We start from the raw sequence: 55,006 nt of genomic DNA, 5'->3' as shown, positions 1-55,006 counted from the left end.
TGGTCTCGCCGACCAGCAGGGGATCGTGCCAGCGGCCGCCCACGGCGCCGTAGAAGCCATGCGCACGGGGCCACTGCGCGTCGACGGAGAAGCTGTCGGGGCCCTCCGTCTGCCAGTGGGTGATCAGTACCTCGGCGATGGCGGCGCGATGGACGTAGGAACGAGGCACGGTGCGGGTGAAGCGCTGGGCCGGGACCGCCTGTGGGATGGACGTGCCGTGGGTGAGGGTGGCGTCGGTCATCAACACGTGGTGACTCCTGCATCGGAGAGGAGTGGATGAAGTGTGTACCTTGCTTCACAAGTACAATACCTACCAACCGGTTTTTAGTCGGTAGACATCACAGTCGGGGGCCCAGATGACTGTGAAGTGCTGCCGGCGTGAGGGGCAAGGTAAGCCAAGTGGTCGTACAGGAGCGGGCGTTGCGGACACGCCGGGCGATTCTGGAAGCCGCATCGATCGTCTTCGAGAAGCGGGGCTTCGCCGCGGCTCCCCTCTCGGAGATCATCGCTGTCTCGGGCGCCACCAAGGGGGCGCTCTACTTCCACTTCTCGTCGAAGGAAGAACTGGCCCGTGGAGTGATCGAGGCGCAGTTCTCGGCCCTGGCGGAGCTGCAACTGCAGGGCTCTCCCCTCCAGCAGGCGATCGACTCCACGCACGCGGTGGCCCACGCGCTGAAGCACGTGCCCCTGGTGCGCGCCGGAATACGGCTGGTCATCGAGCAGGGGTCGTTCACCGAGCCGGACCCCGAGCCCTACCTGCGCTGGGTGGAGCCGGCGCGCGCCTTGCTGGAAGAGGCCCGTACGGAAGGGGAGTTGCGCCCCGAGGTGGATGTACGGGCCGTGGCCCAGCTCATCGTCGCGCTCTTCACGGGAACGCAGCTGATGGCTCAGGTGCTCACCCAGCGGGAGGACCTGGACGAGCGGATCACCGCCTTCTGGCAGGTGGTGCTGCCGGGCCTGGCCACGCCGGAGGCGCTGCGTGGCCTGAAGCCGGAGGGCGGGATGACGTTCCCCGACGGCCCGGAAGTCCCTGGTTCCGCGGACTGACGAGGTGACGATCGCCCGGCGGTGCGCCGCCGGGCGGTGTCGGCCGCCGGGTCGCCGGGCGATGTCGGCCGGGCGGAGCCCCCCCGCGTCATCGTCCGGTGTGCCTCAGTGTGCCTGAGGGCTCGGATCCGCGAGCCGTATCCCGGGGGAGCCCTCCGGGTGGAGGGTCGCGGCGCGCTCCGGCGTGACAAGCCCCGGCAGGATCACCCGCCACATCGCGGTCGTCAGGTGCGGTCGCAGCAGCCTGCCCTCCCGTCCGGCGAGCAGTTCGGCGCCGGCGGCCGTGGACATGACGAGGGCGGCGACGGCGTGGGCGCTGACGCCCTCCCTGAACTCCCGGCGGACGGAAGCCGATTCAAGCAGCAGCCGTACGGTGCTCGCCCAGGTGAGCCGGTAGGCACGCGCCTGGGGCGCCGGGCTGTGGGGCTCCAGGCAGAGCTGGATGCAGGCCCGGGTCACGGCGTCCCGGTTGAACTGTCGTACGAGCAGATGGGTCGTGTCGATCAGGCTCTGCAGCGACGAGGCCTCGGGGCCGCGGGCCCGGGTCGCGAGCGCGATCTGGCGGAGCGAGTCGTGCGCCTCGTCGAAGAGGGCGGCGGCGATGTCGCGTTTCGACGGGAAGTGGAAGTAGACCGCACCCTTGGTCGTACCCGCTGTCGCGGAGATGCCGTCGATGCTGGTCGCCGTGTACCCGTTGCGTTCGATCATCGTGGCGGCCGTGTCGAGGATCAGTCGACGTGTACGCATCGCCCGCTGCTGCTTGGCCATCAGGCCCCCTGGTCAGAGGTATGGGCCGATTGAGCGTCTGGTCAGGACGTCATTCGGGAGGGGGGCCAGGATACTAAAAACCGACCGTGCGGTATCCCGCAGAGGGTAATGCGTCACCTTTCCGGAGGCAGATCATCAGGGGCATGTCAGGGGCTTCCGGCATCCTGGCGAGGTCTGCCTCACAGGGAGCTCGAATGAGAACAAGAAAGGCCCGGCTGTGGGCCTGGCTGCCCGTATTCGCCATGGCCGGTGCATGGGGAATCGTCGGAAGCGCCCCCGCTGTATCCGCCGAACCCGGCTGTGAAATCCGAGAGAACTCGCCGCACGCCGACTGGGGAGGAATGTCTTTCCCCATCGACCTCTACTGCACCAACACGGTGGGAGATGTGACCTCCCAGTCCTTCTTCGGATCCCCGGTCACCGGGAGGATGACGAAGACCACGAGCTGGTTCGCCTGCTGGAAGCTCGGGGCTCCGCACGCCGGGAAGAACAGCGTCTGGTACTACACCAAGGGCGACGTGGTCGTGAACAACCCGGGCCAGCAGGCCTGGGGTTATATGCCGGCGAATGCGCTCGGCACCACCAAGGCGCCCTTCCCGGGGCTGCGAAAGTGCTCTTGGGGATAGGGGGCCATACGCATGCGTGCAATCCATGACAACAGCCGGCCGGAGGGCGTGTCCCGTCTCGGCCGATTCCGCCGTCCCGGCCGCCTCGGCCGCGTCGGCCGTACCGTCCGCGGCCTCACCGTGACGGCCCTCGCCCTTCCGCTGCTGACCAGCGGACTGAGCACGGGCACCGCCCACGCCACCACCTGCGTGCTGCAGGAGAACGTCCTCCACCAGGACAAGCTGGGCAATGTGTTCCGCACCGACGTCAAGTGCGAGAACGTCGCCGGAAACGTGTACGGGCGCGCGTCCTACGACAGCCCGCTCACCGGAAAGAAGACCTCGACGCTGAGCACCTTCGTGTGCTGGACGCGAGGCCAGCCGCATTCCGGCGGAAACACCGTCTGGTACTACACGAAGGGCAACACGGCGGTCGCGCCGTTCGAGGCCTTCGAGGGTTGGGGCGCGATGGAGGCCGACAAACTCCTGACCCCGGCCGGCATTTCTCATCCCTTCCCGGGGCTTCCCCGCTGCCCGTGGTACTGACAGATCCGGAGAAGTTTCGATGTTGACGAGGAATGACGCAGGGCGGGGGCGCAGTCGTAAGTCCGTGCTTGCCCTGAGCCTGCTCGTGGTTCTTTCCACCCTGGGAACAGGGTTGGGAATTGCGGCGGCGGTCCCCGAGCCGGATTCCGGTGAGGCGGCTGGTGGTATCGAGGTGTCGGCGCTGGCGAAGGCGAAGTCCTCCGGGGATCCGGTGGAGATCGTGGAGCAGCGCACCGAGACGTCCGAGGTGTTCGCGAATCCGTCCGGCACGTTCACGGTGACGACGCATCTGAAGCCGGTTCGGACGCGTCTGGGCGGCAAGTGGGTCGCGATCGACACCGATCTGGTGGCCGGCAAGGACGGGGTGAGGCCCAGGGCCGCGGCGGCGGGCATCGAGCTCTCCGACGGCGGAACGGGTCCGCTGGTCCGGCTCAACGACGACACGCATGTGCTGGAGTACAGCTGGCCGGGCAAGCTGCCCAAGCCGACGCTGGCCGGCTCGGTGGCGACGTACTCCGAGGTGCTGCCCGGGATCGACCTCCGGGTCGAGGTCGACGCGAAGGGGTTCCAGCAGCTGTTGGTCGTCAAGGACGCCAAGGCCGCGAAGAACCCGAAGCTGAAGAAGCTGACGTACGGCGTCACGTCGAACGGGCTGAAGCTGACCGCTGACGAGAAGCAGGGCTTGAGGGCGGCCGACGTCAAGGGTCGTACGCGGTTCTCCGGGCCGGCGCCGCTGATGTGGGACAGCGGTAAGGGCGGCAAGAGGAAGCAGGCGGTCATGGAGACCGCGGTCGCGGGCGAGAGCCTCTCCGTCGTCCCCGATCAGACGGTGCTGACCGGTCCCGGGACCACCTATCCGGTGTACGTGGACCCGACGTTCACCACGGGCATGTCGGGCGCACACAATGTGTTCGACTCCCACCCCGACTACCACGCCTGGAACGCGGACTGGATCAGGATGGGGAGCTACTGGAGCGCCCATCTCAACAAGTACGTTCGCAACCGCGCGTTCTTCCAGGTGGACGTTCCCTACCTGGCCTACCGCCAGGTGGTGAAGGCGTCGTTGACCCTGCAGGACCGCTCGGACTGGACGGGGAACTGTTCCCTCGCCCCCGTGGACCTGTGGGAGACGGGCCGTGCCAACGGCACGACGTCGTGGGCCAACCAGCCGGTGTGGAAGACGAAGATCGGCTCCTACTCCTGCCCCAAGGGCACGATGACCTTCGACACGACGAGTGCGGCGCAGGCCGCCGCGACGAGTGGCACGAGTCTCGTGGACATGGGCATGCGGATCTCCGGCACCGCAGAAGACGCGCAGGTGGCCAGCGAGCGGCACTTCCCGACGGTCAACGCGAAGTTCACCGCCGAGCTCATGGCGGACGGCTCGTGCTTCCCGAAGAAGGGCGTGTTCTACACGGACCCCGACGGCAGGACGTTCACCGAGGAGGTGACCTGCAAGAACCTGGCGTCCGACGTGAAGGTCGAGCCGTTCACCGCGTCGCAGACGACCGGCCAGCTCCTTGCGGGCACGCACGGCTTCGTGTGCTGGCGCAGTGGCGACATGAACGCCGCGGGAAACCGCATCTGGTACTACGTCAAGGGCGACACGGCGTCGGGCTGGACCCGCTGGCAGGGCTGGGGTTTCGTCCCGGCCGACAAGATCCCCGACATCCGTACGCACCCCTATCCCGGGCTGCCGGCCTGTGACGCCCACAAGGTCACTCCCGGCATCACTCCCCCCCAGGACTTCAACTCCGACGGCGTGCCCGATGTCGTGGCCCTCCAGGCGGACGGCAATCTGGCCCTCTTCCCGGGCAACGGCAACGGCACCCTCGGGAACAAGCGGATGATGTGGACCGACGGGCGCGGCACCGCGTACAAGAGCATCTTCACCGGTGACTTCAACATGGACGGGATCGGTGACATCGGGGGCTTCGAGAACGCCCGTGTCTGGTGGTGGCCCGGCGACGGCAGCAGCGGGGTCAGCCAGACGGCTCAACCGCTGATAGACCACAAGTACGGGGGCCAGGTCTACCTCGACCCGGGGATCCACGAGCCGTGCCGGGTCGCCTTCGCCGCCGACTTCAACGGCGACGGCAAGACGGACATCGCGGCCGCCTGCGGCCAGGGCTCGGAACAGGGCAACTACAACGACGACGCCATCTGGTGGTGGCCCGGTGACGGAGACGGCGGGATCAACGGCACCCTGGGTGCGAGTCTCGGCTACGAGTATCTCTACGCGGGCCGTACGGAGACCGAGTTCTCCCCGATGGACATCACCGGTGACGGCCGCATGGACATCGCGAGGATGGCCTCTCCGACGGTACTGGAGCTGAACCCGGGGCCCCTCGCACCCAACTCCTCCTACGGCTCGGGTGCCAGGCAGGCCTGGGCGCCGAACGGCTTCGGCACGGTCACCAAGGTGTTCGCCGGTGCCTTCAACGGCGACCGCTACGGCGACATGGCCGGTGTCGACAGCAGTGGCCAGCTGTGGCAGTGGCCCGGCAAGGGCGACGGCACCTTCGGCGCCCCGGTGAAGATGTCGACGACCACCGACTGGGGGGCCTACAGGGACCTCATGTGATCCGGCGATGACAGCGGGCCGGGCATCCGCCACGAGGCGGCTGCCCGGCCTCTCCGTGTGCGCCTCCTCTCGTCCGCCGTACGCGTCGCCCGTCTGGGTTTCTTGACGCGTACCCGTCATAATCCGGGTCATGGACCGACGAAGCCTTCTCGCGGGCGCCGCGGCGACCACCGCCACCCTCCTGCTCGGAACCGCGCCCGCCCGGGCGCGCACCCGGACCCTCGGGCCGCAGGACTGGATGGCCGGCCACGGCGACCCCACCCCGCTCCAGAAGCTCACCATCCCCGGCACCCACGACTCCGGCGCCCGGTACGGCGGCCCCTGGAGCGCCTGTCAGAACACGACCATCGCCCAGCAGCTGGACAGCGGTATCCGCTTCCTGGACATCCGATGCCGGGTGACCGGCGGATCCTTCGCGATCCACCACGGCGCCTCCTACCAGAACATGATGTTCGGGGACGTCCTCGTGGCCTGTCGCGACTTCCTCGCCGCCCACCCCTCCGAGACCGTCCTCATGCGGGTCAAGCAGGAGTACTCCCAGGAGTCCGACGCCACCTTCCGCGCGGTCTTCGACGACTACCTCGACGGACGCGGCTGGCGCTCCCTCTTCCGCATCGGGGACCGGCTGCCCCTCCTCGGCGAGGCGCGCGGCCGGGTCGTCCTGTTCGCCGACAACGGCGGGTTGCCGGGCCTGCGGTGGGGCGACGGCTCCGCCTTCGCGATCCAGGACGACTGGAACGCCCTCCCCGACGCCAAGTACCCGAAGATCGAGGCCCACTTCCGCGCCGCCGCCGAACAGCCCGGCCGGCTGTACGTGAACTTCGTCAGCACCTCCGCGTCCCTGCCGCCCCGCTGGAACTCCGACCGGCTGAACCCGCGCGTCCACGGCTTCCTCGACGGCGCCTGGGCGGCCGGGAGGACCGGGCTCGGGATCGTCCCCATGGACTTCCCGAACACCCGGACGGGCCTCGTCGAAGCCCTGCTCCGGCACAACTAGGTCGTGCGTCACCGCCCCGGAGGCGGATCATCAGGGGCATGTCAGGGGCTTCCGGCATCCTGACGAGGGGAGTGTGGTACTTCCAGATCCGGAGAAGTTTCGATGTTGACGAGGAATGACACAGGGCGGGGGCGCGGTCGTGGATCCGCGCTCGCCCTGAGCCTGCTCGTGGCTCTTTCCACCCTGGGAACAGGGCTGGGAATAGCCGCGGCGGTCCCCGAACCGGATTCCGGTGAGGCGGCTGGTGGTATCGAGGTGTCGGCGCTGGCGAAGGCGAAGTCCTCCGGGGATCCGGTGGAGATCGTGGAGCAGCGCACCGAGACGTCCGAGGTGTACGCGAATCCGTCCGGCACGCTGACGGTGACGACGCACCTGAAGCCGGTACGGACACGTCTGGGCGGCAAGTGGGTCGCGATCGACACCGATCTGGTGGCCGGCAAGGACGGGGTGAGGCCCAGGGCCGCAGCGGCGGGCATCGAGCTCTCCGACGGCGGCACGGGCCCGCTGGTCCGGCTCAACGACGACACGCATGTCCTGGAGTACAGCTGGCCGGGCAAACTGCCCAAGCCGACGCTGGCCGGCTCGGTGGCGACGTACTCCGAGGTGCTGCCCGGGATCGACCTCCGGGTCGAGGTCGACGCGAAGGGGTTCCAGCAGCTGTTGGTCGTCAAGGACGCCAAGGCCGCGAAGAACCCGAAGCTGAAGAAGCTGACGTACGGCGTCACGTCGAACGGGCTGAAGCTGACCGCCGGCGAGAAGCAGGGCTTGAGGGCGGCCGACGTCAAGGGTCGTACGCGGTTCTCCGGGCCGGCGCCGCTGATGTGGGACAGCGGTAAGGGCGGCAAGAGGAAGCAGGCGGTCATGGAGACCGCGGTCGCGGGCGAGAGCCTCTCCGTCGTCCCCGACCAGACGGTGCTGACCGGTCCCGGGACCACCTATCCGGTGTACGTGGACCCGACGTTCAGTGCGGAGCTGCCCGGCGGATACGCGGTGCACGAGTGGTCCCCCACATGGCACCACTGGGACCCGGAGCGCCTCTGGATGGGGAACTACAAAGACACCGACGGCAAGTTCTCGCGTACGCGCGCGTTCTTCCAGGTGGACGTTCCCTATCTGGCCGGGCGGCAGGTACTGAACGCGACGCTGTCCCTCAAGGATCTCGGAGGGTACACGGGGGACTGTGCCACCTCTCCCGTGGAACTGTGGGAGACGGGACGCGCCGACGCCACGACGACGTGGAACGTCCAGCCGTTGTGGAAGACGAAGAACTCCTCCTACTCCTGTCCCAAGGGCGCGGTGACCCTGAACGCGACGAGCGCGGCACAGGCAGCGGCGCAGAGGGGCACGAGTCTGGTGGACCTGGGGGTGCGGACCTCCCTCGCCGCCGAGGGCGCCAAGGCTGTCAGCACTCGGCAGTTCCTGACGGCGTACGCGAAGTTCACCGTGGAGATCGCGAACAACGGCGAGTGCTTCCTGGTCACGGACGTGAGCTACACGGACCCCGACGGCAGGTCGTTCACCAAGGAGATGAACTGCGACAGCCTGGCGTCCGACGTGAAGGTCGAGCCGTTCACCACGTCGCAGACGACCGGGCAGCTCCTAGCGGGCCCGCACGGCTTCGTGTGCTGGCGCAGCGGTGACATGAACGGCGCGGGAAACCGCATCTGGTACTACGTCAAGGGCGATACGGCGGCGGGCTGGACCAACTGGCAGGGCTGGGGCTTCGTACCGGCCGACAAGATCACCGGCGTGGGAGCGGAACCCTACCCCGGGCTGCCGGCCTGCGACGTCCATAGCGTCACCCCCGGTATCACCCCGCCGCAGGACTTCAACTCCGACGGGGTGTCCGATGTCGTGGCCCTCCAGACGGACGGCAATCTCGCCCTCTTCCCGGGCAACGGCAACGGCACCGTCGGGAACAAGCGGATGCTGTGGACCGACGGCCGCGGCAGCGCGTACGTCAACGTCTTCGCCGGCGATTTCAACGGGGACGGGTTCGGCGACATCGCGGCCTTCGACGGCATCTCGGTGCGGTGGTGGGCGGGAGACGGCAACAGCGGGGTCGGCGCGACGGCTCAACCGCTGATGGACAACCGGTACAAGACCCAGGCCTACTTCAACCCCGGCGTCCACAATCCGTGTCGGGTCGCCTTCGCCTCCGACTTCAACGGCGACGGAAAGACGGACATCGCGGCTGCCTGCGGCCAGGGCTCGGAACAGGGCAACTACAACGACGACAGCATCTTCTGGTGGCCCGGCGACGGGGACGGCGGGATCAACTCCACCCTCGGCTCGGGTTACGGCAACGAGTACATCTACGCAGGGCGCACGGAGACCGAGTTCTCCGCGCTGGACGTGACCGGTGACGGTCGTATGGACATCGCGAAGATGCCCTACCCGACGACCTTGGAGCTGCACCCCGGCCCCTCCGCGCCCGACGCCCACTGGACCCAGGGCGTCAGGCAGACCTGGGCGCCGAACGGCTTCGGAACGGTCACCAAGGTGTTCGCCGGTGACTTCAACAGCGACCGCTACGGCGACATGGCCGGTGTCGACAGCAGTGGCCAGCTGTGGCAGTGGCCCGGCAAGGGCGACGGCAGCTTCGGCACTCCGGCGAAGATGTCGACGATCGCCGACTGGGGGGCCTACAAGGACATCCTGTGATCCGGCGATGACACCGGGGCCGGGCATGCGCAGCGACGCGGATGCCCGGCCCCTCGCTCTGTCGGGAGGGCGGCCCCTCTGCCCCGGTCCGGGCGCCCCCGGCGTCAGGTGCCCCGGTCACCCCTCCGGCGGCGGTGTCGGCGCCCCCGGCAGCCGTACCGTCGCCACCGTCCCGCCGCCCTCCGCCGGGGTGAGGGCGATCGTGCCGCCCGCGTGGTGGACCGTACGCGCCACGATCGACAGACCGAGGCCCGAGCCCGGGAGGCTGCGGGCCGAGGGGGAGCGCCAGAAGCGGTCGAAGACGTGCGGGAGCTCGTCCGGGGCGATGCCGGGGCCCTGGTCGCGGACGGTCAGTTCGCCCCGCATCAGCGTCACCTCGACCGTGCCCCGCGGCGGCGAGAACTTCACCGCGTTGTCCAGGACGTTCATCAGGGCCCGCTCCAGGGCGGCCGGCTCCGCCCGTACGTACCAGGGCGCCAGGTCCGTGACGAGGGTCAGCCCGGGGCCGCGCAGCCGCGCCCGGTCCAGGGCCGCCCGCAGGATCGTGTGCAGCGGCACCACCTCCAGGGGGCCCGGCTGCGCCGTGTCCGGACGGGCCAGCTCCTGGAGGTCGCCGATCAGCGCCGCCAGCTCCGTCATCTGCGCCTTCACCGAGGCCATCAGGGCCCGCCGGTCCTCCGGCGGGATCGCCCGGCCCGTCTCCTCGCTGCGCGCGAGCAGTTCGACGTTCGTACGGAGGGAGGTGAGCGGGGTACGCAGCTCATGGCCCGCGTCCGCGATCAGCTGCGCCTGCCGGTCCCTGGAGATCGCGAGCGCCGCCGTCATCGCGTTGAAGGAGCGGGACAGACGGGCGATCTCGTCCTCGCCCTCCACCGGGATGCGCACGGTCAGGTCCTCCGTCGCGGCCACGTGCTCGACCGCCCCGGTCAGCCGGTTCACCGGCTCGAGGCCGGTCCGCGCCACCCACAGTCCGGCCGCGCCCGCGCCGACGACCCCGATCCCGGAGACCAGGAGCAGCACCCAGCGCAGGGTGGACATCGAGTTGTCGATCTCGTGCAGCGGACGGGCGACCGAGACCGCGACCGGCTGGCCGGCGATCGACACGGGATACGAGTACACCCGCATCTCCGTGCCGTTCTCGGCGTTCGTGGTGTGCAGCGCGAACGGCTGCTCGCCCCGCGCGACCGCGAGGTCCTCGGCCCGGGCGGGGATCGGGGAGGTGCCGAGCGTGCAGAGGTCGCCGGTGGCGGTGACGATCTGCAGGGTCTGCGCGGGCCCGGCCAGCGGGCGGTTCTGAGCCCCCGGGGCGCAGGAGCCGAGCAGCATCCGCGCCTGCCCGTCCGTGAGCCGGGTGTCGCGCAGCGAGGAGTCCAGCTCCGCCTCCAGCTGCGCCCGCGTCACGAACCAGCAGGCCAGCGACACCGCCGCCACCGCCACGGCGACCGCCGTCGCCGTCAGGAGCGCCAGCCGGGACCGCAGCGGCCGTGACCGGAACCAGGTGAGGGGACTCCTCACTCCCCGCCTCCTCCGCGCAGCGCGTACCCCACGCCCCGCACCGTGTGCACGAGGCGCGGCTCGCCGCCCGCCTCCGTCTTGCGCCGCAGATACATCACGTACACGTCGAGCGAGTTCGAACTCGGCTCGAAGTCGAAGCCCCACACCGCCTTGAGGATCTGCTCCCGGGTCAGCACCTGCCGGGGGTGCGCCAGGAACATCTCCAGGAGCGTGAACTCGGTCCGCGTCAGCTCGACCGTCCGCCCGCCCCGGGTCACCTCGCGCGTGGCCAGGTCCATCCGCAGGTCCTCGAAGGCGAGCACGTCGGTGTCGGCGGAGGCGCCGGCCGTCGCGGAGGCGTACGAGCTGCGCCGGAGCAGCGCCCTGATCCGGGCGAACAGCTCGTCCAGCTCGAAGGGCTTCACCAGGTAGTCGTCCGCGCCCGCGTCGAGCCCGGTGACCCGGTCGCCGACCGTGTCGCGGGCGGTGAGCATCAGGATGGGCACGGTCGACCCGGAGGCCCTGATCCGGCGGGCCGCCGTCAGGCCGTCCATGCGGGGCATCTGGACGTCGAGGACGACGAGATCGGGGGCGTACGACTCCATCCGGGTGAGCGCGTCCAGACCGTCGACGGCGTCCTCGGTCCCGTACCCCTCGAAGGCGAGGCTGCGGCGCAGGGCCTCCCGTACGGCGGGCTCGTCGTCGACGATGAGGATGCGCTCGGCTTCGCTGTGCTGTCCCGTCATGGGCTCAGCGTCGCACGAGGCCCGGTCGCCGGTCAGTTGTCGCCGCCCGCGCGCAGGCTGTCCAGGTCGGCCTTCAGGGTGTCGACCGGAATCGCGAATCCGAGGCCGACGCTTCCGGCGGTGGAACCGTTCGAAGAACTGGGCGCGTACATGGCCGAATTGATTCCGATGATCTCGCCGTTCATATTGATCAGGGCGCCGCCGGAATTCCCCGGATTGAGCGAGGCGTCGGTCTGGATCGCCTTGTACGTGGTCTTCGACGAGCCGGTGTCGCCGTTGAACTGCTGCCCGCCGAATTCGAACGGCCACCCCTGCCGGGGGTCGTACTGCTGGCCCTGACCCTGCTGCTGTCCCTGGCCGGTGCTGTCGTCGTCCTTGGCGACGGTCACGTCCCGGTCGAGCGCGGACACGATGCCGCTGGTGACGGTGCCGGTGAGGCCTTCGGGGGAGCCGATCGCCACGACCTGGTCGCCGACCCGCACCGTGGAGGAGTCGCCGAGCGTGGCGGCCTTGAGGCCGGAGGCGCCCTTCAGCTTGATGAGGGCGAGGTCCTTGTCGGGGTCCGTGCCGACGACCTCGGCGGCGTAGGACGTGCCGTCGCTGAGCCGCACGCTGATCTCGGAGGCGCCGGAGATCACGTGGTTGTTGGTGACGATCTCGCCGTCGGCGGTGATGATCACGCCCGAGCCGGTGGACTTGCCGGAGTTCGAGGCGGCGGAGATCTCGACGATGGAGGGGGAGACGGCGTCCGCGACGCCGGCGACCGTGCCCGTGCTGCTCGCGGAGACGTTGGTGCCGCTGACGTGCGAGGAGGCCGCGGCGACCGGGGTGCCGGAGGCCAGCTCCTGGACGAGGGTCGCGGTACCGCCGCCGACCGCGGCGGCCGCGATGGCCACGGCCGCGACGAGGCCGACACCGCGCTTGGCGCGGCGGCGGGAGGGGGCGGGAGCGGTGACTCCGGGCGCCGCGTGCTCGTACACCCTCGGCGGGTCGTACGGCGGCCTCGGCGGGTAGTACGGCTGCGGCTGCTGCTCCTGGAAGTCCGTCATGGGTATGACTCTCGGAGCCGTACATGAGAACCGTCTGAGGAGCGGCTGAGAAGCCCGACAGAACCCCGTATGCCCCATATAAAGGAGTGCGGGGGGGGAGGGTCAGCCGTCGCAGCCGCAGGAGCGGCGGACCACCAGGGCCGACGGGAAGAGCTTCACCCGTTCGCGGCGCGAGCCCGCGACCCGGAGCGAGTCGTCGAGGACGAGGTCCACCGCCGCCCGGGCCATCGCCGGCCGGTCCGAGGAGACCGTCGTCAGCGGCGGGTCGGTGAGCGCCGCTTCCTTCACGTCGTCGAAGCCCGCGACCGCAAGCTCCGTGGGCACCTCTATGCGCAGCTCGCGCGCCGCCCGGAGCACACCGAAGGCCTGGTCGTCGGTGGAGCAGAAGATGGCCGGCGGTCTGTCGGGGCCCGCGAGGAGCTTGAGGGCCACCTGGTAGGCGTCGTAGCGGTTGTACGGGGCCTGGAAGAGCCGGCCCTCGATCGGGACGCCCGCCTCCAGCATGGCCCGCCGCCAGCCCTCCTCGTGGTCGGCGACCGGGTCGCCGACGGCCGGGGTGTTCGGGACGCCGCCGAGGCACGCCACGTACGGGTGACCGTGCTCCAGGAGGTGACGGGTGGCGAGCTGGGCGCCGCCGATGTCGTCGGTCACGACGGCCACGTCGTCGATCGCCTCGGGCCGCTCGTGGAGCAGCACCACGCGCGCGTCCCAGGCCTCGATCTCGCTCGCGGCCTGCTCGCTCATGCCCTGGCTGACCAGGATCAGTCCGGAGACCCGCATGCCGAGGAAGGCACGCAGGTAGTGGACCTCGCGCTCGGTCCGGTAGTCGGAGTTGCCGACGAGCACCATCTTCCCGCGCTCGGCGGCGGCCTGCTCGACCGCGTGCGCCATCTCCGCGAAGAACGGCTGGCGCGCGTCGGGGACGATCATGCCTATGAGATCCGTGCGCCGGGACGCCATCGCCTGGGCGACCCGGTCGGGGCGGTAGCCCAGTTCCTTGATCGCGGCGAGGACACGCTCGCGCGTGGCCGGGGCGACCGGCCGGGGTCCGTTGTTGATGACGTAGCTCACGACCGCGGTCGAAGTGCCTGCCAGTCGAGCTACGTCATCCCGCGTCACCTTGGCCACGCGCGGCAGTCTACGCGGGGGGACCTACCTACCGGCAGGTCGCACTGTGGCGTCCGCCACGTTCCTGTCCTCCGAGGGGGTGACGTCCGTCGTGGCGCCCTTGACGTGGGAGCTCGCGCGGGCGTCCTCCGCCTTGGCGCGCGCCTCCTCGGCCGCCCGGTCGACCTTCTCCGGGGTGACGAAGCGGTAGCCGACGTTACGGACGGTGCCGATGAGCGACTCGTGCTCGGGGCCCAGCTTGGCCCGCAGCCGCCGTACGTGGACGTCGACCGTCCGGGTGCCGCCGAAGTAGTCGTACCCCCACACCTCCTGGAGGAGCTGCGCGCGCGTGAAGACGCGGCCCGGGTGCTGGGCGAGGTACTTGAGGAGCTCGAACTCCTTGAAGGTCAGGTCCAGGACCCGGCCCTTGAGCTTCGCGCTGTACGTCGCCTCGTCGACCGACAGGTCGCCGTTGCGGATCTCCATCGGGGAGTCGTCGGCGACGATCTGCTGCCGGCCCATCGCGAGCCGGAGGCGTGCCTCGACCTCGGCCGGGCCCGCGGTGTCGAGGAGGACGTCGTCGATGCCCCAGTCGGCGGTGACGGCCGCGAGACCGCCCTCGGTGACGACGAGGATCAGCGGACAGCCGGGCCCGGTGGACCGCAGCAGCTGACAGAGCGAACGCACCTGCGGGAGGTCCCGCCGGCCGTCGACGAGGATCACGTCCGCGCCAGGGGTGTCCACGAGGGCGGGGCCCTCGGCCGGGGCGACCCGGACGTTGTGCAGCAGCAGACCGAGTGCGGGAAGCACCTCGGTCGACGGCTGGAGGGCGTTGGTGAGGAGCAGCAGTGAACTCATCGCCCCCCACCTGCCCCGGTGGTCGGTCGGTCGTGCTTCGTTCGCTCGCTCATTACGCGGTTCCTCCTCGGTCCCTGCGAGGACGTGCACTGCTTCGTACAGATCACTGCCGGCTCTCGCGCCCCGAGAGCTTTTGTTCATCCGTCCGTAACAACGGTCGGAAAACGCAAAAGGACCCGGGGGCTACGTCGCCCGGATCCTCTGCCCAGCAGAATAGCCCACATGCCTTCCGGGGGAGAGGGCTGATTTCACATCGTGGATGTCTCCCTGATCACTTCCAGCTCCCGGCGGGCCATGTTGCGTACGGATGACGATGTCCGTATCGAGGCGGTTTGCCACCTCTCCACCGCAAGTGTCACCGATACGGCGTCCGTCGTCGGCGCGCATAGCCCATCATGGTGAGCGGCGCGCACACGAACGAAGGGAGCGCCGCTATGGCAGCGGGAACCATCCGCTACTGGGCCGCGGCCAAGGCCGCCGCCGGTGTCGCGGAGGAGCCGTACACCGCCGAGCACCTCGCGGAGGCGCTCGACGCGGCCCGCGCGAAGCACCCGGGCGAGCTCGTCCAGGTCCTCAAGCGGTGCTCGTTCCTGGTCGACGGCGACCCCGTCGGGACCCGGAGCCATGAGACGGTACGGCTTGCCGAGGGCGGCACGGTCGAGGTGCTCCCCCCGTTCGCAGGAGGGTGAATCCCAGAGCAATGAGCAACGACCAGTACTACGGCGGTCAGCAGTACGACCCGTACGCGAACCAGGGCCAGGGCGCGGACGAGGTCCCGCGCAGCCCCGACGTCACCCAGACGTGGGAGGGGCAGACCTGGGACACCCAGTACCAGCCGGCCGTCTCGTACGAACAGGTCCAGGCCGCGAGGGCCGCGCAGACCCAGCCGCAGGAGCACCCCGAGGCCCCTGTGGCTCCTGTGGCCCCTGTGGCCTATGGGGCGCAGGAGGCGTACCAGCCGCAGCAGTCGTACGAGCAGCAGCACCAGTCGTACGAGCAGTACCCGTCGTACGGGGGGTCCGGCGGCTACTACGCGGAGCCGCAGTCCGGGCCGCGGTCCGAGCCGCATGAGGTGTCGGCCCCGGCCGCGGCCCCTGCCCCCGCCTGGTCCTCGCCCACGACCTCCGGGAACGGCGGGAACACCGGGAACGCCGCCCCTATGACCGCCGCCCAGCGCGCCCGCGCCGAAGGCCGTTCGCCCGTGATCGAGCCCGGGATGCTGCCCGCCGCGCTGACCGCCGTCCTCGGGCTGCTGCTCGCCGGGGGCGCCGCCCTCGGCACGTACGGCCTGCTCGTCCCGCTCGTCCTGCTCCAGGGCCTCACCGCCGCCGGCTGGTTCCGGCTCAACGGCATGTGGCCCGCCCGGCAGGGGATCGCCCTCGCCTTCGCGGGCGGGCTCGCCGCCGACGCCGCCCTGCTCGCCTCCGGCCGGGAGCACGCGGCCGCCGCGATCCTCGGCACGCTCGGCGTCTGGGTGCTGCTCTGCCTCGTCCTCCAGCTGCGCAGCCACGCCGACCCGGACGAGCGCATGTACGGCCTGATGGCCACCATCGCCTCCGCGGCGCTGACCGTCATCGCCACCGGGCACCTCGGCGCCGCGCCCGACGCGGTGGTCGTCGGCGGGGTCGCGGTCGCCGCCGCCGTCCTGGCGCGGGCCCTCCCGCTGCCCGGCCCGGTGTCCCTGGTCGCCGCGCTGCTCGCCTCGGCGGGCGCGGGGATCGCGGCGGGCGGGTTCACCGACCTGGGCACCTCCGGGGCGCTGCTCGGCCTCGGGGCCGGGGTCTGCGCGCTCGTCGGCCTGCGGGTGGCGAGCTACGACTACCCGTCCCGCTTCGTCCACATGACGGCCGGGGTGGCGCTGCCGCTGACGGCCGCGGCGCCCGCCGTGTACCTGCTCGGCCGGGCCCTCGCCTGACCCCGGGGCGGCGGCGTTACGGCCCTGGTGCCGCCCCGGGACGGCCCCTATCCGGCCCTGACCCGGCCCTGACCTGGCCCTGACCGGCCCTGACCGGACCCTGATCCGGAAGGCGCCCGGGAACCAACCGGCCCCCCGACACGTCGATCTTCGTGTCGGGGGGCCGGCACATATCCACTTCCAACGGGGGGACACTCAGCCCATGCGAGCACTGCGGATTCTGTTGATCGTTGCCGTCGTGCTGGGCGGTGTCCTCGTCGGGATCGACCGGCTGGCCCTGGCGTACGCCGAGTCGGAGGCGTCGAGCCGGGTGAAGCTCTCGGCCGTCCACAGCGACGCCATAGAGGTCGACATCAAGGGCTTCCCGTTCCTCACCCAGGTCGCGGACAAGCGGTTCGACGAGGTCGACGTGAAGGCGCAGGGCGTGAAGGCGACGGCCGGCAGCCGGCAGATCCGGGTCGGCGAGCTGACCGTGGCGCTGCGGGACGTCACCGTGACCGGGGACTGGGCGGGCGCCAGGGCGGGTTCCGCGAGCGGGACCGCCGTCATCGCGTACGCGGACCTCACGGCCGCCTCCGATCGGGAGGCCACCGTCGCCTACGGAGAGAACGGCAAGGTGAAGGTGACCGGCAGCGTGACGGTCATGGGCCGCACCCTGACGCGCACGGTCCTCTCGACGGTGACCGTGGTGAACGGCGACACCATCAAGGTCCGCGCCGACGAGGTGCCCGGCGAGGGCATCCCGGGCATCGAGGACATGGTGCGCGAGCGGACCGACTTCGAGCGGCCGATCGGTCTGATCGCCGGGATGAAGGTGGAGAAGGTCGAGCCGCGACCGGAGGGCCTGGCCGTCACCGTGACCGGCAAGGACATAGTCCTGGCGGGCTGAGGACCCCCGCGGATCACATGGTGAGACACCCCTGTCCGATCCGTAGAAACAGGGCCCGAGGCCCGGTACCGCGGGCGGCCGGGGCGGGCCTGCGTCGTGATCGCGTCTCGCATCTCGGACGATCGCGTCTCAAAATACGACACGCCGGTGACACGGCCGCCTGTCCGTCCCTACGATCGTGGGCATGAAGCGACAGGCGGATCTCACGAAGCGGCGGGCAGTAGACCTGTGCCGCGTCGCCGCCATGCTCTGTCGCTCCGTCTGAGCGGGACTCACCACTCCCGTATTCCTCAGGCCCTCCCATTGAGGTCAGGGCCGCCCTGTGTAGCCGTACGCACGTCTGCTGACCGTACGCACGCGACGACGCGTACCGGCACCACACCCGCACCACACCGCCGCACACTGCCCCGGAGGAGAACAGCATGGCTCGCAGCGACGTCCTGGTCGACGCGGACTGGGTCGAGGCCAACCTCGACAACCCGCAGGTCGCCATCGTCGAGGTCGATGAGGACACCTCGGCCTACGAGAAGAACCACATCCGCAACGCCGTCCGGATCGACTGGACCCAGGACCTTCAGGACCCGGTCCGCCGCGACTTCATCGACCAGGAGGGCTTCGAGAAGCTCCTCTCGGCCAAGGGCATCGCGAACGACACCACGGTCGTCCTCTACGGCGGCAACAACAACTGGTTCGCCTCGTACGCCTACTGGTACTTCAAGCTCTACGGCCACCAGGACGTGAAGCTCCTCGACGGCGGCCGCAAGAAGTGGGAGCTCGACTCCCGCGACCTCGTCGCCGAGGTGCCGTCCCGCCCGGCCACCGAGTACAAGGCCAAGGCCCAGGACAGCTCGATCCGCGCCTTCCGCGACGACGTCGTGGCCGCGATCGGCGCGCAGAACCTGGTCGACGTCCGCTCGCCCGACGAGTTCTCCGGCAAGCTGCTCGCCCCGGCGCACCTCCCGCAGGAGCAGTCGCAGCGCCCCGGCCACGTGCCGAGCGCCCGCAACATCCCGTGGTCGAAGAACGCCAACGACGACGGCACGTTCAAGTCGGACGACGAGCTCAAGGCCCTCTACGAGGACGAGCAGGTCGACCTGGCGAAGGACACCATCGCCTACTGCCGCATCGGTGAGCGCTCCGCGCTGACCTGGTTCGTCCTGCACGAGCTGCTCGAGGTCACGAACGTCAAGAACTACGACGGCTCGTGGACCGAGTACGGCTCCCTCGTCGGCGTGCCGATCGAGCTCGGCGCCAACAAGTAATTCCCCGGACCCTCCCCTCCTCCGGACCCCTCGACCGTAAGGACAGAACGACATGTGTGGAGCGCAGCCCGGCGGCCCCGACGCCTCGACGATCAAGCCCGGTGAGACCACGATCCAGGGCTTCGTGACCAAGGACGGCCAGCCCGTCACCGGTTACGTCCGCCTCCTGGACTCGACCGGCGAGTTCACGGCCGAGGTCCCGACCTCCGCCACCGGCCAGTTCCGTTTCTACGCGGCCGAGGGCACCTGGACCGTCCGCGCCCTGGTGCCGGGCGGCACCGCCGACCGCCAGGTCGTGGCCCAGAAGGGTGGCCTCGCGGAGGTCGCCATCGCGGTGTGATCCCGCAACGCTGAACCGGCCGAAGGGCCGTGCCTCCTGGGGGGTTGGACGCCATTTCCAGGACTCGAGGCACGGCCCTTCGGTCCTCTTTTTTCTGCGCTCCTCGCACCGCTCGGCGCCAGGGCGCCTCCCGGGCTTCGGAGCACTGCGCCGGCCTCCGGCCGTCGTGACCCGTGGTCGGTCCGGTCGTACGCTGAAGGTGTGTACGCACGCCGTCGCCACGTCTACTTCTGGATGATGGGCGCCTGCCTGGTGCTGTTCGTGGGCGCCTGGGCCGTCGTGCGGCTCTTCTCGATGCCGGTGGCCATCGGCATGTGCGTGGTCGCCATGCTCATCCCCCCGGTAGCCGCGATGATCGCGAACCGCCGAGGCCCCGAGGACCGCTGGTGGGACGACCCGTCGGGCGACCCGAAGTCGGACGAGTGGTGGGACGAACTCGACGGCAAGAAGCACCGGGAGCCTTGAGGCGTCGGGCCGCCCGGGCGTCGTGAGTCGCGCGCGTTCGCGTCAGTAGACGAGGGCCTGGGTGTCGTCCGACAGGGCTTCCTGGACGAAGACCTGGGCGCCGGCGATGCGGACGCCGTCCAGGACGTCCTTCTCCGTGATCTCGCGGCGGGCCGCGCACTGCGTGCAGAGCGTGACGCGCCCGGCCGCCAGGATCGAGTCGATCAGGTCGGGCAGCGGCGCGGCGTGGGGGAGTTCGAACTCGGCGGCCCGGCCCGGGAGGGCGAACCAGGCGGACTCGCCGGTCAGCCAGAGCGAGACCTCGACGCCGCTGGCGACGGCGACGGCGGCCACCGTGAAGGCCTGCGAGCAGCGTTCGGGGGCGTCGGCCCCTGCGGTCACCTTGATCACGAGCTTCTTCGCCATGTACCGAACTGTAATGCGCGGCCCTGCAACCTCATGCGCACCTCGCGTGTCAGCTGGGTGCGCGGATGACGGAATCCGCGATTCAGGTCTCGTGGGGGGACTCTTGAGCAGCGAAGAAAGCACCCGAAATCCGGAAACGGCACCGCCACCGGAGCCGGAGACCGCAGTGGAAACCGCGCCTCCGGTCATGCGGGAGGGCGAGGCACCCGATGTGTCTCCGGACACACCGCCGCCCGCACGGCCGCGCCGCCGCGCCCTCCGCACGGCCGGCCTGATAGCCGTCGCCGCCATCATCGGCCTCGTCGGCGGCACAGCCGTCGGCTACGGCATCCAGGCCGACCGCGAGCCGACCCCGCTGCCGGCCCTCAACCAGCAGGCCCCCGCCTACCCGAAGCCCCTCCCGAAGGGCCAGGAGCCCGAGCCGCTCTCCGCGGCGGAGGACCGGCAGGTGAAGGCGAACGGCGACCTGCGGAAGCTGCTCGTGCCGCGGCCGAAGGGCGCGCGGGCCGACGGCGAGGACGGCTGGCTGTCGCTGTCGGAGTACGTCGGCAGTTACAACCGCCCCGCCGGGGCGCTGGAGGACCAGCTCGGTCTCGGCGTCCAGCGTGTCGCGTCCCGTTCGTGGCTGTCGGGTGAGCACCGGAGCGTCACGATCGACCTCATTCAGTTCCGCCCCGGCTCGATGATCGGCGCCCTGGAGTTCGTGGAGAGCCAGCAGCGCATCGTGAGCGGTGAGGATCGCGCCGACAGCGACGGCATGACGCTGGAGGGTTCCGGCAACGGCCGCTACTTCCTCTATCCGGTGCAGCGCAAGGCGGGATACCTGGACCTCTACGAGGCCCGGGCGTACGTCCAGCGCGGAGACATCGCGATCGAGATCCTCCTGTTCGACACCCGGAAGATCGCCGAGAAGGACATCGTTTCTCTGGCCGAGCGGCAGTTGGAGCGTCTGTGACCGAGAAGACCGTGGGCCGCAAGCGCCGGGTCCTCACGAACGTACTGGCCGCCGTGCTCGTTCTCGGGGCCGTCGGCGGCGGTGTCGCGTACACGGCGGTCACCGTCGACGGCGCCGACCGGACGGCCCCCACCGTGGGGTGGGCGGAGCCCACCGCGACCGCGACCCCCGCGGACCCGGCCGCCGGCTTCGCCAAAGGCCGGACCTCCACCCCGCTGAGCAGGCTTCTCCTGCCTGTGCCGGACGGCTATGTCCTCGGCGCGGACGTCGAGGGGTACGGCAACGACCACGAGGTCGCCGCCAAGGAGGCCGTCGCCATGTTCAAGCAGACGAACAAGGGCGTCTACGGCAAGAAGCGCCGTGCGTTCGAGAAGGAGATCGACAAGCTCGGAGTCCAGGGCATGGCGATGCGCTCGTACGCCTCGGTGGACAGCACCCTCCAGGTGGAGGTCCTCGTCCTGCGGATGAAGGACAGGAAGATGGTCCGGCAGTTCTCCGGCGTCCAGAAGGACATGTTCGAGTTCCTGGAGCTGGCCGAGGGACCGAGGGTCAAGGGCCACGAGAAGAACGCCGCCTGCTACCTGATGCCCGAGCTGCGAGAGGGCGACAAGGAGAAGCGGACCTTCCAGCTGCGGGGCATGACCTGCCAGGCGTACGACGGCGAGGTCATGGTCAGCGTCAGGGCGTACGGTGCCGCGCCGTTCGGCAAGCAGGCCGTGGCGGAACTGGTGAAGAAGCAGCTCGATCACATCCAGTCCCCGGGGGAGTACGTATGACCGAGCAGCTGACCGAGACGGTGGAGCCCGTACCGGCGCCGGAGCCCCCCGCACCCGTCTCCGCGACCCCCGTCCCCAGCCGGACCCGCCGCGTCCTGTGGGCCGTCGCCCGCTGGACGGTCGCCGTCGCCGTGTGTGGCGGCGTGGGCGCCGGTACCACCATGGGGATCACCGCGCTCGACCGGAACGAGGTGCCCGGTCTCGCGACCGAGAGCGACGGCCGCTGGGAGTACCCGGCGCTCCGGCTGCCCGCCCTCCCGGCGGACCGGCCGCGTCCCTTCACCGAGGGCAACGACGCCGAGATCCACTACGCCGACGCGCGGCAGCTGCTGCTGCCCGCCCCGGCGCGCGCCACCGTCGACCCGAAGATCGACGGCGACTGGGTGTCGGAGGAGGCCTACCTCACGGGCTACGGGAAGGAACACCGCAAGCAGGTGCGGCAGATCCTCGACGACACGGCCCTGCGCCACATCGCGGGCCGGGCCTGGACGATGCCGGACGGCACGAGAACGAGCATCCACCTGCTGAAGTTCTCCTCCGTCGCCCACGCCGACGAGCTGCACCGGAACCTCACGAGCGACGGCGTCGAGGTGCTGCCCGCCGGGGTCGGCGAGCTGGAGATCCTCGATCGCGTGGCAGGTGACGTCCGGGTGCCGGACGTGTCCGCGTACGCCTACGGGGAGGCGAAGCCCTACGGCCCCGAGCAGACCTGCTGGGCCTACATCCAGGCCGGGGACACCCTCGCCGTGGTCACCCAGACCCGCAAGGGCGGCGCGCTGACCGTCCCGTTCCAGCAGACCGTCGCCCTCCAGGCGCAGCTGCTCGGCTAGGAGACGCCCCGGTCACGCGGCGCGAGACCCACCTCACCGAGTGGGCCGGGCACCCGCCCACTAAGCTGGGGCCCGGCCCGTTCCGCCTTCACCGCTCAGTCGAGGAGCACCCTGTGATCATTTTCTTCGAAACTCTGCTGGTCCTGGTCGCCGTCGGCGTGCTCGCCTTCACCGGACTGGTCGTGAAGAAGCTGTACCAGGGCCAGCGCTAACCACTTCTAGAGAACGCCAGAGCTGCTCATGATCGAGATCCCGTCCGACCTCAATCCGGACCTCGTCCCCCTCGCGTTCCTGCTCGGTACGTGGGAGGGCGCGGGTGTCTCCGACTTCCCCGGCGCCGAGAAGTGCAACTTCGGCCAGTCCGTGACGTTCAGCCACGACGGCCGGGACTTCCTCGAGTACACCTCCCACTCCTGGGTCCTGGACGACAAGGGCAACAAGGTCCGCCCGCTGGAGAGCGAGAGCGGCTACTGGCGCATCGACAAGGACCGCAAGGTCGAGATCGTCATGGTCCGTGACCAGGGCATCGTCGAGATCTGGTACGGCGAGCTCGCCGACCAGAAGCCGCAGATCGACCTGGCGACGGACGCCGTCGCCCGGACCGCGGCCTCGGGCCCGTACTCCGGCGGCAAGCGCCTCTACGGCTACGTCAAGAGCGACCTCATGTGGGTGGGCGAGAAGGCGACCCCCGAGGTCCCGCTGCGGCCGTACATGTCGGCGCACCTGAAGAAGGTCGTGACGCCGGAAGAGGTCGCGGAGATGGCCCGCAACCTGGGCGACCTGCCGGACGACGGCATCGCCTTCTTCCGCTAGACCCTGGGGTGGCGCGCCGCGCCCTCCTACACTGGGGGGCGTGGTGAGCACCGACTGGAAGAGCGACCTGCGGCAGCGCGGCTATCGGCTGACGCCGCAGCGTCAGCTTGTCCTGGAGGCCGTCGACGCGCTGGAACACGCGACGCCCGACGACATCCTCGTCGAGGTCCGCAGGACCGCGTCGGGGGTGAACATCTCCACCGTCTACCGGACCCTGGAGCTCCTGGAGGAGCTCGGGCTCGTGAGCCACGCCCATCTGGGGCACGGGGCTCCGACGTACCACCTCGCCGACCGGCACCACCATCTGCACCTGGTCTGCCGGGACTGCTCCGGGGTGATCGAGGCGGACGTCGAGGTGGCCGCCGAGTTCACCGGGAAGCTCCGTGAGACCTTCGGGTTCGAGACGGACATGAAGCACTTCGCCATCTTCGGGCGATGCGGGGACTGCGCCGGGAAGGCAGCCGCAGGCAGCGCCGAGAAATCCGCCGTGGACGACGGTACGGGGAAGGCAGCCGGCGCCGAGTCGTAGGCTTGCCGTATGCAGCGACCTTCCACGACCAGCCCCTTGCTGTCCCTGCCCGGTGCCGTCGCCGCCGAAGGCCGCGACGAAGGCGTCGCCGCGCACTACGGCGACCTCTTCCGTGAGCAGCGCACCCTCGCCGACGGCAAGGGGTTCGTCGACCTCTCGCACCGCGGTGTCGTCACCGTCACCGGCGACGACCGGCTGAGCTGGCTGCACCTGCTCGTCACCCAGCACATGACCGATCTGCCGCCGGGCCGGGCGACCGAGGCGCTCGTCCTCTCCGCGAACGGGCACATCGAGCACGCCCTGTACCTCGTCGACGACGGCGAGACGGTGTGGGCGCACGTCGAGCCGGGGACGCGGGCGGAGCTCGTCGCGTACCTGGAGTCGATGAAGTTCTTCTACCGGGTGGAGGTCGCCGACCGTACGGACGACATCGCCGTCGTCCACCTCCCGGCCGGTTCCATCGCCGAGGTGCCCGAGGGCGTCGTCGTACGGGAGACCCCGCACGGCCGCGAGCTGTTCCTGCCCCGGGCGGACCTGGAGTCCTTCGCCGGCTCGCACGGGCCGGCCGCCGGGATGCTCGCGTACGAGGCGCTGCGCGTCGAGGCGCACCGGCCGCGGCTCGGCTTCGAGACCGACCACCGGACGATCCCGCACGAGGTCGGCCTCATCGGCAGCGCCGTCCACCTCCAGAAGGGCTGCTACCGGGGGCAGGAAACCGTCGCCCGGGTGCAGAACCTGGGGAAGCCGCCGCGCCGCCTGGTCTTCCTGCACCTGGACGGCAGCGAGGTGCTGCTGCCGGGGCACGGCACCCCGGTCCGTCTCGCGGCCGACGGGGAGGAGGGCCGGCAGCTGGGCTTCGTGACGAGCTCCGTCCGCCACCACGAGCTGGGCCCGATCGCCCTGGCCCTGGTGAAGCGGAACGTGCCCGTGGACGCCCCGCTGATCGCCGGGACGACGGCGGCGGCCCAGGAGACCGTGGTGGAGCCGTAGGGCCGGCCGCCCGGGGGCTCAGACCTCCAGGAGCACCGTGAACGGGCCGTTGTTCGTGAGGGAGACGCTCATCTTCGCTCCGAAGCGGCCCGTCTCCACGTGCGCGCCCAGTTCCCGCAGCCGGTGCACGACCTCCTCCACGAGGGGTTCGGCGACGGGGCCGGGCGCGGCGGCGTTCCAGGTGGGGCGGCGGCCCTTGCGGGCGTCGCCGTAGAGCGTGAACTGAGAGATCACGAGCAGCGGCGCGTTCACGTCCGAGCACGACTTCTCGTCGTCCAGTACCCGGACGGACCAGAGCTTTCTGGCCAATTGGGCGGCCTTCTCGGGGGTGTCGTCATGGGTCACCCCGACCAGGACGCACAGCCCCTCGCCGCTGATCTCACCGACGGTCTCTCCTGCGACGACGACGCTCGCGCCGTCGACCCTCTGCACCACTGCACGCATGCGTCCCAACCTACCGAGCCACCCGCAGTCCGGCGGATGAGGGGCCGAACGGGTGCAGAGCGCCTGCACGCGCGCGTGCAGGAGTGGCACCATGCGTGTCAGGCGGTGCGGCTCCGCACCGGTCGAGGGGACGATTCTCATGAGTGCACCTGGCACCGGGCCGACGCCGTCCGGACCCGTACCGCTGACCCGCGCCGGAAAAAGGGGCGGTGGGCCGGGCTCGCGCCCACCCGTGCAGCGGTCCGCGGAGGCCGCCCTGCCGGACCGGGCACAGCCGGACCTCGGCGCGCTGCGGCTGCCCGAGCTGCGGACGCTGCGCCGGGACGCGCAGAGCGACGAGGCCGACCTGAGCTACGTACGGCGGATGCTCCAGGGCCGGATCGACATCCTGCGGGCCGAGCTGGCGCGGCGGACCGATCCGGAGACCCCGGTCCTCGACCGGCTCTCCGAGATCCTCGCCGACGTGCCCTCGCGGCATCGCAGCTCGGCCCGGCACGTGACGCTGTCGACGCCACGGAGCGAGGAGTACCGGCGGCTCGCCGCCGAGATGCTGTCGGAGGTCGAGCTGTCGGACCTGACGGCCCGCACGGACGACGAGCTGCACACCGGGATGGGGCGGCTCGCGGGGTACGAGCAGCAGATCTCCCGGCGCCGGCAGCACCTCCAGCGGACCGCCGACGACTGCAGCGCGGAGATCGCCCGCCGCTACCGGGAGGGTGAGGCGCAGGTCGACGACCTGCTGGCGTGAGCCCGGAGAGTGCCCCGGCGTGGCCGCCGGAGGGTGCCGGGAAACTCGGGTGCGGGCGCGTGCGGGCCGTGCGTAGGGTCGAAGGATGACTGTCGACGTACGCGCGGTGGCGGAGTCCGAGTTCCCCGGCTGGCAGCGGGCCCTGCGCACCGGGTTCCTCCGTCCGCCCGTCGTGACCGACGACGAGGTCGCCGACCGGCTGGCGCACGTCGACCTCGCGCGGACCCTCGGGGCCTTCGACCGGGACCGGGTCGTCGCCACCTTCCGTTCGTTCCGGCAGGAGGTCAGCACCGTCGGCGGAGGCAGCCTCACCGCCGACGCGATCACCCAGGTCACCGTCTCCCCGACGCACCGCAGGCGCGGGCTGCTCAGCCGGATGATGGCCGCCGACCTGGCCGCCGCGAAGGAGCGGGGCGACGCGATCGCGACCCTGATCGCCGCCGAGTACCCGATCTACGGACGGTTCGGCTTCGGCGCGGCGAGCTGGTCCACCGAGTGGAGCGTGGACGTCCGCGGGGCCGGGCTCGACCCGCGCCGCTCGGGCCGCCCTGAGGACGGCGGCCGGATCGACCTGACCGACGCCGAGGAGATCCGTAAGGTCGGCCCCGAGGTGCACCGCCGTCTCGCCGGCGTCCGCGCCGGGGTCACCGACCGCCGTCCGCGCGACTGGGAGGTCGGCACCGGTCTCGGCGTGCACAGCGACCCGTGGCGGGAGCCGTTCTACGCGCTGTACCGCGGGGAGTCCGGCGAGGTCGAGGGCTTCGTGGCCTACACGGCGGACGACAAGTGGGACGACGCCAAGCAGCCGCAGAACACCGCGACCGTACGGGATCTGATCGCCGTCACCCCGGCCGCCGAGCGCGCCCTCTGGCACTACCTGTGCTCCGTCGACTGGATCAGCACGGTCCGCTCCGGCTACCGGGCGCCCGACGACCCGCTGCCGATGCTGCTGCCCGACCCGCGCGCCGCGAGGACGCTGACGTACGTGGACATGCTGTGGGTGCGGGTCCTGGACGTCGTCCGGGTCCTGGAGAGCCGGACGTACCCGGTGGCGGACGGCCTCGTGCTCGATGTGCGGGACCGGGACGGGTTTGCCGGCGGGCGCTACCGGCTCGACGCCTCCCCGGACGGCGTGTCCTGCGTCGGTACGGACGCGTCCGCCGATCTCGCCTTCGACATCGCCGAGTTGGGGACGCTCGCCTTCGGTGACGAGTCGGCGGTACGGCTCTGCCGGCTCGGGCGCGTGGAGGAGTTGACGGCGGGCGCCGCCGCCCGCGCCGACCTGCTGTTCCGGACGCCGCTGCGGCCGTTCTCGCCCGACATCTTCTGATCCCCGCAGGGCCGTCCCGGGCCGCGCTGCTGCGTAAGGCGTACGTATGTGCGATGTGTCGCGGGTGCTGGTGAATGTGTGCGTGATTCGCCCGTGCGTGCGGGGTGTTCTCTAGGTTGGATCTGAGGCCGGGGTGACGCCGAGGGGGTGACAGGTGTGCGGGCTGCCCAGACGCAGCGGAGGTTCTGGGGGAAGAACGGGGCCCCAAGTGGGAGAAGCCCGACGACGGGCAGGTGTCGGTGATGGTGCTGCCGTTGGCCGTCACCGATCCCGCCGACCTGGCCCGGCTGGAAAAGCTGTTCGGCTCCATGTGGTCGATCAAGCGGGCCGTCCAGCGGGACGCCCGCGCCAGGGTCGATGCTTACTGGTCCGCGTTCCACGAGCGGGAGGAGTGCGGGGGCGGCGCGGCAGGGCGCGGGCGTTGGAACGCTCCCGCCGGGCGACGAACACCGCGCAGTACGGACTGTCGAAGAAGCAGACCCGGCGGGCGGAGCAACGGGCCGCCAAGGGCCTCGTGCCCAAGGCGGTCACGGTTCCCGGTGGTGCCCGTGCCGCCCGCGTGGATGGGGTGCCGAAGCAGGCGTTCCGTCGCGACCGGATCTCAGGTGGCTACCGGGAGTTGCGCGCCCGCCAGGCCGAAGCCGCCGCCGGCGGCGCGGAACACCGATGCCACCGCGCCCGCACCCTGGCCCGGCAGATCATCGCCACCCACGGTCCAGTGCTCGTGATCGAGGACTGTGACATCCGCGCCTGGTACCGGTTGTGGGGCAAGCGCCTCTCCCAGACCACACCCGGCCTCCTGATCTCCGCACTTGACCGCGAATGCGCGGCAGCGGGAGGCCGTCTCGTGCGGGCCTCCACCTGGTCCACGGCCCTGTCCCAGCACTGCCTGTGCGGTGAACGCGTCTCCAAGGCCCTGCGGGACCGTGAGCATCAGTGCACGGCGTGCGGCCTGGTCGGCAAGCGCGACCTGGTGTCCGCCGCGCTGGCGGCGTTCGTCCGCTTCCACGACACGGACGAACCCAAGACCGCGTACCTGGACACCATCGCGTCCCGGCACGCACAGATCGTTTTCGCACAAGGGCTGGAAGAAGCCCTGCGGGAGTCAACCACACTGTGCCAGAACACCCCTCGGGGCGCTGGTCGCGTGGCAGTCCCACGGCAACGCCGTGGGACCTCTGCTCCCCGAACCGCCGGACGGCGGGACCGAGCAACCCCGGATGAGACACGCCCCGTGCGTGACCACGCCGGAAAGCCCGGACACCGCCCCGGCCGCGACCCGCAGCTCACCCTCTGGTGACGTGCGGATCAAGTCTTAGGATGGGCGTCAGGCGTGTGATGAGAGATGAGCGGGAGGCGGCGGGCCATGGCGGACGGCGAGGACGGTGGCCTGGCCTCCACCGTCGCCGCCCCCGGCCTGCGTGAGCGGAAGAAGGAGCGCACCCGGCAGGCCCTGTCGGACGCGGCCGTCGCGCTCTTCCTGGAGCGCGGCTTCGACGCGGTGTCGGTCGCGGAGGTGGCCGCCGCCGCCGAGGTGTCGAAGCCGACCCTCTTCCGGTACTTCCCGGCCAAGGAGGACCTGGTCCTCCACCGGTTCGCCGATCACGAGGACGAGGCGGCGCGGGTGGTGGCCGCCGGGCGTGGCGCCGGTACCGCCCCGCTCGACGCGCTGTACGCGCACCTGCTCGACGGGCTCGCCCGGCGCGACCCGGTCACCGGCCTCTGCGACCACCCGGCGGTCCTGGCGTACCTCCGGCTCCTGTACGGCACGCCGGCCCTGGTCGCCCGGCTCCACGCGTACCGCGTGCGGTCGGAGACGGCTCTCGCGGACGCGCTCGCGGCCGGCGGGGAGGGTGGCCCCCTCCTCGTCCGGCTCGCCGCAGGGCAGATCGTGACCGTGCTCCGGATCCTCGCGGAGGAGAACACGGCCCGGATCGCGGCCGGGGAGACGGCCGACGCGGTGGAGGCGGACGCGGTGGCGGCGGCGGAACTGGCGTTCCGCGCGCTGCGGGAGGGGCTCCCGTACTGAAGCGTGCGGGGCCTCGCGTAGACAAGTAAAAAATGTAACCCAGTAACGTTTTCGGCTAGGCTTGCCGGAATGACGTCACTGGACCTCGAGCTCGCCCGCGAACGCTCCCACCACGACGCCTGCCGCGCCGCCCTGGCCCGTATGACCGAGGACGTGGCCGAACAGGTCGTCACCGGCGAGGATGTCGCCGCGTCCGGCGCCGACGCCGAGGCGCTCGGCCGGCACCTGCGCAGCCGCGCCAAGGAGATGCGGGAGCAGCCGCCGGGCCCGCTGTTCTTCGGGCGGCTCGACCGCGAGGACGGCCAGACCCACCACATCGGCCGCCGCCGGATCGCCGAGGACCCCGCCGCTCCGCCGCTCGTCGTCGACTGGCGCGCCCCCGTCTCCCGCGCCTACTACCAGGCCGGCGCCCACGACCCGCAGGGCGTTCTCCGCCGCCGCCGCTTCGGATGGGCGCCGCACAGCCGGGGCGCGTCGGAGGACCTGACCGCCCTGGAGGACGAACGCCTCACGGCCGGCGCGGCGGCCGGAACGGTCAGCGCCCTCGTCGCCGGGGAGGTCGAGCGCCCCCGGGTGGGTCCCATGCGGGACATCGCCGCCACCATCCAGCCCGAACAGGACGACCTCGTACGCTCCGACCCGGCCGCCTCGCTGTGCGTGCAGGGCGCGCCCGGCACCGGCAAGACCGCCGTGGGCCTGCACCGGGCCGCGTACCTCCTCTACACCCATCCACAGCGGATCCGGCGCTCCGGCCTCCTCGTCCTCGGGCCGCACCGCGCCTTCCTCTCGTACATCTCCGAGGTGCTGCCCGCGCTGGGCGAGACCGGCATCCGCCAGGCCACCCTCGACGAGGAGCTCGCCCGCCATCCGGTACGCGCCGAGGACGGCGAGGCGGCGGCCCTGGTCAAGCACGACGCACGGATGGCGGAGGTGCTGCGCCGCGCCCTGTACGGCAGGGTCGACCCGGCCCCGGCGCACGACCTCGCCGTCCCCGACGGCTCGTACCACTGGCGGCTGCCCGCCGCTCTGCTCGCGGAGATCGTCACGGTCGTACGGGAGGAGGCGCCGCCCTACGCGACGGGTCGCGAGCGGGTCCGCGCCCGGGTCGTACGGGCCCTCCAGCTCCAGGCCGAGCGCCGGTCCGGGCCGATGGGCGCGGCCTGGGCGCGGCGGATCGAGCGGGCGCGGCCGGTGACGGCGTTCCTCGACGCGTGCTGGCCGAGGGCGACTCCGGAGGAGGTCCTCGCGGGGGTCCTCACCGGCCCCGCAGGCGCCTCTGGCCTCTCTGATCGCGCGGACGCTGTTCTTACGGACGCTGTTCTTACGGAGGCCGAGTGGGCGGCCATCCGGTGGGACCGGCCGCCGCGCTCGTTCCGTTCGGCACGCTGGACCGCCGCCGACCTCGTCCTCCTCGACGAGCTGGCGGGCCTGATCGAGCGCCCCGAGAGCTACGGCCATGTCGTGGTCGACGAGGCCCAGGACCTCTCGCCCATGCAGTGCCGGGCCATCGCCCGCCGCACGGCCTTCGGCTCGCTCACCGTCCTCGGCGATCTGGCCCAGGGCACCACCCCGTGGGCCGCCCGCTCCTGGCGCGAGCAACTCGCCCATCTCGGCAAGGCGGACGCGCCCGTCGTGCCGCTCACCCTCGGCTACCGGGTCCCGGCGGCGATCGTGGACCTCGCGAACCGGCTCCTTCCGCACCTGGGAGCGGACGTACCGGCAGGGCGTTCGGTGCGCGGGGACGGCGAGGTGACGGTCCACCGGACGACGGACCTCCTCGCCGCGACCCGCGCGGCCGTGCGGACCGCGCTCGCGGAGGAGGGCTCGATCGGGGTGATCACCGCCGACGGGCTCGCCGGGCCGGTGGGTGAGGCGGTGCGGGACTGCGGGGCGGGGGAGCGGGTGACCGTACTGCCGGCGACGGTCGTCAAGGGCCTGGAGTTCGACCATGTCGTGGTGGTCGAACCGGCGGCGATCGTGGCCGCCGAGGCACGCGGCGCGAACCGTCTGTACGTGGCGCTCACCCGGGCCGTGTCACGGCTGGCGCTGGTGCACGCGGAGGAACTTCCGGGGTGGCTGGGGCGGCCGGATGGGGATGGGGGTGCGGATGCTGGGCGGCTCGCTCCCCGGGCCCGTACAGCTCCGTGAGTTCGGTCGCGATGCGGATCAGGGCCGCGCGGGCCTCGGGTGGGTGCAGGAGTTCCACGCGGGCGCCGAGGCCGGCCAGTTGGGCGGCGATCACCTCGGGGGAGGGGCCGTCGGCCTCGATGGGTGTCCAGCCGTCCGGGGCGCGTTCCCCGTACCGTACGCGCCCTCCGAGCAGGCCCTCGAGGACCGGTTCCGTGCCGGGGGCGGCCCGGCCCCGTACCGTCGCGGCGACCAGCCGGTCCTCCATGCGGGCGGCGAGTGCGCGCCAGGCGGTGGGCAGGTCGAAGCCCTCGGGACGTACGGCGGGGGCGCCGGTCTCGGTGACGGAGGTGACACGGCCGATCCGGAAGGTGCGCAGGCCGTGTTCCGTGTCCGCGACGAGGTAGCGGACGCCGGACTTCACGGCGATGCCCAGCGGGTGGACGGTCCGCTCGCGCGGCTCCCGGCCGGGACGGGCGTACCCGATCCGTACCTCCCTGGCCTCGACCACCGCCCGCTGGAGCGGGGCGAGTTCGGCCTCCTCCGTGTCCGTACCCGCCCAGTCCGTGCCATCGGAGATCCCGGCGCGGGCGGCGGCCTCGGCTCCGTCCCTGAGGGGTGAGGGGAGGGCCCGTACGAGCTTCCGCAAGGCGGTCCGGGTCTGCGGGCTCGCGGTGGCGTCCGCCCCGGTCAGGAGGAACAGCTCGCGGATCTCGGGGGCCGTGAGACCGGTCAGGTCGGTGCGGGCGCCGCCGACGAGGGACCAGCCGCCGCCCTGTCCCGCCTGCGAGTACACCGGGACCCCGGCGCTCGCGAGCGCTTCGAGGTCCCGGCGTGCGGTGCGCTCGGACACGTCGAGTTCGGCGGCGAGTTCGGCGGCGGTGACGCGTTGCCGGGTCTGGAGGAAGAGCAGGGCGGCGACGAGTCGATCGGCTCTCATGGTGCCATTGTGACGTCGCCGTGGGAGCCGGTCGGTCTCGCCGCCGCCCGGTGCGGGAGGGTGCGCCCCTCAGTGGGTGGCGAGGGTCTTGGCTGCGGGCTCCGGCGCCACCGCCGTGGTGTCGGCGGCCGGGCGGCGCAGGACGGTGAAGGCGATGACGAAGGCGGCGAGGAGGAGACCGGCGCCGACGCCGAAGGCCAGGTGGTATCCGCCGGTCAGGGCCTCGGCGGCGGGCTTGCCGGCCGCGGCGAGGGTCTCGGTGCGGGAGGCGGCCAGGGTGGAGAGGACGGCGACGCCGAGGGCCATGCCGATCTGCTGGGTGGTGTTGAAGAGGCCGGAGGCGAGGCCCGCGTCCGCCTCCTCGGCGCCCGACATGGCGAGCGAGGTGAGGGCGGGGAGCGCCAGGCCGAAGCCGGCGGCGAGCAGCATCACGGGGAGCAGGTCGGTGACGTACGAGGCGTGGACGGGGACGCGGGTCAGCAGGCCGAGGGTGCCGACGAGCAGCAGGATGCCGGTGAGCAGGACGTTCCGCTCGCCGAAGCGGGCGATGAGGCGGGCCGAGACGCCGAGCGAGACGGCGCCGATGACGGCTGCGGCGGGCAGCATCGCGAGGCCGGTCTCGGCGGCTCCGTACCCGAGGACCTTCTGCAGGTAGAGCGCGACGAGGATCTGGAAGGAGAAGAGCGCGGCGACCATCAGCATCTGGACGGCGTTGGCGCCGGAGACGCTGCGCGAGCGGAGGATCCGCAGCGGCATGAGCGGGTTCGCGGCCTTCGCCTGGCGGAGGAGGAACCCGGCCAGGAGGGCGAGCGCGAGGGCACCGAGACCGAGGGTGTGCGCCGAACCCGCCCCGTACTCCTCGATCTTGACGACCGCGTAGATCCCGGTCATGAGCCCGGCCGTGACGAGCAGCGCGCCGAGGACGTCGGCGCCCGCCTTGAGCCCGAGGCCCCGGTCGGAGGGGAGGGCGCGGAGCGCGACGACGAGGGTGGCGATGCCGATGGGCAGGTTGATGAAGAAGATCCAGTTCCAGGTGAGGGCGTCGGTGAGGACACCGCCGAGGACCTGGCCGAGGGAGGCGCCGGCGGCGCCGGTGAAGCTGAACACGGCGATGGCGCGGGCGCGTTCGCGGGGCACGGTGAAGAGGGTGACGAGGATGCCGAGGCCGACGGCCGAGGACATCGCGCTGCCGACGCCCTGGAGGAAGCGGGCGGCGATGAGGACGCCGGGGGAGGCGGCGACGCCGGCGAGGAGGGAGGCGGCGGTGAAGATCGCGGTGCCCGCCAGGAACATCCGCTTGCGGCCGATCAGGTCGCCGAGGCGGCCGGCGAGGAGGAGGAGCGAGCCGAAGGCGATGAGGTAGGCGTTGACGATCCAGCTGAGGCCGACGGGGGTGAAGCCGAGGTCGCGCTGGATGGCGGGCATCGCGACGGTGACGATGCTGCCGTCGAGGATCGTCATGAGCATGCCGGTGGCGAGGACGCCGAGGGCGAGCTGGGGGGAGAGGGGGCGGGAGGTGGGGCGGGGCGCGGTCATGGGGGTCACTCCTGTTCGGGGGAGGCAACGGGAGTGACATTAGCAGAAGGTTTTGTTGCAGACTATTTTTTACGGAACGAAAGTTGGGGGTGAGGGTCGCGGAGGGGTCGGCCATACTGATCGGCGGCATTCCAACGGGGTTGTGCCGCAGGGAACTTGGGGGTGGACGGCATGGGCGTGGACCTGCCGCAGCGCATCGGTGAGTACGCGGTGGAGCGTGAGCTGGGTGCCGGCGGCATGGGGACGGTGTACCTGGCGCGGTCCCGGGGCGGGCGGACGGTGGCCGTCAAGGTGGCCCGTCCCGAGCTGGCCGCCGATCCGCACTTCCGTGCCCGGTTCCGCGCGGAGGTCGACGCGGCCCGCAGGGTGGGCGGGTTCCATACGGCGCAGGTCGTCGACGCCGACCCGGACGCGGCGGCGCCCTGGCTGGCGACCGCGTACATCGCGGGGCCGACGCTGTCGGGGCTGCTCGCCGAACGGGGCCCGATGGACGAGGCCCGGCTGCGGCAGCTCGGCGCGGCGCTGGCGGAGGCGCTGCACGCCATTCACACCTGCGGTCTGATCCACCGCGACCTCAAGCCGGGCAACATCATCATGGCCGACGACGGGCCGCGGGTGCTCGACTTCGGTATCGCCCGGGCCCTGGAGTCGACCCGGCTGACCTCCACCGGAGCGGCCTTCGGGACCCCTGGCTTCCTGGCCCCGGAACAGGCTCAGGGGCACGAAGTCGGCGCCCCCGCCGATGTGTTCGCGCTGGGCGCGGTGCTGGCCGCGGCGGCCGGTGGGCAGGCGTTCGGGGAGGGCACCCCGATGGCGCTGATGTACCGGGCCGTGCACGAGCCGCCGGACCTGTCCGCCCTACCGCCGGGTCTGCGGCCGGTGGTCGCCGCCTGCCTGGCCAAGGACCCGGCGGACAGGCCGACGCCCCGAGGCCTGCTGGACGAGTTCGCGCCGGACCCGGCCGGGGGCGGGGGGTCGGCGTCCGCGGACCCGGTGACGCATCCGCCGACGCTGCCGGCCGCCCAGGCCGAGCCGTCCGCGCTCGCCGGACCGACGTCGGCGGCCGCGCCGACTGCCACGCCCCCTGCCACGCCCACTGCCGCACCGGCCGACGGGGACATCGCCCGCGCCGAGACCGTCACCGCCGCCCCGCGCACCGAGCCCCCGCCGGAGCGGGGACGCGGCGGACGGCTCGCCTCGGGCGTGGCGTCCGTGCTGATCGTGCTCGGAGGCGTGGGCTACGGCATCTACGCCACCGCGGGCCCGGGCGACTCCTCCTTCCCCGAGGCCACGCACGAGCTCGTCATGGCCGAGTCGATCGTGGGAGGCACGTACGGCTGGAACATCGAATCCCGCCTCCCTCCGCACCCGCAGCCGGACAGCGACAGCCAGAGGGGTTCGACGCACTTCAGCGCCGACTACACCGTCACCAACAGCGACCACGACACGCCCCCCGCGTTCCGGAAGGTGTCGGTGTACGGCTCTTCGGGTCGGTACACGGACCCGGAGGGGGATCGAGACGGCTTGATGAGAGCCATGACGGTGACGGGCAGCGAGAACGTCAGCGATCCGCCCAGAATGGTCAGCGTCCCCGGCTCGGACGTCGAGTTCCGCTGTACGACGGTGGATCAGAAGACCGTGTGTGGCTGGGGCGACGACAACACCACCGTCGCGGTCGCGTTCGAACCGAGCAGCACACTCGAAGTGGCGGCGGCGGAGACCAGCAAGATACGCGACGACCTGCGCAAGCCGATCGCGCCTTCGGGGACGCCTTCAGGGACGCCCCAGGAGGCCCCCTCAGGGACGCCCTAGGCGCGCTGCCGCGCCCGGCGGGCCGTCTTCGGCCCCTCGACGGGGGTCTCCAGATGGCCGGTGACCAGCCGGTTCAGGGCGCGAAGCAGGAGGGCCCGCTCGTCCTCGGGGAGGGAGGAGAGGGCGCCCTGGTGCACCCCGTCGACGATCTTCTGGCTCTCGCGGGCGACCTTCGCCCCCGCCTCGGTCACGGCGATGATCCGCGCCCGCCGGTCGGTGCTGGACGGCCGGCGCTCGGCGAGCCCGGCCTTCTCCAGGGCGTCGACGGTGACGACCATGGTCGTCTTGTCCATGTCGCCGATCTCCGCGAGCTGCGCCTGGGTGCGCTCCTCCTCCAGGGCGTGGACGAGGACGCAGTGCATCCGGGGCGTGAGCCCGATCGCGCCCAGCGCGGCGGCCATCCGGGTACGCAACACGTGACTGGTGTGGTCGAGGAGGTAGGAGAGATCGGGCTCGGTGCGGGTGGGCGCCATGGCTGTCATGCCTGCCAGGGTAACGAAAATCGATCCGTCGCGGATTATCGAGAAGCGGACGGGAAGGCGCTCCTTTCGGCCAGGATGAGGACATGACCACGCCGGCACTGCTCTTCCTGGACGTCGACGGCCCACTGATCCCCTTCGGAGGGAACGGCGGGGCCGGGGCGGCGGCCGCTCCGTACCCGACGTACCCGCCCGCGCCGCCCGCGTCCGTGAGCCCGCTGCTCGCGCGGCTCGACCCGGCCCAGGGGCCGCGGCTCGCGGCACTGCCGTACGAGCTGGTCTGGGCGACGACCTGGGAGGACGACGCGAACGCCTGGGTCGCGCCGCGCCTCGGACTGCCCCCGCTGCCCCTGGTGCGGTGGCCGGACGACGGCCCAGGCCCGGCGGCGGGCCTCCACTGGAAGACGGCGGCGCTCGTGGCATGGGCGGACGGGCAGCCGTTCGCCTGGGTGGACGACGAGATCGGCGCCGCCGACCGCGACTGGGTCACCGCCCACCACCCCGGCCGGGCCCTGCTCCACCGGGTGAACCCCGGCCGCGGCCTCACGGACGCGGACTACGAGACGCTCGCCGCCTGGGCGCGGTGAGGTAGCCCCCGCCTCGGGGCCCTCACACGCCGCGGGCGCCGTCGATGCGTTCCCGGAGGAGGTCCGCGTGGCCGTTGTGGCGCGCGTACTCCTCGATCATGTGGATCAGGACCCAGCGGAGGGAGACCGTGCCGCGCCAGGCGTCGTGGCCCGAGACGTCGAGGTGCGGGGCCTCGGACGTGAAGCGGTCGGCGAAGTCCACCGCCGCCCGCCAGGCCTCCCAGGCGGCGGCGACGGCCTCGGGGTCCGGCACGGCGCCGTCGAAGTCGCCGTCCGGGTCCTCGGCGGAGGACCACAGCGGGCCGGCGTCGTCCCGGCCGGCCAGGACCTGCCGGAACCAGCGGCGTTCGACATCGGTGAGGTGCCGGACCAGGCCGAGCAGCGACAGGGTGGACGGTTCGACGGCCCGCCGGGCCAACTCCGCTTCCAGGCCCGCGCACTTCAGGAGCAGGGTCGCGCGCTGGTCCTCCAGGAATCCGGCGAGCATCGCCCGCTCGTCCCCGGTCGCGGGGCCGGAGAAGCGGCGCCGGGGCGCGCCGCTGCCCGTCTCGTCGAAGACCTCCGCCCGCCGCCGGGGGCTCACCGCGCCCGCTTCACCGGCCTGGCCGCTCTTCTCGGCGTACGGCATGTCCTTGTCCCCCTGCGCGCGTTCGACCGGCAGCATGTGGATCCCCCTCTGTCCGCATCGGACCCATGCTGGCACGCCGGAGGGGCGCAAGGGGGCTCCGGGGGATCCGCCGGGGGATCCGCCGGGAGGGCGACTCCTGCAAGCGGCTGCTTGCAATAGTTAGCAATGGCTGGCATGGTCGGAGCATGGCATCGCTCAACGTCGGCAATCTCGGTGAGTACCTCCGCGAGCAGCGGCGGACCGCGCAGTTGTCCCTGCGGCAGCTCGCCGACGCCGCCGGGGTGTCGAACCCGTACCTGAGTCAGATCGAGCGCGGGCTGCGCAAGCCCAGCGCCGAGGTGTTGCAGCAGGTCGCGAAGGCCCTGCGGATCTCCGCCGAGACGCTCTACGTACGGGCCGGGATTCTCGACGAGAAGGAGCGGGACGAGCTGGAGACGCGCGCCGTCATCCTGGCCGATCCCTCGATCAACGAGCGGCAGAAGCAGGTGCTGCTCCAGATCTACGACTCCTTCCGCAAGGAGAACGCCGCTGAGGCCGCCGCTGCCGCAGCAGACGCGGCAGCTGACGCCGACCCCGGCGTCGACCCCGGCGCCGACCCCGGCGCCGACCCCGGCGCCGACCCCGGCGTCGCCCCTGACGCCGACGTGGCCGCCGAGTCGCCCGCCGACGCGCCCGATGCCGAAACGCCCTTGAAGTAGCTCGCTCGTACGTCACATCCGGGAGGACCACCAGCATGGCCATCATCGACGAACTGCGTACCCCTCTCTTCTTCGCCGCCGGCACCGCCGACCTCGCCGTGCAGCAGGCCAAGAAGGTTCCCGGCCTGATCGAGCAGCTCGCCGCCGAGGCGCCCGCGCGGATCGAGGCCGTACGGAAGACCGACCCCAAGGCCGTACAGGAGAAGGTGAGCGCCCAGGCCAAGGAGGCCCAGGCCACCGTGCAGTCGAAGTTCGCCGATGTCGTCGGCGGACTCGACACCGACCTCAAGAAGCTCGGCGAGACGGCCCAGGACCTCGCTCTGCGCGGTGTCGGCGTCGCCGCCGAGTACGCGGTCAAGGCCCGTGAGAAGTACGAGGAGGTCGCCGCCCACGGCGAGGAGGCCGTCAAGGCCTGGCGGGGCGAGGTCGCCGAGGAGATCGTGGAGATCGCCGTCGTCGTCGAGCCGGAGGAGAAGGCCGCCGAGCCTACGGGCGAGAGCAAGGCCGACGAGGCCGGGGACGACTCCGCCGAGGCCACGAAGGCCTCCGCCAGGAAGCCCGCCGCCCGCAAGGCCCCCGCCAAGAAGAACGCCGTCGCCGCCGAGAAGGAGTAGGGCAGGGCACCAATACGGGTATCCGGAGCGTTGTACCGGGTACCTTGACCGCGAGGCGCTCTTCCCCTCTTCTCTAGGCGGTGCTCAGCATGTTGCGCGCGGGATTCGACTCCCTTCTCCATCTGGTGATGTTCCTGATCTTCACCGGCTTCGCCGTCGCCGCGCTCGTCTTCGCCGCCATGGCGCGCGAGGACGCGTACCGGGCTGCCGAGAAGCAGACGAAGAAGTTCTGGCTGATCATTCTGGGCATCAACCTCGCCCTGAACCTGCTGGTGCCGATGCTGTTCCTGCAGATCGCCGGTGTGATCGCCGCCATCGTCTTCATGGTGGACGTACGCCCCGCGCTCGCGCAGGTCTCCGGCGGTGGCCGTGGCGGCGGCCGGGGCGGTGGCTCCAGCAGCGACGGACCGTACGGCCCCTACAACGGCGGCCGGTAGTCCGGCAGCGGAGAAGCAGAGTGACAGGGCCCGGGGATCATCCCCGGGTCCTGTCCCGTTCCAGGGCCAGGACCGCGACGTCGTCCGTCAGCTCGCCGCCGTTCAGCGACCTGACCTCCGTCACCGCCGCCTCCAGGAGCTCCTCGCCCCGCAGGCCGGACGCCAGCTGCCGGTTGATCATGCCGACCATCCCGTCCTGGCCGAGCCGCGGCGAGCCGGGTCCGGCCGAGCGGCCCTCGATCAGTCCGTCCGTGTACATGAGCAGGCTCCACGCCCCGCCGAGCTCGACCTGCCGGCGCGGCCAGCGGGCGCGCGGCAGCAGACCGAGGGCCGGGCCGCCGTCCTCGTACGGGAGCAGCCGTGCCGCCCGCCCCTGCCGGGCGATCAGGGGCGAGGGGTGGCCGGCCAGGCACATGCCCGCCCGGCGTCCGTCGGGTGCGATGTCGACGGTGCAGAGGGTCGCGAAGATCTCGTCGCTCTCCCGCTCGTGCTCCAGGACCTGCTGCATCGTCGAGAGCAGCTCGTCCCCGCACAGGCCCGCGAAGGTCAGGGCCCGCCACGCGATCCGCAGCTCGACGCCGAGGGCGGCCTCGTCGGGGCCGTGTCCGCAGACGTCGCCGATCATGGCGTGGACGGTGCCGTCGGGCGTACGCACCGTGTCGTAGAAGTCGCCGCCGAGCAGGGCGCGGGAGCGGCCGGGCCGGTAGTGGGCCGCGAACCGGAGGTCGGAGCCCTCCAGGAGGGGCGTGGGGAGCAGGCCGCGCTCCAGGCGGGCGTTCTCCTGGGCCCGGAGCCGGGACTCGGCGAGTTTCACCTGGACGGCGTCGGCCCGCTTGCGTTCGACCGCGTACCGGATGGCCCGGCTGAGCAGCCGCCCGTCGAGCTCCTCGCGGAAGAGGTGGTCCTGGGCGCCGACCCGTACCGCCTCGGCCGCCAGCTCCGCGTCGGCGGAGGCCGCGAGCGCGAGGACGGCGTGGCGCGGGGCGAGGCGCAGGATGTGCCGGAGCGGGGCGAGCGGGTCGTCTCCGGCGGCGGCCCTGGGGCCGGGCAGGGAGAGGTCGACGAGGACGCAGTGGACGTCGTCGGTGAGGAGCCGCTCGGCCTCGGTGAGGTTGCGGGCGGTACGGATACGGACCCGGGTGCCGGCGGCGTCGACCGCGTCAAGGAGTTCGGGTACGGCGAGGGAACCCGCCGGGTCGTCCTCGACGACCAGGAGAGTGAGATCGGTGCGGTCGGTGCCTGTGACTGTGCCTGTCATAGCGGTGGCGTCCATAGCGGTGGCGTCGCCGGGTCCCGCAGCAGCAGAGACGATTCTCTGACGCGGTACGGATACGGGCATCGGTCCGGGTTTCCTTCCCTCCCCCCGAGGGTGCGCAGGGCGCCGGGTGGCGTCCCGCCCGTCCCGGACCCTAGCGGTAGGGCGGCGCGCAGCGGAATGGTGATCAGCGGGAGAGCGGCCGTGGCGGGATTGGCATATGCCGCGGAAGGGGGCGTACTTGCCGCCGTTCGCCGCGCGGGAGCGCCTCGGCGGCAATGAGAAAGGTCACGCGGTGGTGGCGTGTCCCGGCCAGGTTCCGGGGGCACTCCGTCACGTCGGGGGTGCGCGGGGACGGGGGCGCGGGGGGTCCGGGGTCGCGTCGGGCGCGTCGGCCCCCGCCTCACGTCGGGCGTACGGGCTCCCGCGTCGCGTCGGGCGCGTCGGCCCCGCCTCACGTCGGGCGTACGACTCCCAGGATCTGCATCGAGCCCGCCCCCGCCAGCGTCACGTCCCGCCCCGGGCGGGGCGCGTGCACCATCGTGCCGTTCCCGACGTACATCCCGATGTGGCTCGCGTCCGCGAAGTAGACGATCAGGTCGCCCGGCTGCATGTCCTTGATGTCCACGCGCGGCAGCAGGCGCCACTGCTCCTGCGAGGTGCGCGGGATCGTGCGGCCCGTCGCGCCCCACGCGCTCTGGGTCAGCCCCGAGCAGTCGTACGAGCCCGGCCCCTCCGCCCCCCACACGTACGGCTTGCCGATCTGGCCCATCGCGAACGCGATCGCCTTCTTGGCGTCCGGCGTCGCGTCGGCCGTCAGGCCGGTGAGGACGCCGGTGCCGAGCCAGGTCGTCTGGGCCCGCTGCCGCTCCTGCTCCTCGAGGAGCCGCAGCCGCACCCGCTCCTCGGCGGCGAGCTCGGACTCCAGCTTCTTCGCCTCGGCGATCTTGTCGTTGATCTGCTTCTTCGCCTGGGCCTGCCGGACGCGGTTGGCCTCCAGCTTGGTCCAGTTGATGCCCGCGTCCCTGGCGTAGACGTCCAGCTGGGCCTGGGTGCGGTTCATCTCGCCGAGGAGGTCGGTGGTGGCCTTCGCCCCGGCCTTGAGCCGGCCCGCCGCGTCGAGGAAGAGGTGCGGGTCGTCGGTGAGGACGAGCTGCGCGCCGTCGGGGAGGCCGCCGTTGCGGTACTGGGCGCGGGCGGACGCGCCGGCCTTGGCCTTGAGCGCCTCGATCCTCTCGCGGCCCTCCACGATCATCCGGGCGACCTGGACGATCTCGGCGGACTGCTCCTTGGTCCTCTCCTCCGCGAGGTTGTACGCGTCGGTGGCGACGGCGGCCTGCCGGTACAGGCCGTCTATCTCCTGGCGTACCTGCTCCAGGCTCTTCTTCGGCGGGGGAGGGGGGAGGGGAGCGGCGGCGGCCTGGAGGGTCAGTGCGGGAGAGGCCAGCACGGTCAAGGCGCAGATCATGGTGACCGCGGCGGTGGCGTGGCGGCGTCGGTTCACTGGCTCCCCCTTGAGTGGCCACATCTGATTTACCGTCAGTAACTTGAGGGCAACGATGGCGATAGTGCCATGCGAAACCGGAAATCAACAGGGGAAACCGGGGCCTGTCGGGCCTCCTCCCCCTCCAGGGGACGGGCGGGGCGGGCGTGGCGTTCCCGGCGTACGGGAAATTCAGCGGGAGTTGGGGAAAGGGCCCCGTCTCCTTGTGCCCTCGGTTCTCCCGCGAGGCGCGAACCCGGCGCTCCCGCGCCGCCTCACCCCCGAGGCGCCAGCGCCTCCCACCGGACCGTCACCTCGCCCTGGCGCCACCGTCGGGGACCGTCCGTCAGCGGCCAGTCCGCCGCCAGGTCGCGGACGGAGCGGATCCACCGCTGCCGCGCGCCGAGCGAGGCGTACGGGGCGGCCGCCGCCCAGGCCCGGTCGAAGTCCCGCAGGAACGCGTGCACCGGCTCGCCCGGCACGTTGCGGTGGATCAGCGCCTTCGGCAGCCGCTCCGCCAGGTCCGACGGGCGCTCCAGCGAACCGAGCCGGGTCGCGAAGGTCACCGTGCGCGGCCCGCCCCGGTCGAGCGCCACCCACACGTGCCGGCGGCCGATCTCGTCGCAGGTGCCCTCCACGAGCAGCCCGCCGGGTGCCAGCCGCTCGCACAGTCGCCGCCAGACGGCCGCGACCTGCTCCTCGTCGTACTGGCGCAGCACGTTCGCCGCCCGGATCAGGGCGACCCGGCCGGGCACCGGCACCTCGAAGCCGCCGTGCAGGAAGGAGAGGCCCTCGTGCTCGTACGGCCTCGCGGCCTCGACGCGGGCGGGTTCGATCTCGATGCCGTAGAGGCGGGTGCGGGGCTCGGCGGTGCGCAGCCGGGCGAGGAGTTCGACGGCGGTCCAGGGGGCGGCCCCGTACCCGAGGTCGACGGCGACGGGCGGCTCGGGCGAGCGGCGCAGGGCGGGGCCGTGGACGGCGGCGATCCAGCGGTCCATACGGCGCAGCCGGTTCGGGTTGGTGGTCCCGCGGGTCGGGGTGCCGACGGGGCGGGTGGTGCGCGGGGCCATGCCATGAGCGTAGAGGAGCGGGGGAGGGTGGGGAGCGGCCGGTGGCCCCGGCTCCCGGCCCCGCCCTCGCCTCCCCCGAGCTCCCGGTAATGAATTGGCAAAGCGCCCCCGCCAATGGAAATGAAAGGTGTCATTCCGGTGTTGTCGCGGCTGGAGGACGGCCCCCGCCCTCCGACCGTCATGCCCGAGACAGCGGAGCCGAGCCGAGCGAAGCCCAGCTAAGCCCAGCCCAGCTAACCCAGCCCAGCCAAGTCCAGCCCCGCCCCCAGGCCCCCCAGCGGAAGGACCGCCGACGTGAGCCAGTACGTGTCCCGGTTCGCCGGTACCCGGCACCGGCACCCGGCACCATCCCGGCTCCGGCTCCCCGGCCGGAACCGCACCCCGCGCCGCGTGGCCATGCTCAGCGTCCACACCTCCCCGCTGCACCAGCCGGGCACCGGCGACGCGGGCGGCATGAACGTCTACATCGTCGAGCTGGCGAAACGTCTCGCCGCCATCGACATCGAGGTCGAGATCTTCACCCGGGCCACGACCGGCGGTCTCCCCCCGGTCGTCGAGCTCACGCCGGGCGTGCTCGTACGGCATGTGGACGCCGGCCCGTACGAGGGCCTGGCCAAGGAGGAGCTGCCGGCCCAGCTCTGCGCCTTCACGCACGGCGTGATGCAGGCGTGGGCGGGCCACCGCCCGGGCCACTACGACCTCGTCCACTCCCACTACTGGCTCTCCGGCCACGTCGGCTGGCTCGCCGCCGAACGCTGGGGCGTGCCGCTCGTCCACGCCATGCACACCATGGCGAAGGTCAAGAACGCGGCGCTCGCCGATGGCGACACGCCCGAGCCCGCGGCCCGGGTGATCGGCGAGACGCAGATCGTCTCCGCCGCCGACCGGCTGATCGCGAACACGGCCGAGGAGGCCGACGAGCTCGCCCGGTTCTACGAGGCCGACCCCGGCAAGATCGCGGTCGTGCACCCCGGCGTCAACCTCGACAACTTCCGCCCCGCCGACGGCCGCGCCGCCGCCCGCGCCCGGCTCGGGCTGCCGCAGGACGCCTTCATCCCGGTCTTCGCCGGCCGCATCCAGCCGCTGAAGGCCCCGGACATCCTCCTGCGGGCCGCCGCGGTGCTCCTGGAGCAGGACCCCTCGCTGCGTTCGCGCATGATCGTGCCGGTGGTCGGCGGCCCGAGCGGCAGCGGCCTCGCGAAGCCGGAGGGCCTGCAGAAGCTCGCCGCGCGGCTCGGCATCGCGGACATCGTGCGCTTCCACCCGCCGGTGGGCCAGGACAGGCTCGCCGACTGGTTCCGCGCGGCGAGCGTCCTCGTCATGCCCTCGTACAGCGAGTCCTTCGGCCTGGTCGCGATCGAGGCGCAGGCGGCCGGCACCCCGGTCGTCGCGGCGGCGGTCGGCGGCCTGCCCGTGGCCGTACGGGACGAGACGACCGGCTTCCTCGTGCAGGGGCACGATCCGGCGGACTACGCCCGCGCGCTCGGCCGGTTCGTGGCGGACCCGTCCCTGACGGACCGGATGGGCGCGGCGGCGGCCCTGCACGCCGGCTCCTTCGGCTGGGACACGGCCGCCTCGGGCACGGCCGACGTGTACACGGCTGCCGTGCACGACCACCGGCTGCGCGAGAACCGCCGTCGCGTACGCTCCCACCATGGCTGAGGACGCAAGGGCCGGCGACGTCCGGCGGATCGTCGAGGACACGCTCAAGGACGCGGAACTGGAGTGGGAGTCCCCCGAACCGGGCTCCTACGTGGTCAAACTCCCCGGCACGCGCAAGCTCTTCACGACGCTCTCGCTGCGCGCCGGACGGCACTCGCTCTCGCTCAACGCCTTCGTCGTCCGGCACCCGGACGAGAACGAGGCGGGCGTCCACCGCTGGCTGCTCGAACGCAACCTCAAGCTGTACGGGGTGAGTTACGCGGTCGACGGCCTCGGCGACGTCTACCTCGTGGGCAAGCTGCCGCTCTCCGCCGTCACACCGGAGGAGCTCGACCGGCTGCTCGGCTCGGTCCTCGAAGCGGCGGACGGCGACTTCAACACGCTCCTGGAGCTCGGTTTCGCGTCGGCGATCCGGCGCGAGTACGCGTGGCGGGTCTCGCGCGGCGAGTCGACGCGGAATCTCGACGCGTTCAAGAACCTGACCCGGAAATCCGCGGACTGACCTCTTCCCGCAAGGGCCTTCCAGTGCCATGCTCACGCCCGGCGCAGATCTGAACACCGTTCATATACGTGAAAGGTTCAGGGGTATGGCACTCAGCAGAAGGCAGTTCGTCGGCGGCGCGGTGGCAGTGGCGGCGGCCACGGGAGCGACGGGAGTGACACAAGCGACGGCAGCGACGGGAGTGACACAGGCGACGGCAGCGACGGGATCGACGGGATCGACGGGTTTCTCACCACCACCCGGCCCCCTCCTCCCCGCCCGGCTCTGGCAGGAGTTCGAAGCCGCCCCCCACACCCACCCGCAGATCCCTTACGTGGGCCGGGCCGGCGCCCACGCCGGCGCCCGCCGCACGCCACCCCGCTCCCGCGTGGTGGCGAACGCGCTCACCTACGGGGCCACCCCCGACGCCTCGGCCGACTCGGCGCCCGCCATCAACCGCGCCCTCACGGAGGCGGGGGAGCGGGGCGGCGGCACGGTCCTGCTGCCGCCGGGCACGTACCGGATCGACGACTACCTCCGGATCGGCCACAGCGGCGTGGTCCTGCGCGGCGCGGGCTCCGGCCGTACGACCCTGCTCGCCACCCGGCACCTCACCGAGCTGATCGGCCCGTACGGGTCCCGCTACGGCGGCGACAAGTCCTCCTGGTCCTGGGCGGGCGGCCTGATCTGGCTCTCCCCGCACGCCCGGCACGCCTCCCTCGTCGCCGCGATACGGGACCGGGCCTGGCCCTTCGAGGGCTGGACCGGCAACCGGCGCGACGAGTGGACCACCCTGACCGCCGTGCGCCCGGCCCGCCGGGGCGACCGCTCCGTCACGGTCGAGGACCCGTCGGGACTCCGGCGCGGCCAACTGGTCCTGCTCCGCCTCGCCGACGACCCCGCGCACACCCTCCTGGAGCACATGGCGGGCGGCGGCCCGGGCCCGGAGGCGTACACCTGGGACGACAGGACGAAGCTGACCAGCTACGTCCCCTACGAGTGGCCCGTACGGATCACCGCAGTACGCGGCCGGACGGTCACCCTGGAGCGCCCCCTCCCGCTCGACGCGCGCCCGGAGTGGGACCCCCGACTGATCTCGGGGGCCGAGGCACTCACCGACTCAGGGGTGGTGGGCCTGACCCTGGAGGCGGTGGAGACACCACAATCCCCCCACCTCCTCGACAAGGGCTACAACGGCGTCACCTTCCAGTGCGCGTACGACTGCTGGGCGGACGACGTGGTCGTCCGGCACGTCGACAACGGCTTCGGGCTCGTCGCCGCCTCCGCCTGCACCCTGCGTCGTACGCGGGTGGAGGGGCGCGGCTCCCACCACCCGTACTACTGCCGGGAGGGAGCGCACGACAACCTGGTCGAGGACTTCCACATCGCCGCCCGTACCGTCCCCGCCCCGGCCGGGACCCAGCTCCACGGCATCAACGTCGAGGGCCTGTCCAGCCACAACGTCTGGTCGCGCGGGGTGATGGAGATGGGCACCTTCGACACCCACCGGGGCATGCCCTTCGCGAACGTACGGACCGAGATCACCGTCGAGAACAACGGTCGGCACGGCGGCGACGCGTCCGCGGGCCCGCTCTACGGCGCCCGGTTCGCCCACTGGAACGTGACGGTGACCAACGGCAGGGCCGGTCTCGTCAAGATCGACACCATCGCCCCGTACAGCGCGACGGTGGGCATCAGCGAGGTGCGCGAGTTCGACCAGACGGACGTCCCGGACTTCGCGGGCGACCTCCACGCGCGCGTGGAGGCGTACGGGAGCCCGGGTTCCGTGCACCCGCGGAACCTGTACGAGGCACAGCGGGCGCTCAGTCGGCGGTAGCCGCCGCCCGGACGGCCCGGTACTGCCCCGGCGTCGTACCGAACTCGCGGCGGAAGGCGTGCGAGAGGGCGTACGGAGAGCTGTAACCGACCCGGCGGGCGACCGTGGCCAGGGGATCCGGGGTGTCCCGGAGCAGGGCGGCCGCGCGGGTCAGCCGCCACCAGGTGACGTACGCCATCGGGGGCCGGCCGACCAGGGCGGTGAAGCGGCGGGCCAGGGTGGGCCGGGAGACGCCCGCCTCGGCGGCGAGTCGGTCGTTGGTCCACGGGGCGGCCGGGTCGGAGTGCAGCGCGCGCAGCGCGGCGGCGGTCACCGGGTCGCCGAGGGCGGTCGGCCAGGCTCCGGCCGTGCTCTCGGCCATCCAGGAGCGGATCATGTAGACGAGCAGAAGGTCGAGCAGGCTGGGCAGCGCGAGGGACGAGCCGGGCCGCCGCTCGTCCAGCTCGCCGCCGAGGAGGCCGACGGCGGCGCGGAGTTCGGGGTGCCGGCCGTCGCGGTTCGGCAGGTGGACGAGCGGGGGCAGCTCGGCCACGAGGGGGTGGGCGTGGCTGCGGTCGAGGCGGTACTTGCCGCAGAGCATCTCCACCTCGCGCTCGTGGCCGGAGGGCAGGGGCGGGCGCGGCAGGGTCCCGTCGGCCCACGGGGCGAACGGCGCCGCCCGCGCGGCCGTCGACGCGTCGACGGGCGAGTCGGCGATGACGTGCCCCGTCCCGTGCGGGAGCAGCACCGCGTCCCCCGCGCCGAGGGCGACCGGCTCGCCGCCGTCGGGCAGCAGCCAGCAGCAGCCCTTCAGGACGACGTGGAAGCCCGCGCCCTCGTACGGGTCGAGCCGGACGCACCAACTGCCGCCGACCCGTACGCGGTCGGAGGAGGGCCGCCCGACGCGTACGGCCGAGATCGCGTCGCTCACCACGTCCATGCCGGCAGGGTACGCGTCCCACCCTCGGGTGTGAGACATACGCGTATCAGAAGGAGCGGCCGGAGCATCGAAAGGCTCACCGATGCTTCCTAGGGTCGACCCCATGAACACGGAGAACACGGAGAGCTCGGGTCCAACCGAGAACGCGGAGAGTGTCGTCCTCGGCGACGTCGAGGTCATCCGGGTCGTCGAGTGGCAGGGCCCCTTCGGCCCCGCCCGCGGCATCGTTCCGGCGGCCGGGCCCGAGCTGTGGCGGGAGAACGAGGACTGGCTCGCTCCGGACCACTGGGCGCCGGACGACGACAGCGCGGTCATGGCGCTGCAGAGCTGGGTGCTGCGCAGCGGGGGACGGACCGTCCTGATCGACACGGGGGTCGGCGACGGGCGCGAGCGGCCCGGGTCGCCGCAGTTCCACCGGCGGCAGGGGGACTTCCTGGGCCGTCTGGAGCGGGCGGGCATCCGCCCCGAGGACGTCGACGTCGTCGTCAACACGCACCTGCACGCCGACCACGTCGGCTGGAACACGCACGAGGTCGACGGGGAGTGGGTGCCGACGTTCCCGAACGCGCAGTACCTCCTTCCGGCCGCCGACGACTTCCACTTCGGCCCGGAGAACGCGTACGGCAACGGTCTTCAGGAGGATGACCGGCTGGTCTACGAGGACAGCGTCGCGCCCGTCCACCGCTGGGGGCGGAGCCTGCTGTGGGACGGGACCCACCGCATCGACGAGCACCTCACGCTGGAGTCCGCGCCCGGTCACACACCCGGCTCCGCCGTGCTGCGGCTCGCGTCCGGGGGAGAACGGGCGGTCTTCGTCGGAGACGTCCTGCACAGTCCGGTGCAGATCCTCGACCCCTCGTGCGACAGCTGCTTCTGCCTGGACGCGGGGCAGGCGGCGGCGAGTCGCCGCCGGGTCCTCGGACGAGCCGCCGACGAGCGGGAGCTGGTCGTGCCGGCGCACTTCGGCGGGGCCGGAGCCGCCGAAGTGCGCAGGGAGGGGGAGGGGTTCGGGCTCGTACGGTGGGCGGCCTACGGCCGCGGGTGAGGCCGGTGGCGCGGGTGCGCAGGCGCCGCCGGGGACTAATCGACGCTCTCGGCCCCGGTCTTGGCCTGGGCCTGGGCCTGGGCCTGGGCCTTGACCTCGACCCCGGTCTCGACCGCACCGGCGGAGACCCCGGCCTCGACCGCACCGGCGGCGGGCGAGGTCTCCGTGTCACCGCCCCCGGCCTCGTCGTCCTCCCCCAGGGCCCGGCGCAGCTTGGTCAGGTAACCGGCGGCGGCGAGGACGCCGATCGCGGCCGTCGCCGCCCACAGGACGCCGGGTCCCGGGCCGCCGACGATCGCGCCGGCGGCGATCGGGGCGACGAAGCCGGCGACGGCCCAGGACATGCCCATCACGCCCTGGTAGCGGCCCCGGGCGTGCTCGGGGGCGAGGCGGGCGGTGGCGGCGGCGTTCGTCGGGACGTGGATCATCTCGCCGACGGTCCAGACGACCACGGTCGCGGCGAAGGCCACGGAGGAGCCGGCGAGGGCGGTGGCGCCGGTGCCGAAGGCGAAGAGGAGCGAGGACAGGGTCAGCAGGAGGATCGGCGAGCGCTTGTCGGTCAGCCTGTTGACGAGCAGCTGGAAGCCGACGATCACGATGCCGTTGACGGCGATGACGAGACCGTAGGAGGAGGGGGCGAGGCCCTGTCCCGCCATGGTGAGGGGCAGGCCGATCCAGGGGGCGGTGAAGACGAGGCAGACGAGCAGGTTGAGCAGGACGAGCGTGCGGAAGGGGGCGTCGCGCAGCACGGTGAGCATGCTGACCTTGGCCTCGACGACCGGCTCGCCCGCCGTGTCGACGCGGGCCTTGGGGCGGGTCTCGGGGAGCCGGAGGAAGACGATGACGGCGCACAGGACGGTGGCGACGGCGTCGACGACGAAGAGGGTGCGGTAGCCGAGGAGGATCGCGGCGCCGCCGCCGATGGAGGCGATGGCGAAGCCGAGGTTGAGGGCCCAGTAGTTGAGGGCGTAGGCCCGGCGCACGTCGTGGGCGGGGACCATGTCGGCGATCGTCGCGTTGATGGAGGGGCGGACGGCCTGCATGGCGACGCCCATGAGGAGCACGACGGTGGCGATGGCCCAGGCGCTGGTGACGACGGCGAGGGCGGCGGCGCAGGCGGCGGCCGCGAGGTGCATGGTGACCATGGTGGGGCGCCGGCCCCAGCGGTCGGTGAGCGTGCCGCCGAGCGGTGAACCGGCGATGCCGCCGAGGCCGTGGAGGGCGACGACGAGTCCGGCGAACCAGGGGGAGTGCCCGAGTTCCTGCGTCAGGTAGAGCGCGAGGAACGTGAGGACGAAAGCGCCGGTCCTGTTGACCAGGGTCGACAGCCAGAGCCACCAGAAGCCCTGCGGAAAGCCGGAGACCGTCGCCCGGGCCGATCGTCTGAGCGAGTCGATGGACATGTGTGGCAGCCCCCTGCGATATGTAAGCCCTGCTTCCGGCTCTCGTAACTTACGCATCTCAGGGGTCGGACGCCAGCCAATTGACGACGCGCGTCAATCGTCAGCGGTCGATTAGGCTCGTACGCATGGCCGACGCACCGTACAAGCTGATCCTCCTCCGCCATGGCGAGAGCGAGTGGAACGAGAAGAATCTGTTCACCGGTTGGGTGGACGTGAACCTCACCGCGAAGGGCGAGAAGGAGGCGACGCGCGGCGGCGAGCTGCTCAAGGACGCCGGCCTGCTGCCCGACGTGCTGCACACCTCCCTCCAGAGGCGCGCCATCCGCACCGCCCAGCTCGCGCTGGAGTCCGCGGACCGCCACTGGATCCCGGTCCACCGCTCCTGGCGCCTCAACGAGCGCCACTACGGCGCCCTCCAGGGCAAGGACAAGGCCCAGACGCTCGCCGAGTTCGGCGAGGAGCAGTTCATGCTGTGGCGCCGCTCGTACGACACCCCGCCGCCGGCGCTGTCCGACGACAGCGAGTACTCGCAGGCGCACGACGCCCGTTACTCGACGATCCCGCCGGAGCTGCGCCCGCGCACCGAGTGCCTCAAGGACGTCGTCGACCGGATGCTGCCGTACTGGTACGACGCGATCGTGCCGGACCTCCTCACCGGCCGCACGGTCCTGGTCGCCGCCCACGGCAACAGCCTCCGTGCCCTGGTCAAGCACCTCGACGGCATCTCGGACGCCGACATCGCGGGGCTCAACATCCCGACGGGCATCCCCCTCGCCTACGAGCTCGACGAGAACTTCAAGCCCCTCAAGCCGGGCGGCACCTACCTCGACCCGGACGCGGCGGCCGCGGCCATCGAGGCCGTGAAGAACCAGGGCAAGAAGAAGTAGCCCTGACACGTCATCGGGACCCCTGTCGGCGGAGGTCGGACTCTCCGCCGGTGGGGGTCTTTTCGTGCTGTCCGGCCGGACGGGTGAGGGGGAAACCTTCCGGCGGGCGGTTCCCGCACCGCGGGGATAACGGCAGCCTCATGGACCCTGCGCCCCCACGGCACCCGGCCACCGACCGGCTCAAGCTCCGCTCGGTCGTCTTCCTCGGCCAGGGCACGCCGGTCCGATAATCATCGGCGCCCTTGGCGCGGAGTGGCTACCGTCCAGGCCATGAGCACGCCACCCCCCAGCACCTCGCTGCGCCTGGAGCCGGTCACCCCGGCCACCATCGACGCGGCCCTCGCCCTGCGCGTCCATCCCCACCAGGAGCACAACGTCGCCCCCGTCGTACGCTCCCTCGCCGAGGCGTACGCCTTCGGGGAGGCCGCATGGCCGCGGCTGATCTTCGACGGCGACGAACTCGTCGGCTTTCTGATGGCCTTCCTCGACCTCACCTGGGACGAGGAGAAGGACCCGGACGACCGGCGCAGCGGCCTCTGGCGGCTCAACATCTCCGCCGACGTCCAGGGCAAGGGGTACGGACGGTTCGCCGTCGAAGCCGTACGCGAGGAGCTCCGGCGGCGCGGAACACCCCGGCTGTACGTGACCTGGCACCCGGGCGAGAACGGCCCCGGCGCCTTCTACGAGCGGCTCGGCTTCCGTACGACCGGTGAGCTCAGCGGCGGCCAGACCGTCGGCGTACTCGACGTCTGAGAAGACAGCCCGGAAGGCGGTCGAGGGAGTCGTCCAGGACGGAGAAACGGGGCGGGGCACGGATCTCGCCGCGCCCCGCCCCCTCGCTCGTCAGCCCGAGCAGCCCCCGCACTGGCAAGGCCCGCCCGACTGGCAGCCGCAGCTGCAGCCCGAGCCGCAGCCGCAGGCGCCGAGCACCGGCAGGAACACCGCCTCGCGCGGCGCCTCCGCGCCGGAGTCGGTCGTCGTCATCGGGGATTCGGCCATGGGGTCCCTCCCTTTCGAGGCGTGAGTCGCCTCCCCCCATTGCATGCCCACCCGGACCGGCGCATCAACGGCGCATCGATGCCCGCGCCCCGGTGCGCCCGCGCGCGCCGGCCGGGGTCACGCGCCCTCCACCGGCGCGTCCGAGGCCTGGAGCTCGTCCGCGTGCTCACCCGTCACCAGGTACACGACCCGCTTCGCCACCGACACCGCGTGGTCGGCGAACCGCTCGTAGTACCGGCCGAGCAGCGTCACGTCCACCGCCGTCTCGATGCCGTGCTTCCAGCGGTCGTCGATCAGGTGCTGGAACAGCGTCCGGTGCAGCAGGTCCATCTCGTCGTCGTCCTGCTCCAGCTGGAGCGCCAGGTCGACGTCCTTCGTGATGATGACCTCCGCCGCCTTCGCCATCAGGCGCTGCGCCAGCTGCCCCATCTCCAGGATGGTCGCGTGCAGGTCCCGCGGCACGGCCGTGTCGGGGAACCGCAGCCGCGCCAGCTTGGCCACGTGCTGGGCCAGGTCGCCCGAGCGCTCCAGGTCGGCGCTCATCCGCAGCGAGGTCACCACTATCCGCAGATCCGTGGCCACCGGCTGCTGCCGCGCGAGCAGCGCGATCGCCCGCGCCTCCAGATCGTGCTGGAGGTCGTCGACCTTCTGGTCCGCCGCGATCACGCTCTCCGCGAGCTTCAGATCCGCGTCGAGCATCGCCGTCGTGGCGCGCCCGACCGCCGACCCGACGAGTCGGGCCATCTCGACCAGGCTCTCGCCGATCGAGTCCAGTTCCTCGTGGTACGCGTCCCGCATGTGGCTGTCCCTCTCTACGCAAAGCTCCGGGGTCCGGGTGGGGCTCGGAACCCCCACGCTCCCACGTTCGGCCCTCTACGCGTCCGGTTCCACCCCCACACATGAACCATCACTTTCCCCCAGGTGAACTCTGGGCTACACGCGCCACTGTCCCGCTCGGGGCAAATGAACCGGCCACGTCTTCACAGTGAACTCTGAGCGACGAGTGTTCGAGGAGCCACTCGGACGGCTGGGAGAGAGTCCGTGACCCCGCATAACCTTGAGGCATGGACGTGAACGCGGCAGTCGCCGCATTGGCCGCGATCGCCGGCGTGTGCACCGGCGTGATCGCCATGCTGGCGTTCCGCTGGAGCGAGCGCGACCAGGCGAGACCCACTCGTACCTCCCTGCACACCGACGCCGTGCTCCCGCCCGGCGTCGACACCGTGCTGTCCGTGCTGCGCTCCTCCGCGGTCGTCCTCGACGAGAGCGACTCCGTGGTGAAGGCCAGCTCGGCGGCGTACGCGCTCGGCCTGGTCCGGGGCGGCAAGCTGGCCGTCGAGCCCATGCTCAACATGGCCCGCGACACGCGCCGCGACGGGGAGATACGACAGGTCGAGCTGGACCTGGCACGGCGCGGCAGCGGCCGCGGCGAGGCCCTAGCCGTCTCCGCCCGGGTCGCCCCGCTGGGCTCGCGGCTCGTGCTGCTCCTGGTCGAGGACCTCACCGAGGCCCGCCGTATCGAAGCGGTACGGCGGGACTTCGTCGCCAACGTGAGCCATGAGCTCAAGACCCCCACGGGCGCGCTCTCCCTGCTCTCCGAGGCGGTCATGGACGCATCGGACGACCCCGAGGCGGTCACCCGCTTCGCCGGCCGCATGCAGATAGAGGCGACCCGCCTCACCAACCTCGTGCAGGAGCTGATCGACCTCTCCCGCGTGCAGAACGACGACCCGCTCGAAGACTCCGAGCCCGTGTCCGTGGACGAACTCGTCGCCGAGGCGATCGACCGCTCCCGGCACACCGCCTCCACCAAGCAGATCACCATGGTCTCGGGAGGAGAGGCCGATCTGCGCGTCTGGGGGAGCCGCGGCCAGCTCGCCGCCGCCCTCGGCAACCTCGTCGAGAACGCGGTCAACTACTCACCGGCCCGTACGCGGGTGGGCATCGCCGCCCGCCGCGTCGTCGCCCCCGCCGGCGACCTGATCGAGATAGCCGTCACCGACCAGGGCATCGGCATTCCCGACAAGGACAAGGAGCGCGTCTTCGAGCGCTTCTACCGCGTCGACCCGGCCCGCTCCCGTGCCACCGGCGGTACGGGTCTCGGCCTGGCCATCGTCAAGCACGTGGCCGCCTCGCACGGCGGGGAGGTCACCGTCTGGAGCACCGAGGGTCAGGGCTCCACCTTCACCCTGCGGCTGCCCGAGGCGGGCGCCGCACGGGACCGCCGGACCGTCTCGTCCCCCACCCCTGATCTCATGACCGAACCGCTCCCTGCCCCGGAGGTCCTTCCGTGACCCGAGTGCTCGTCGTCGAGGATGAGGAATCCTTCAGCGACGCCCTGTCCTACATGCTTCGCAAGGAAGGCTTCGAGGTCGCCGTGGCGGCGACCGGGCCCGACGGTCTCGACGAGTTCGAGCGCAACGGGGCCGACCTCGTCCTCCTCGACCTGATGCTTCCGGGGCTGCCCGGTACCGAGGTGTGCCGGCAGCTGCGCGGCCGCTCGAACGTCCCCGTCATCATGGTGACGGCCAAGGACAGCGAGATCGACAAGGTCGTCGGGCTGGAGATAGGAGCCGACGACTACGTGACGAAGCCCTTCTCCTCGCGGGAGCTGGTCGCCCGCATCCGCGCGGTCCTGCGCCGCCGCGGTGAGCCGGAGGAGGTCACCCCCGCGGCCCTGGAGGCCGGCCCGGTCCGCATGGACGTCGACCGCCACGTGGTGACGGTCGCGGGCGGCAAGGTCGACCTGCCCCTGAAGGAGTTCGACCTCCTGGAGATGCTCCTGCGCAACGCGGGCCGCGTGCTGACCCGTATGCAGCTCATCGACCGGGTCTGGGGCGCGGACTACGTCGGCGACACCAAGACCCTCGACGTCCACGTGAAGCGCCTCCGCGCCAAGATCGAACCGGACCCGGGCGCCCC

At 71.8% G+C, this 55,006-nt stretch carries 55 protein-coding genes and 1 pseudogene (1 of these 56 running past the window's edge); 37 read left to right on the top strand and 19 right to left on the bottom strand.

Features of this window, described 5'->3' with window-relative positions; all coding sequences use genetic code 11:
- Positions 1-241 carry the beginning of a ScbA/BarX family gamma-butyrolactone biosynthesis protein gene (locus ACIRB7_RS04820; RefSeq protein ID WP_403592520.1) on the bottom strand. 728 nt of this gene lie to the left of the window's left edge, so 241 of the gene's 969 nt are visible here — the first part of the coding sequence; the start codon lies at positions 239-241; its stop codon lies beyond the left edge, outside the window.
- 158 nt (positions 242-399) lie between these two features.
- On the opposite strand from ACIRB7_RS04820, the gene ACIRB7_RS04815 reads away from it, so the two are divergent.
- Positions 400-1,047 (top strand): ScbR family autoregulator-binding transcription factor, encoded by a 648-nt coding sequence (locus ACIRB7_RS04815; protein WP_403592311.1) that lies wholly within the window; start codon positions 400-402, stop codon positions 1,045-1,047.
- A 105-nt stretch (positions 1,048-1,152) separates the two neighbouring features.
- Here the strand turns inward: ACIRB7_RS04815 and ACIRB7_RS04810 are convergent, their stop codons facing one another.
- Positions 1,153-1,815: a ScbR family autoregulator-binding transcription factor gene (locus ACIRB7_RS04810; protein ID WP_403592308.1), complete on the bottom strand. Its 663-nt coding sequence runs from the start codon at positions 1,813-1,815 to the stop codon at positions 1,153-1,155.
- 341 nt (positions 1,816-2,156) lie between these two features.
- On the opposite strand from ACIRB7_RS04810, the gene ACIRB7_RS04805 reads away from it, so the two are divergent.
- The 5 genes from ACIRB7_RS04805 to ACIRB7_RS04785 all read left to right on the top strand — a co-directional run bounded on the left by ACIRB7_RS04805 (position 2,157) and on the right by ACIRB7_RS04785 (position 9,211).
- On the top strand, positions 2,157-2,441 hold the full coding sequence (locus ACIRB7_RS04805; RefSeq protein ID WP_403592305.1) for a hypothetical protein: 285 nt from the start codon (positions 2,157-2,159) through the stop codon (positions 2,439-2,441).
- A gap of 12 nt (positions 2,442-2,453) precedes the next feature.
- Positions 2,454-2,966 (top strand): hypothetical protein, encoded by a 513-nt coding sequence (locus tag ACIRB7_RS04800; protein ID WP_403592302.1) that lies wholly within the window; start codon positions 2,454-2,456, stop codon positions 2,964-2,966.
- Positions 2,967-3,051: 85 nt separating this feature from the next.
- Positions 3,052-5,550 (top strand): FG-GAP repeat domain-containing protein, encoded by a 2,499-nt coding sequence (locus tag ACIRB7_RS04795; RefSeq protein ID WP_403592299.1) that lies wholly within the window; start codon positions 3,052-3,054, stop codon positions 5,548-5,550.
- Between the two features lie 130 nt (positions 5,551-5,680).
- Positions 5,681-6,547, top strand: a complete 867-nt coding sequence (locus ACIRB7_RS04790) for a phosphatidylinositol-specific phospholipase C (RefSeq protein WP_403592297.1) — start codon at positions 5,681-5,683, stop codon at positions 6,545-6,547.
- Positions 6,548-6,715: 168 nt separating this feature from the next.
- A complete protein-coding gene (locus ACIRB7_RS04785) occupies positions 6,716-9,211 on the top strand; it encodes an FG-GAP-like repeat-containing protein (protein WP_403592294.1) in 2,496 nt (831 codons plus the stop codon).
- Positions 9,212-9,328: 117 nt separating this feature from the next.
- Here the strand turns inward: ACIRB7_RS04785 and ACIRB7_RS04780 are convergent, their stop codons facing one another.
- The 5 genes from ACIRB7_RS04780 to ACIRB7_RS04760 form a co-directional block, all read right to left on the bottom strand.
- On the bottom strand, positions 9,329-10,726 hold the full coding sequence (locus tag ACIRB7_RS04780) for a sensor histidine kinase (RefSeq protein ID WP_403592291.1): 1,398 nt from the start codon (positions 10,724-10,726) through the stop codon (positions 9,329-9,331).
- Positions 10,723-11,451: a response regulator transcription factor gene (locus ACIRB7_RS04775; protein ID WP_403592288.1), complete on the bottom strand. Its 729-nt coding sequence runs from the start codon at positions 11,449-11,451 to the stop codon at positions 10,723-10,725. Before ACIRB7_RS04775 ends, ACIRB7_RS04780 begins: the two co-directional genes overlap by 4 nt.
- Before the next feature lie 32 nt (positions 11,452-11,483).
- Positions 11,484-12,500, bottom strand: a complete 1,017-nt coding sequence (locus ACIRB7_RS04770; protein WP_403592285.1) for a S1C family serine protease — start codon at positions 12,498-12,500, stop codon at positions 11,484-11,486.
- Between the two features lie 102 nt (positions 12,501-12,602).
- A complete protein-coding gene (locus ACIRB7_RS04765; protein ID WP_403592281.1) occupies positions 12,603-13,628 on the bottom strand; it encodes a LacI family DNA-binding transcriptional regulator in 1,026 nt (341 codons plus the stop codon).
- A 24-nt stretch (positions 13,629-13,652) separates the two neighbouring features.
- A complete protein-coding gene (locus tag ACIRB7_RS04760) occupies positions 13,653-14,465 on the bottom strand; it encodes a response regulator transcription factor (protein WP_403592278.1) in 813 nt (270 codons plus the stop codon).
- A 434-nt stretch (positions 14,466-14,899) separates the two neighbouring features.
- On the opposite strand from ACIRB7_RS04760, the gene ACIRB7_RS04755 reads away from it, so the two are divergent.
- From ACIRB7_RS04755 to ACIRB7_RS04725, 7 genes are all read left to right on the top strand, one after another.
- Positions 14,900-15,154: a MoaD/ThiS family protein gene (locus ACIRB7_RS04755; RefSeq protein ID WP_030323286.1), complete on the top strand. Its 255-nt coding sequence runs from the start codon at positions 14,900-14,902 to the stop codon at positions 15,152-15,154.
- Positions 15,155-15,165: 11 nt separating this feature from the next.
- Positions 15,166-16,380: a hypothetical protein gene (locus tag ACIRB7_RS04750; protein ID WP_403592275.1), complete on the top strand. Its 1,215-nt coding sequence runs from the start codon at positions 15,166-15,168 to the stop codon at positions 16,378-16,380.
- A 202-nt stretch (positions 16,381-16,582) separates the two neighbouring features.
- Positions 16,583-17,269 carry a DUF2993 domain-containing protein gene (locus tag ACIRB7_RS04745; protein WP_403592272.1) on the top strand — a complete coding sequence of 229 codons (687 nt, stop codon included), beginning with the start codon at positions 16,583-16,585 and terminating at the stop codon, positions 17,267-17,269.
- A gap of 184 nt (positions 17,270-17,453) precedes the next feature.
- Positions 17,454-17,534 carry a putative leader peptide gene (locus ACIRB7_RS04740; RefSeq protein WP_350497993.1) on the top strand — a complete coding sequence of 27 codons (81 nt, stop codon included), beginning with the start codon at positions 17,454-17,456 and terminating at the stop codon, positions 17,532-17,534.
- Positions 17,535-17,691: 157 nt separating this feature from the next.
- Complete coding sequence (locus ACIRB7_RS04735) at positions 17,692-18,531, top strand: sulfurtransferase (RefSeq protein WP_351218588.1); 840 nt, start codon at positions 17,692-17,694, stop codon at positions 18,529-18,531.
- Positions 18,532-18,583: 52 nt separating this feature from the next.
- Positions 18,584-18,871: a DUF1416 domain-containing protein gene (locus tag ACIRB7_RS04730; RefSeq protein ID WP_046908577.1), complete on the top strand. Its 288-nt coding sequence runs from the start codon at positions 18,584-18,586 to the stop codon at positions 18,869-18,871.
- A 201-nt stretch (positions 18,872-19,072) separates the two neighbouring features.
- On the top strand, positions 19,073-19,336 hold the full coding sequence (locus tag ACIRB7_RS04725) for a DUF3099 domain-containing protein (protein ID WP_403592268.1): 264 nt from the start codon (positions 19,073-19,075) through the stop codon (positions 19,334-19,336).
- 42 nt (positions 19,337-19,378) lie between these two features.
- Here ACIRB7_RS04725 and ACIRB7_RS04720 read toward each other — a convergent pair whose 3' ends face one another.
- On the bottom strand, positions 19,379-19,741 hold the full coding sequence (locus ACIRB7_RS04720; protein ID WP_403592266.1) for a DsrE family protein: 363 nt from the start codon (positions 19,739-19,741) through the stop codon (positions 19,379-19,381).
- Positions 19,742-19,907: 166 nt separating this feature from the next.
- Here ACIRB7_RS04720 and ACIRB7_RS04715 point away from each other — a divergent pair, with 166 nt between their 5' ends.
- The 6 genes from ACIRB7_RS04715 (at position 19,908) to ACIRB7_RS04690 (ending at position 24,634) form a co-directional block, all read left to right on the top strand.
- Positions 19,908-20,696 (top strand): hypothetical protein, encoded by a 789-nt coding sequence (locus ACIRB7_RS04715; protein WP_403592263.1) that lies wholly within the window; start codon positions 19,908-19,910, stop codon positions 20,694-20,696.
- Complete coding sequence (locus ACIRB7_RS04710; RefSeq protein WP_403592260.1) at positions 20,693-21,472, top strand: hypothetical protein; 780 nt, start codon at positions 20,693-20,695, stop codon at positions 21,470-21,472. Before ACIRB7_RS04715 ends, ACIRB7_RS04710 begins: the two co-directional genes overlap by 4 nt.
- Positions 21,469-22,302: a hypothetical protein gene (locus ACIRB7_RS04705; protein ID WP_403592257.1), complete on the top strand. Its 834-nt coding sequence runs from the start codon at positions 21,469-21,471 to the stop codon at positions 22,300-22,302. The genes ACIRB7_RS04710 and ACIRB7_RS04705 overlap by 4 nt, the downstream gene beginning before the upstream one ends.
- 240 nt (positions 22,303-22,542) lie before the next feature.
- Positions 22,543-23,115: an FABP family protein gene (locus ACIRB7_RS04700; protein WP_351218578.1), complete on the top strand. Its 573-nt coding sequence runs from the start codon at positions 22,543-22,545 to the stop codon at positions 23,113-23,115.
- Positions 23,116-23,155: 40 nt separating this feature from the next.
- Positions 23,156-23,644 carry a Fur family transcriptional regulator gene (locus ACIRB7_RS04695; protein WP_403592254.1) on the top strand — a complete coding sequence of 163 codons (489 nt, stop codon included), beginning with the start codon at positions 23,156-23,158 and terminating at the stop codon, positions 23,642-23,644.
- 9 nt (positions 23,645-23,653) lie between these two features.
- Positions 23,654-24,634: a YgfZ/GcvT domain-containing protein gene (locus ACIRB7_RS04690; protein ID WP_403592251.1), complete on the top strand. Its 981-nt coding sequence runs from the start codon at positions 23,654-23,656 to the stop codon at positions 24,632-24,634.
- Positions 24,635-24,652: 18 nt separating this feature from the next.
- Here the strand turns inward: ACIRB7_RS04690 and dtd are convergent, their stop codons facing one another.
- Entirely contained in the window at positions 24,653-25,078 is a 426-nt protein-coding gene (gene dtd, locus ACIRB7_RS04685; protein WP_403592248.1) for a D-aminoacyl-tRNA deacylase, read from the bottom strand.
- A 139-nt stretch (positions 25,079-25,217) separates the two neighbouring features.
- Here dtd and ACIRB7_RS04680 point away from each other — a divergent pair, with 139 nt between their 5' ends.
- The 5 genes from ACIRB7_RS04680 (at position 25,218) to ACIRB7_RS04660 (ending at position 31,333) form a co-directional block, all read left to right on the top strand.
- The gene (locus ACIRB7_RS04680) at positions 25,218-25,826 is read left to right on the top strand and encodes an ABC transporter substrate-binding protein (RefSeq protein WP_403592245.1); all 609 of its coding nucleotides are present in this window, start codon (positions 25,218-25,220) and stop codon (positions 25,824-25,826) included.
- 85 nt (positions 25,827-25,911) lie between these two features.
- A complete protein-coding gene (locus ACIRB7_RS04675) occupies positions 25,912-27,156 on the top strand; it encodes a GNAT family N-acetyltransferase (protein WP_403592242.1) in 1,245 nt (414 codons plus the stop codon).
- 421 nt (positions 27,157-27,577) lie between these two features.
- Positions 27,578-28,456, top strand: coding sequence for a hypothetical protein (locus ACIRB7_RS04670; RefSeq protein WP_403592239.1), 879 nt, complete (start codon positions 27,578-27,580; stop codon positions 28,454-28,456).
- Positions 28,457-28,522: 66 nt separating this feature from the next.
- Positions 28,523-29,185, top strand: a complete 663-nt coding sequence (locus ACIRB7_RS04665; RefSeq protein WP_403592236.1) for a TetR/AcrR family transcriptional regulator — start codon at positions 28,523-28,525, stop codon at positions 29,183-29,185.
- Between the two features lie 69 nt (positions 29,186-29,254).
- Positions 29,255-31,333, top strand: a complete 2,079-nt coding sequence (locus ACIRB7_RS04660) for a HelD family protein (RefSeq protein ID WP_403592233.1) — start codon at positions 29,255-29,257, stop codon at positions 31,331-31,333.
- A gap of 58 nt (positions 31,334-31,391) precedes the next feature.
- On the opposite strand, the pseudogene ACIRB7_RS04655 reads toward ACIRB7_RS04660, so the two are convergent.
- Both ACIRB7_RS04655 and ACIRB7_RS04650 read right to left on the bottom strand, forming a co-directional pair.
- Positions 31,392-32,252 (bottom strand): annotated as a pseudogene (locus tag ACIRB7_RS04655) (helix-turn-helix transcriptional regulator); the annotation flags it as partial.
- A 69-nt stretch (positions 32,253-32,321) separates the two neighbouring features.
- Positions 32,322-33,788, bottom strand: a complete 1,467-nt coding sequence (locus ACIRB7_RS04650) for an MFS transporter (protein ID WP_403592230.1) — start codon at positions 33,786-33,788, stop codon at positions 32,322-32,324.
- A 171-nt stretch (positions 33,789-33,959) separates the two neighbouring features.
- Between ACIRB7_RS04650 and ACIRB7_RS04645 the strand changes: the two genes are divergently transcribed.
- Entirely contained in the window at positions 33,960-35,600 is a 1,641-nt protein-coding gene (locus ACIRB7_RS04645; RefSeq protein ID WP_403592227.1) for a serine/threonine-protein kinase, read from the top strand.
- On the opposite strand, the gene ACIRB7_RS04640 is transcribed toward ACIRB7_RS04645, so the two are convergent.
- A complete protein-coding gene (locus ACIRB7_RS04640; protein WP_403592225.1) occupies positions 35,597-36,082 on the bottom strand; it encodes a MarR family winged helix-turn-helix transcriptional regulator in 486 nt (161 codons plus the stop codon). The two genes, ACIRB7_RS04645 and ACIRB7_RS04640, sit on opposite strands and share 4 nt — an antisense overlap.
- A gap of 83 nt (positions 36,083-36,165) precedes the next feature.
- On the opposite strand from ACIRB7_RS04640, the gene ACIRB7_RS04635 reads away from it, so the two are divergent.
- Positions 36,166-36,666, top strand: coding sequence for a hypothetical protein (locus tag ACIRB7_RS04635; RefSeq protein WP_403592222.1), 501 nt, complete (start codon positions 36,166-36,168; stop codon positions 36,664-36,666).
- A gap of 22 nt (positions 36,667-36,688) precedes the next feature.
- Here ACIRB7_RS04635 and ACIRB7_RS04630 read toward each other — a convergent pair whose 3' ends face one another.
- A complete protein-coding gene (locus ACIRB7_RS04630; protein WP_403592517.1) occupies positions 36,689-37,294 on the bottom strand; it encodes a DinB family protein in 606 nt (201 codons plus the stop codon).
- A gap of 185 nt (positions 37,295-37,479) precedes the next feature.
- Here ACIRB7_RS04630 and ACIRB7_RS04625 point away from each other — a divergent pair, with 185 nt between their 5' ends.
- From ACIRB7_RS04625 to ACIRB7_RS04615, 3 genes are all read left to right on the top strand, one after another.
- Positions 37,480-37,992: a helix-turn-helix domain-containing protein gene (locus tag ACIRB7_RS04625; RefSeq protein ID WP_403592219.1), complete on the top strand. Its 513-nt coding sequence runs from the start codon at positions 37,480-37,482 to the stop codon at positions 37,990-37,992.
- 35 nt (positions 37,993-38,027) lie between these two features.
- A complete protein-coding gene (locus ACIRB7_RS04620) occupies positions 38,028-38,606 on the top strand; it encodes a hypothetical protein (RefSeq protein WP_403592216.1) in 579 nt (192 codons plus the stop codon).
- A gap of 89 nt (positions 38,607-38,695) precedes the next feature.
- On the top strand, positions 38,696-39,043 hold the full coding sequence (locus tag ACIRB7_RS04615) for a DUF2516 family protein (protein WP_403592213.1): 348 nt from the start codon (positions 38,696-38,698) through the stop codon (positions 39,041-39,043).
- A 37-nt stretch (positions 39,044-39,080) separates the two neighbouring features.
- On the opposite strand, the gene ACIRB7_RS04610 is transcribed toward ACIRB7_RS04615, so the two are convergent.
- From ACIRB7_RS04610 to ACIRB7_RS04600, 3 genes are all read right to left on the bottom strand, one after another.
- Complete coding sequence (locus ACIRB7_RS04610) at positions 39,081-40,316, bottom strand: PP2C family protein-serine/threonine phosphatase (RefSeq protein ID WP_403592210.1); 1,236 nt, start codon at positions 40,314-40,316, stop codon at positions 39,081-39,083.
- Positions 40,317-40,752: 436 nt separating this feature from the next.
- A complete protein-coding gene (locus tag ACIRB7_RS04605; protein ID WP_403592207.1) occupies positions 40,753-41,802 on the bottom strand; it encodes an NlpC/P60 family protein in 1,050 nt (349 codons plus the stop codon).
- Positions 41,803-42,056: 254 nt separating this feature from the next.
- Complete coding sequence (locus ACIRB7_RS04600) at positions 42,057-42,851, bottom strand: class I SAM-dependent methyltransferase (RefSeq protein ID WP_403592204.1); 795 nt, start codon at positions 42,849-42,851, stop codon at positions 42,057-42,059.
- A gap of 294 nt (positions 42,852-43,145) precedes the next feature.
- Between ACIRB7_RS04600 and mshA the strand changes: the two genes are divergently transcribed.
- The 3 genes from mshA to ACIRB7_RS04585 all read left to right on the top strand — a co-directional run bounded on the left by mshA (position 43,146) and on the right by ACIRB7_RS04585 (position 46,831).
- On the top strand, positions 43,146-44,513 hold the full coding sequence (gene mshA, locus ACIRB7_RS04595) for a D-inositol-3-phosphate glycosyltransferase (protein ID WP_403592201.1): 1,368 nt from the start codon (positions 43,146-43,148) through the stop codon (positions 44,511-44,513).
- Positions 44,506-45,015, top strand: coding sequence for a YbjN domain-containing protein (locus ACIRB7_RS04590; protein WP_403592199.1), 510 nt, complete (start codon positions 44,506-44,508; stop codon positions 45,013-45,015). Before mshA ends, ACIRB7_RS04590 begins: the two co-directional genes overlap by 8 nt.
- 85 nt (positions 45,016-45,100) lie before the next feature.
- On the top strand, positions 45,101-46,831 hold the full coding sequence (locus tag ACIRB7_RS04585; RefSeq protein WP_403592197.1) for a glycosyl hydrolase family 28-related protein: 1,731 nt from the start codon (positions 45,101-45,103) through the stop codon (positions 46,829-46,831).
- On the opposite strand, the gene ACIRB7_RS04580 is transcribed toward ACIRB7_RS04585, so the two are convergent.
- Entirely contained in the window at positions 46,818-47,750 is a 933-nt protein-coding gene (locus tag ACIRB7_RS04580; protein WP_403592195.1) for an AraC family transcriptional regulator, read from the bottom strand. The two genes, ACIRB7_RS04585 and ACIRB7_RS04580, sit on opposite strands and share 14 nt — an antisense overlap.
- A 103-nt stretch (positions 47,751-47,853) precedes the next feature.
- On the opposite strand from ACIRB7_RS04580, the gene ACIRB7_RS04575 reads away from it, so the two are divergent.
- Positions 47,854-48,795 carry an MBL fold metallo-hydrolase gene (locus tag ACIRB7_RS04575; RefSeq protein WP_403592192.1) on the top strand — a complete coding sequence of 314 codons (942 nt, stop codon included), beginning with the start codon at positions 47,854-47,856 and terminating at the stop codon, positions 48,793-48,795.
- A 35-nt stretch (positions 48,796-48,830) separates the two neighbouring features.
- Here ACIRB7_RS04575 and ACIRB7_RS04570 read toward each other — a convergent pair whose 3' ends face one another.
- Entirely contained in the window at positions 48,831-50,198 is a 1,368-nt protein-coding gene (locus tag ACIRB7_RS04570) for an MDR family MFS transporter (protein WP_403592190.1), read from the bottom strand.
- Positions 50,199-50,323: 125 nt separating this feature from the next.
- Between ACIRB7_RS04570 and ACIRB7_RS04565 the strand changes: the two genes are divergently transcribed.
- A complete protein-coding gene (locus ACIRB7_RS04565) occupies positions 50,324-51,085 on the top strand; it encodes a phosphoglyceromutase (RefSeq protein ID WP_403592187.1) in 762 nt (253 codons plus the stop codon).
- Between the two features lie 270 nt (positions 51,086-51,355).
- Complete coding sequence (locus ACIRB7_RS04560) at positions 51,356-51,838, top strand: GNAT family N-acetyltransferase (protein WP_403592185.1); 483 nt, start codon at positions 51,356-51,358, stop codon at positions 51,836-51,838.
- Between the two features lie 363 nt (positions 51,839-52,201).
- On the opposite strand, the gene phoU is transcribed toward ACIRB7_RS04560, so the two are convergent.
- Positions 52,202-52,882 (bottom strand): phosphate signaling complex protein PhoU, encoded by a 681-nt coding sequence (gene phoU, locus ACIRB7_RS04555; protein WP_351218516.1) that lies wholly within the window; start codon positions 52,880-52,882, stop codon positions 52,202-52,204.
- Between the two features lie 266 nt (positions 52,883-53,148).
- Here phoU and ACIRB7_RS04550 point away from each other — a divergent pair, with 266 nt between their 5' ends.
- Together ACIRB7_RS04550 and ACIRB7_RS04545 are read left to right on the top strand one after the other, a co-directional pair.
- Positions 53,149-54,378, top strand: a complete 1,230-nt coding sequence (locus tag ACIRB7_RS04550) for a sensor histidine kinase (protein WP_403592182.1) — start codon at positions 53,149-53,151, stop codon at positions 54,376-54,378.
- Positions 54,375-55,006, top strand: a 632-nt coding sequence (locus ACIRB7_RS04545; protein ID WP_403592179.1) for a response regulator transcription factor, incomplete at its 3' end; no start/stop codon positions are given. The genes ACIRB7_RS04550 and ACIRB7_RS04545, both read left to right, overlap by 4 nt.

The sequence above is a fragment of the Streptomyces sp. NPDC093795 genome (assembly GCF_044764665.1).
In the GTDB taxonomy this organism is placed as follows: Bacteria; Actinomycetota; Actinomycetes; order Streptomycetales; family Streptomycetaceae; genus Streptomyces.
This window is presented reverse-complemented; position numbering and strand designations above follow the sequence as displayed.

What these genes read in the sequence shown, in the direction of transcription:
- ACIRB7_RS04805 (WP_403592305.1), top strand. Translation starts at nt 2,157, where the DNA reads ATGTCTTTCCCCATCGACCTCTACTGCACCAACACGGTGGGAGATGTG.
- ACIRB7_RS04570 (WP_403592190.1), bottom strand. Translation starts at nt 50,198, where the DNA reads ATGTCCATCGACTCGCTCAGACGATCGGCCCGGGCGACGGTCTCCGGC.
- ACIRB7_RS04680 (WP_403592245.1), top strand. Translation starts at nt 25,218, where the DNA reads ATGAGTGCACCTGGCACCGGGCCGACGCCGTCCGGACCCGTACCGCTG.
- ACIRB7_RS04620 (WP_403592216.1), top strand. Translation starts at nt 38,028, where the DNA reads ATGGCCATCATCGACGAACTGCGTACCCCTCTCTTCTTCGCCGCCGGC.
- ACIRB7_RS04800 (WP_403592302.1), top strand. Translation starts at nt 2,454, where the DNA reads ATGCGTGCAATCCATGACAACAGCCGGCCGGAGGGCGTGTCCCGTCTC.
- ACIRB7_RS04705 (WP_403592257.1), top strand. Translation starts at nt 21,469, where the DNA reads ATGACCGAGCAGCTGACCGAGACGGTGGAGCCCGTACCGGCGCCGGAG.
- ACIRB7_RS04580 (WP_403592195.1), bottom strand. Translation starts at nt 47,750, where the DNA reads ATGGACGTGGTGAGCGACGCGATCTCGGCCGTACGCGTCGGGCGGCCC.
- ACIRB7_RS04755 (WP_030323286.1), top strand. Translation starts at nt 14,900, where the DNA reads ATGGCAGCGGGAACCATCCGCTACTGGGCCGCGGCCAAGGCCGCCGCC.
- ACIRB7_RS04775 (WP_403592288.1), bottom strand. Translation starts at nt 11,451, where the DNA reads ATGACGGGACAGCACAGCGAAGCCGAGCGCATCCTCATCGTCGACGAC.
- ACIRB7_RS04635 (WP_403592222.1), top strand. Translation starts at nt 36,166, where the DNA reads ATGACCACGCCGGCACTGCTCTTCCTGGACGTCGACGGCCCACTGATC.
- ACIRB7_RS04550 (WP_403592182.1), top strand. Translation starts at nt 53,149, where the DNA reads ATGGACGTGAACGCGGCAGTCGCCGCATTGGCCGCGATCGCCGGCGTG.
- ACIRB7_RS04690 (WP_403592251.1), top strand. Translation starts at nt 23,654, where the DNA reads ATGCAGCGACCTTCCACGACCAGCCCCTTGCTGTCCCTGCCCGGTGCC.
- ACIRB7_RS04590 (WP_403592199.1), top strand. Translation starts at nt 44,506, where the DNA reads ATGGCTGAGGACGCAAGGGCCGGCGACGTCCGGCGGATCGTCGAGGAC.
- ACIRB7_RS04600 (WP_403592204.1), bottom strand. Translation starts at nt 42,851, where the DNA reads ATGGCCCCGCGCACCACCCGCCCCGTCGGCACCCCGACCCGCGGGACC.
- ACIRB7_RS04575 (WP_403592192.1), top strand. Translation starts at nt 47,854, where the DNA reads ATGAACACGGAGAACACGGAGAGCTCGGGTCCAACCGAGAACGCGGAG.
- ACIRB7_RS04610 (WP_403592210.1), bottom strand. Translation starts at nt 40,316, where the DNA reads ATGGACGCCACCGCTATGACAGGCACAGTCACAGGCACCGACCGCACC.
- ACIRB7_RS04810 (WP_403592308.1), bottom strand. Translation starts at nt 1,815, where the DNA reads ATGGCCAAGCAGCAGCGGGCGATGCGTACACGTCGACTGATCCTCGAC.
- ACIRB7_RS04640 (WP_403592225.1), bottom strand. Translation starts at nt 36,082, where the DNA reads ATGACAGCCATGGCGCCCACCCGCACCGAGCCCGATCTCTCCTACCTC.
- ACIRB7_RS04675 (WP_403592242.1), top strand. Translation starts at nt 25,912, where the DNA reads ATGACTGTCGACGTACGCGCGGTGGCGGAGTCCGAGTTCCCCGGCTGG.
- dtd (WP_403592248.1), bottom strand. Translation starts at nt 25,078, where the DNA reads ATGCGTGCAGTGGTGCAGAGGGTCGACGGCGCGAGCGTCGTCGTCGCA.
- ACIRB7_RS04745 (WP_403592272.1), top strand. Translation starts at nt 16,583, where the DNA reads ATGCGAGCACTGCGGATTCTGTTGATCGTTGCCGTCGTGCTGGGCGGT.
- ACIRB7_RS04560 (WP_403592185.1), top strand. Translation starts at nt 51,356, where the DNA reads ATGAGCACGCCACCCCCCAGCACCTCGCTGCGCCTGGAGCCGGTCACC.
- ACIRB7_RS04720 (WP_403592266.1), bottom strand. Translation starts at nt 19,741, where the DNA reads ATGGCGAAGAAGCTCGTGATCAAGGTGACCGCAGGGGCCGACGCCCCC.
- ACIRB7_RS04735 (WP_351218588.1), top strand. Translation starts at nt 17,692, where the DNA reads ATGGCTCGCAGCGACGTCCTGGTCGACGCGGACTGGGTCGAGGCCAAC.
- ACIRB7_RS04650 (WP_403592230.1), bottom strand. Translation starts at nt 33,788, where the DNA reads ATGACCGCGCCCCGCCCCACCTCCCGCCCCCTCTCCCCCCAGCTCGCC.
- ACIRB7_RS04760 (WP_403592278.1), bottom strand. Translation starts at nt 14,465, where the DNA reads ATGAGTTCACTGCTGCTCCTCACCAACGCCCTCCAGCCGTCGACCGAG.
- ACIRB7_RS04730 (WP_046908577.1), top strand. Translation starts at nt 18,584, where the DNA reads ATGTGTGGAGCGCAGCCCGGCGGCCCCGACGCCTCGACGATCAAGCCC.
- ACIRB7_RS04585 (WP_403592197.1), top strand. Translation starts at nt 45,101, where the DNA reads ATGGCACTCAGCAGAAGGCAGTTCGTCGGCGGCGCGGTGGCAGTGGCG.
- ACIRB7_RS04615 (WP_403592213.1), top strand. Translation starts at nt 38,696, where the DNA reads ATGTTGCGCGCGGGATTCGACTCCCTTCTCCATCTGGTGATGTTCCTG.
- ACIRB7_RS04740 (WP_350497993.1), top strand. Translation starts at nt 17,454, where the DNA reads ATGAAGCGACAGGCGGATCTCACGAAGCGGCGGGCAGTAGACCTGTGC.
- ACIRB7_RS04565 (WP_403592187.1), top strand. Translation starts at nt 50,324, where the DNA reads ATGGCCGACGCACCGTACAAGCTGATCCTCCTCCGCCATGGCGAGAGC.
- ACIRB7_RS04700 (WP_351218578.1), top strand. Translation starts at nt 22,543, where the DNA reads ATGATCGAGATCCCGTCCGACCTCAATCCGGACCTCGTCCCCCTCGCG.
- ACIRB7_RS04665 (WP_403592236.1), top strand. Translation starts at nt 28,523, where the DNA reads ATGGCGGACGGCGAGGACGGTGGCCTGGCCTCCACCGTCGCCGCCCCC.
- ACIRB7_RS04645 (WP_403592227.1), top strand. Translation starts at nt 33,960, where the DNA reads ATGGGCGTGGACCTGCCGCAGCGCATCGGTGAGTACGCGGTGGAGCGT.
- ACIRB7_RS04660 (WP_403592233.1), top strand. Translation starts at nt 29,255, where the DNA reads ATGACGTCACTGGACCTCGAGCTCGCCCGCGAACGCTCCCACCACGAC.
- ACIRB7_RS04770 (WP_403592285.1), bottom strand. Translation starts at nt 12,500, where the DNA reads ATGACGGACTTCCAGGAGCAGCAGCCGCAGCCGTACTACCCGCCGAGG.
- phoU (WP_351218516.1), bottom strand. Translation starts at nt 52,882, where the DNA reads ATGCGGGACGCGTACCACGAGGAACTGGACTCGATCGGCGAGAGCCTG.
- ACIRB7_RS04625 (WP_403592219.1), top strand. Translation starts at nt 37,480, where the DNA reads ATGGCATCGCTCAACGTCGGCAATCTCGGTGAGTACCTCCGCGAGCAG.
- ACIRB7_RS04790 (WP_403592297.1), top strand. Translation starts at nt 5,681, where the DNA reads ATGGACCGACGAAGCCTTCTCGCGGGCGCCGCGGCGACCACCGCCACC.
- ACIRB7_RS04750 (WP_403592275.1), top strand. Translation starts at nt 15,166, where the DNA reads ATGAGCAACGACCAGTACTACGGCGGTCAGCAGTACGACCCGTACGCG.
- ACIRB7_RS04630 (WP_403592517.1), bottom strand. Translation starts at nt 37,294, where the DNA reads ATGCCGTACGCCGAGAAGAGCGGCCAGGCCGGTGAAGCGGGCGCGGTG.